Source organism: Wenyingzhuangia sp. IMCC45533 (genome assembly GCF_054111225.1).
This window is the reverse complement of the sequence record NZ_CM134197.1, coordinates 1,904,044-1,961,714: the sequence shown is the minus strand read 5'-3', so window position 1 is coordinate 1,961,714 and position 57,671 is coordinate 1,904,044. Positions and strand designations below refer to the sequence as shown.

Genomic DNA, 57,671 nt, shown 5'->3' with positions numbered 1-57,671 from the left:
TCTGGATGTTTCCGTTGGCATCGTAATTTAGGTCAGAGAGGTTAAACGCTCCTTCTGGATCTATGTGTTTGGCTCTAGCCTCTAGGCTTGCTGTCATCGTTTTGCCTGCTTCCGCCTTAAACGTGAAGCCTGGCAGTATTGTAATAGATTTATTGGCTACTTTGTTTAGAGTAGTACTGGTATCTGTACTTCCGTCTAAATTAAGATTTACTTCTAAATTAGTGTTACCTGCGTGTAGTTCTTTCTTAAAACTAGCTTCTTTTAACCAATTTGTTTGTGCATCGTATCTATAGAAATATCTTCCGTATTTTTTTGCGCTTGTATCTGCATTTTTAGCGTTCTTCCAAATAACTCTACTAATATTTCCGTTGTACTGCGGTATTCCTAAATCCTTTTTAGCCTCCCAGCTAACTCCTGTAGATTCGTTTCTTAAGTAATCTCCTGGGTAGTAACCTATGTACATTCCAAAAGCATCATTAGTATCACCTCCAGGGTCTGCATTTGCTTTAAATGAGTTGATTTGCTTTAATTGTCCTGCCAAATTATATACGTAATCTATACCTTGTAAAACTTTGTCTTTTCCGTTATGTTGTTCGTAGGCTACAGTTTTTGTAGCTTGATTATAACCTCCATTGGCAAAATCTATATCCTTTGATAACTCTTTTCGCTTGAGACTTCCATTCTCGTAGTACTGATAACTTACCTGATGCTCCCATTTACTATCGTCCAATGGATTGTTTGTGGTGAGCACATCGGTTAGCTGTCCTCCTACATTGTACATGTATCGGTGTACAAAACGCTCTGTAGGTTCATGCTTTTGATAATCTACTGTTACTACTTCACTTGTAACTGGGTCGTATTCGTAATCTATTGTAAATGTTTTGCCCAAATCTAATGTTTTGTCTAAATCTTTAAGATAACGCACAATCCATTTCACTCTTCCATAAATATCATAGCTGTAATAGGTTTCTATATTTTTATTTTTTGTACAGCTTACATTACCTCTTACAAAGGTTTGTTTTCCGTAAGAGGGATGTAAACTAACTGATGTAGGTTTGTTTTGCATAACCAACGATACATTCTCAGACAAGTCGTAGACGGTCTCGAGTTTCTCTTCCAATATAATAGTTGCCCTTCTTGTATCTGATGGATTGTTACTAAATACAAAACTTAAAGTAGTGTCTTCATTCGATGTTAAATAATCAAAAGTCCCTTCAGTATCCCCTGATTCTTTCGTAAATTTTTGTTGTGTTCCTAATAATGCTTCTCCACTTTCAATAGGTCGTCCTAAAGGATCGTAATTGGTGTATGAAAATTTTCGAGATAATCGTTGTTTCTCATTTTGTGAAAATCTGATTTGTCCATCTTTTCTATACAAAAATCTAGCTTCTCCTTCATCTGGACTTTTACTTTCTATCAACTGACCCAAAGCATTATAAGTAAAGGTACTTTCTCCATCTACCGCAACTCCGTCTACTACCCTATTTAAATAGTTATTTTGTATTCCATTGCTTAAAGCGGCTTCGTTATCAAAAGCGATAGGTTGTTTGCTTTTAACGAGTCTGCCTGCTTTATCATAGTAGTTTACGGTATAGTCATAATAGTTTACCTGGTAACGAACTCCTACAGATTCATCTGACCCATTTAATAGTGGCTCTGGCGTTTTATCAACTAACTTCGCCAAAGGTGGATATTTTAATCTAGAACTTTTATCTGTTCCAATGTATTCTACCCTATAAAACCCTGCAGGTAAATGCTCTTTAATTTGATCATCATTAATTTCTTCTTCTGTACGCAAGTTCCATATTTTATAATCGGATGGATTGGTATTTCCTAAAAACTCTAAACTGTTTCCACAACCTATTGGAATGTGAACATCTATAAAACCTTGCTCTCCTATTAAATTAACTACTGGATATTTTATAGCTCCACCAGACCTAGCACTCGCTAATGTTTGTCCGTCAGTATCTGTAAACACAATATTTTCAACTCCGTGAATATCTTGTACAACCTGCTTGGTTGCTTTGAGCCAAAAAGCACCCCCAAAATCAATTTCTCTCGTAGAAAGTAATAATTCGGCATTTAGTCCCTGATCAACAAAAATATTTCCTAGGTTTTCAAAAACAGTTCCCTCAAACTCTATCGGATTTGCTCCTTTAGTCCTGAATGTATAAACTTTATCGTATTCTAGATGTTGTGAATTTGGTTGATAAACATGTAATTCTACTCTACCGTACGCGTTGTTTGAAGGATTTGAAGATGTGTTTCTTTCTTGATCAACTTGCTCCCAAACTTCAGATACATTGGATAATATATCTATTCTATAACCACTATAATGAGAACCTTCATAAAACTTTTTCACGAACTTATTACGGTAGTAATTATAAGAATCGGATGGCAATTTATCAAATTCATTGAACCCAAAAGCATAATACAATTCCTGAGCTGCCGGAAAAGTATAGGAGAAACCTTGCTTCCATTCTCCGTTGATTTTGTTACCTCCAATAGTTCTTAGTGTTTGGCCAGGGTTTAGTTCGCTGTAAACATTAACCGTGAAGGGATAATCTGTAACATCTTTAGTAGGTTCTGCGTTGTTATTTTCACTGTAATAGGCTCCAACTGTGTTGGGTGCTTTACCAGCTTTAGAGGGACCTCCGTCTTTAATAACATCTGATTGTCTGTATTCATTGCCCTGCTTGTTTTCAAGCAAAGAACGAGCGTAGCTAAATGAAATGGGAATTCCTACAGTATCGGTAATTGAGGCTGGAAAACTCGTAAAGTTTTGTCTTCCCTGATTGTCATACAAAATTTTATTACTAAATATTTTCTTGTGTAAAATATCATAAGATTGAGTTTGCAGGTTTTTTCCTAAAGCGTCAAAAAAGGATAATTCTTTGGTTTGGATGTTTCCTTCTATATCATACGTGGTACTACCTACGATATTATCATCGTAAAAATGGGCATGCTGCCCATAACTACACCCTTTTGTAGAGCCTGGTTCGTTCAAACAAAAATCTTTATTTAATAGTACCGTTTTTCCGCGCACTTTTCCATATTCAGCCAAAGATAATCCATAATTATAACGGCTAACAAATTCACTCAAATACATCTGCGATATTTCTAAAAACGGATCGTCCGGCAACTGATCTGTTGGATAAGCTGAATAATCTGTTCTAGAATTCCCCTCTCCAAACCCATCTCCGTCTTTATCTAAGTACCAATCGTATATAAAGGGGCAACCATTATTATAAGCCTGTTCGTTTGGACATGTATCTAGTTTATTGGTAACGTAGGGAGGATAATTAACAGGATCCGTTTTACTTAACTCCATATACTCAACTAAATCGTTTGTATCGGTTCTTGGGTTTTCTAAGTATACCTCGCCCAAAAGATAACCTTGAGCTTCCAAATTTTGCAAATCCGTTTGATTAAAGCCCTCAGCATCGTACACGTATACATAATCATTGGTAGCTGGATTGAACTCTCCATAACCATCTCCATCTTTATCAATATATAAACGAGAAATATTTCCCGAGGCGACACCTTGAACAATTTTAAAATGAATCAAATCGTAAGAAATATCAGTTTGAAGAATTGAATGACCATCATCATAATTAAGGTCATTTTCTAAAGCAACATAACCATCGAACACTCTACTATCTTCAAACTCTGTCAATAAATCATATGATAACAGGCCTTGCACCTTTAATTGAATTTTGGTAATTCCTGGATTAGTAACCGTAAGATTAAACCAATCAGGAGTTCCTAAACTTGGGGGGCTTCCGTAAACCAGTTTATCATTAGAATACCAATGCGCAGGAGTCTGAAAATCAGTAGTCAAATAGGTTATGTTATATATAGTTGAATAACCAACCTCCGCAGGAATCAATATTTCCAAAGGATCTACACCTGAATTCGTAATTTCACGTGTAGTACCAGGTCCACCGTTTAGACTTCTCGTTATTGAAAAATTATCCTCGTTTGTCCTTTTAATTTCAACATCATATACATCTTGACCAAATGCAAAAAGGTTTGATAATATAGCGCATAATATGAATATCTTTTTCATTTTTTTATCTTTTACCTAAATTTGTATTTCTTTATATAGGAAGAGGTTCTTTTGAAACCGCCAGTACCTATACCTTTGAAATCTTGAACTTCGTTTTCAACTTCTCTTAACTCACCCGCAACATTATAACTGTAATGTGTGGAAAGCCCGTTATCTCCTATTATGTAACTCAACTCGTCCCATTCATTATATACATAGGCAGTCATACTAGAGGTAATTGGATACAGCCTAAAATCATCAAACTTTTGGTTAGCTGCACCTGCTGTTAGTGTGTATGTACCTCCCTCTTTTGGAATTACAACTTCTCCCGTTACCATAGCCCATGTTCCTGCAAATACTGTTTCTTCTTCGACGATATTCCCTCCTGTAAAGGTAGGATATTGACCCAGTCTTATACTTTCGGCATCTACCCAAACTGAAAACTTATACTGACCATCTCTATGATGAGAATCTACGCTTGGAACTGTAACCTCTAAAATAGCATCTTTTCCAGTAGAGACTAAATACTTTGTTCCTGTATGAGCATCTTGATAATTATAATTATTTACACTAGCGGTTTTATTAAGAGTGATACCGGATTCTGAATTATACTCCATACCCGTGTAATACATATCTTCATATTTTGCGTTACATACGGCTAATGTCTTCGTTTGGTTGTCACACATTTTAGTGGAAGCATAATTCCCATTAACATCTTTTACTTCTAGCAATTTAGAATAGTGATTGTACTTTGTGTTTTCTGAAACCACTTGCCAATCAGTACTTAAAATTCCACCTATAGGTTCTTGAAAATCAACATATAACCCCTCAGTATCAATGTCGCCATTCCAAACATAATTCTTCTCTTTACGCCAAACGTTACTATCCCAGTCTTTCCATGTTTGAACCTCTGCACTGTAAGCTCTCCAATCCCTTTCTTTATCTTTTATATAACTTACAGAATAATACCCTTGAGACAACATATTCTTGTTTGTAATATCGTCTGCCTTACTACCCATTTTAGAATAAATTCTAAAAGCTGGTTTACTCACTGTTTTAAGAGCTTCTCCCGTACTTGAATAAGAATAAGTCTCCTTTGCTTGGCCTGATACTTCATCAAAATTCTCGAATTTAGTCGTATAACTAACTCCTCCCTTAGTCTCTGTACTGGACTTCAAAATACTTGGGTACTTTCTTCTAATAACTGAATTGACGTTCCATGTTTTGGAATTTGCATGTATTTCTTCTTTGAAAGACATGTAAGACTCTTCAACAACTCCTAATTTTCCAGATCCACTTTCAGGGAGATTATCAGGTACATAATAATGATTTTCTACTTTGTTTAAAACCTGATCCTCACTATTAAAATTCGTAACAGACAATAGTTGACCTAAACAGTTTAAATTATCTTCAACAATATATTCATTGATGCTAATACGCTTACCGTTCCCAGTAGCTTGATCTTCATTAATCTTTATTCCATAGAAATCTCCATATTGAATCTCGTTTTCAATCTTATTTTTAAGTACTTTAAAATGATATTGAGTTTTATGACTAACCACGTCGCTTGTGCTTTTCGACCTTACAGTAACGTATTCGTACATAGGTATAGGGGCAGGCAACTCGGTACTGTAGGGAATTTCCTTTCTAACGTTGGGAACGAAAGGTAAATAGCTTACCCACCCTAGTCCATTTTCATTTTCTCCATATTTATAACTAGAAGCATACCTATTAAGCCCTCCTGATGTTGAGATACTAGCTACCCTAATTCCAGCTGATGAATAATTACCTGAGGGTCTAATTTCAAATGACATTTTTTTATTAATGAAATTCGTAAACCTCTCACCTTCTAAATGATCTCTTATCTCTGCATCAGTGTCTAACTTGCATAAAAACTCGTTATCGGAAGTTTTAGTAATAACTGTTGCACTTCCATCATAAAGAAAATAATAACTAATGGCTTTATTGTGGCCATTAGGAACATCAAAATAAATATTTCTATTAATAAATTTAATATCCACCTTATCACCAACAGTTACGCCCTCCAATTTCTTTTTTGTTCCAACAAATTTCAAATAATATCTTTTGCTTATCGAATGAAGATTTATGCTTCTTTCATTTGTTCCTCCACCAAATCGGTATTTCACTGGAATAAAATCTTCAGTTCTTAAATGTACCTTGATATCATCCTTTTCAAAGATTGGTTTAACTGTTTGTGCATACCTATAACTGTCAGAAATATCAGACTTTTCTAACTTGAGTTCCGAATTCAACTCATTTCTTTCATCCAGTGACAGTCTAAAAAAATTGACAACATGCTCTGATCTTATTGTATTATTTAGAGATTTAAAATTATGTTTCTCATAATTGATATTAATTTTTCCTCCTTGCGGTGTAACAATTTCGTTTAAAGACCAAATTTCTGGTTTTCCTTGTTTATATCCCCAGTTATTCATGTCCTTTCCGTCATACCTATACGATATATCTTCTACATAACCAAATGTGTAAGGCGGAATTACGTTCATCCCTTTTTTCCCCTTGAAATTTACACTATTTAATGTTAGTTGTCTGTTCGATAATTTATAATTTTGATTTAACTCTATTACTTTTGTGGCATTGTCCTCATAAATTCGATCTTGAGCATCAAACACATTACCCCAAGCATTGTAAGTAGCTCTATAACTAGGTTTTTCTGAACTGTTAAAGCTTATATCTATATGCGGAGGACTAGGGCTCCAAGTTAGTTTTGAAAAATTATCAGTATCTTTGTTTTGAAAAAGTAAAATTTTGAAGAGTTTTAAACTATTGTGAGACGGAATGTTAAATATATTTCCATTATTATAGTCGTTCTCATTATATCCTCCCCCACTCAATCCATAACTGTAATGTGGTACTGAATTATAATCCCAAGAAATGGATTTATTAGCTGTATCTTCTGATTTCACAAAAATTGCAGTATGAGTACGTGTCTTTATAGCATCTAAATAGTATATATCTTTACGTCCTTTCTCCCATCTTTTTTTACTGGGGTCTGCTGGATCAATTTGAATATATTGCTCTCCTGGGTGTGAAGTCCATACAAAAGCATCTGACCATTTTCCATAATCAAAACTTACCCAATACCCCATATCTCCATCGCCAGCTATTCCATCACCATTATCTACGTAATCAGGGCCTGTAACTGCAGTTAATAGCCAATGCGTAGCATAAGGCTCTAATTGTCTTTTTTCTAAGTAAGATTGGTTTTCTTGTTTGTTTTCATTGGATAAACCATAAACTCGAGAAACAATCTCATGGTTGTATACCGGTAAAGAATAATGGTAAGTCTTCCCATCAGCTGCGGTTACTTGGTACGCTCCAATACCAGTTTCAGGCATCAACGCCCTATTAAAACCACTAGATTTTGTGTCTAAGAAATTACTGCTAACAGAAGTCAAAATTTCTTTATTGGTGTAATACCTTATGTAATTTGATTTGAATTTATGCCTATGAGGATTATCGCTTCCTATATTTACAATATCGTAGACGCTTGTAAAATTTAAAGCACTGCTTGCACTATTAAAATTTGGCTTGTTAACATCCAGAAAAGTAGAAACTTCGTTATCAAAATAAAAATAGGACTTATTAGAAAATTTGCAATAGTCGTAAAGATCCAACTCAATATCCTGATATGGAAAATCTACGGAACCATCATCCTCCGTAATTCCGTTTATAATACCTGAATCAGTTTGTTTAGCATGTATGCTTCCTGACAATCCTTGAGCTTGAACCTTATATGAATCATAAGCTGGAAAAATGGGGTTATTATTATTAATGTTATATGAGTCTGATAATTCTAAATTATCGTCAAGAGGAACTTCATAAACATCCATAAAATCTCTTCGTGGACGGGAAACTCTATTAATATCTAGATACTCAACACGATCGTAACTGTCAACAAAAGGGAACCTGTAACTCACAGCTTCTTCCAAGGTATCAAAAAGTTTGATTACACCCGTCGCAATTCCTCCATTTTCCACTCTAATAACTAATCTATACTGGAATTGTGCATAATCAACATAATGTATAGGCCCCGTAACTTCGTTATTTTTAAGGCTACCTGCATGATATTTGACCTTCTGCTGTCCATATGAAAACGAAAAAATCCCTATCGGTGTAGGTATGATTAAAGGAATTGTAAACCCACTTTGTTTGATTGAGTAAGCACCCTGAGAAATAGTATTCGTAAAGGAGTTGTTTTCCCCTACTCCCAAAGATCCTGAACTACTGAAACTATGAGCAGTTTGTTTTCCATCTTTATCAGTACTACTATACCTCTTACTTATTTTTAACCTTAACCCCACTCCATCAGAAGACATTGTAATCCCCATACCTGCGTTATATCCATTCTTACTTTTACCTGATACACTAAATTCCCCGCTTATATTCCCTTCGGTACTAATCCCAATACCTAAACCTACTCCATTTTTATCAAATCCTATATTGACTCCTGCTTTTCCATCAGTAGAAGCAGATATTCCAACAGACAAACCTGATGGATGTCCATATCCAACACTCAAAGATGCACCTTGCTCCCCTATTGAGGCTCCAACTCCTATCTGTCCTACGCCAACATCTATTCCAAAACCTATACTCACGCTACCATTCAGTCCCTGATTTCCTCCCCACGATAAATTGAGACCTACTGATGCTCCATTTGAATAGGCCATTGACAACGAATGATATGTGTCTTCTCCTCCTTTGTCATAAAAGAATTCTGTTAGTTTAGAATTTTTATAATCATCAGGGTAACCATTTACGCTTCTAATAATGGCTCCTGTATTTAAATTCCATCCTAGCCCTACCCACGTAGATTGTTGATCAATAGCAATACCTGCATGATATGCCAATGAAACAGGGTACCCCCCTTCTGGTGAGGGGACGTTCAGTAAGGGCAATACGTAGCTAACCCCACCTGTAAACAAGTTTACCATATCCGTTGCATCTACAGGTTCAAAACTTGCAGCTTCGGGAGCTTGAGGTCCGTTATTATTTGCGTAAATAACGTTATACGGCACAAACGTATTTAAAAAAGTAAACAAGAAAAACAAAGCGATGATTCTTTGTTTTTGATTTTTAATAAATGAATTTTTCATAAGTTGCTTTTCTACTAGGCATTAATGGACTCCAAAACGAGTTTGGAATTGTATTTTTATATTGTTCAACATCTAAAAAAATGATTCTCGGTGTTATTCCAAAGTTTCAGAATCACTCGAATTGATGTTTTTTAGTTTCTCAAAATTTAATTTTGGCTCTTGTTCTATAATCTTGGTGGGAATTTTAAACTTTACATCTCCTGTACCCAAACCCATATCTTTAATTTCTAAAAACAAGTGTTCTGCTTTTAGTTCTTCTTGATTAGCCTCATACACAAACATCATTTTTGTTCCGCTACTAACGCCATACATTCGTGGATAAATATAATCTACCAAACTCAAAGTGTCTCTTCTGTTAGTGTAGGCATATACATATTCTCCCATACCAAATACCAATTGATTGACCATCGATCCAAAGTGTTGCTTGTTTCTAGGGACAGTACTCAGCAATTCTTGTTGGTTTTTAGAAAATGATAGATTGAAGTAGAGATACTGGCTGTAATGATTACGCAAACTATCAATCGCCTTTTTTGAATATTGGCTTAATGTTTGATTCACTAGTATATCTGTGGGCTTATAGAGTATAGAATAGTCTATTCCTTTAACCTGCTTTTTATGTAGATAACCGTTGTTTTTGTCCTGTAAATATTGCCACAAGTCGTCTTCTGAATCAAATGTTTTTGACCCACAAGCTTGCAAACTTAAAAACACAATCAATATCGTTATCGACTGTATGACTTTTAAAAACTTCATAGCAATTGAGTTTTTTTTTTAAGATAAAAGAGATGTTTTTCTTATAATTCCAGTACTACTTTGGATTGTAATCTTTATTTAGAGATGCTAACACGTCTTCTGTTAAATCAGCCCCTTCTTCTGCATACATAATATTCCCAGATCCCGTTGCTCCAAAAATAATAGCGTACCCGTGATCTTTTCCGTAAGACTTTACGTAGTCGTTGATATCGTTTAAAATAGTTTGTGTGTTTTTTTGATCTTCGTCTCTTAGTTGTCTTTTGACTGCCTCTTGATAATTATTAACTTGTTGTTGTTTATTAGCCAATAATTCTTGCTTTAAAGCCAGCTCTTTTTTAGTCATTTTAGAGCGAGTCTTTTCGTAGTCTTGTAATTCAACCTGCCAGTTTTTTACAATACTATCAACATTAGATTGCATTTGAGTTGCCTTCAATTTAAAATCTGCTCTAATTTTTACTGTTTTTTTGTAACCTTCAATCATTTGATTTACATCTACGTAAACCTGATGTTTTTTTGAAGATGATTGAAATACAAAAGTAAATAAGGCAAATAAAATGGCTGCCACTGAGATCAGTAGGCTCAAAGATTCTTTTTTCATGTAGTTTTAGTTTAGCACAACAAAAAAAAGCATTTATAATCAATAACTTACAATATCAAAATTAATTTAACATTAAATTAACATTGGTGAATAATCATATAGAACTTAGTTACCGTTTGAAGACTCATCAAGTAGGTTCGCTAACTCTTACAAATTATTTATACTAACTTGCGACTTAAAAATCCGTAGATAAAGATGCCCAACAACTATAAAAGTCAAATACATATTTTAGCCAAGCTAGGTATAAAAAAATTGAATCCTATGCAGGTTGCTGCTCAGGAGGGCATTCATTCTAATACAGATGTTGTGTTGCTATCTCCAACAGGAACCGGGAAAACATTGGCTTTTTTGCTTCCATTACTAGATAAGCTGAACGCCAACATTTCTGAAGTTCAAGCACTGATTATTACCCCGTCTAGAGAATTGGCCATACAAATAGAACAGGTATTTAGAGAGATGGGTACAGGCTACAAAGCAAATTGTGTGTATGGAGGTAGACCCATGTCTAAGGATAAAGTGGAATTGGCACATATACCTGCTCTTTTGATTGGAACACCTGGTAGAATTGCGGACCATTTGCGCAAGAATAGTTTTGACACTCAGCATATTCAAACTTTGATTTTAGACGAATTTGATAAGTCATTAGAAGTAGGATTTGAGGATGAGATGAGTGAAATTATGAGATTACTTCCTGCTGTAAAACAAAAAATACTAACCTCTGCAACTCAAGAAATTGAACTTCCTGATTTTATAGGGATGACAAGCTCTAAAGAAATTAACTTTTTAAGTGAGAAAAAATCACAATTAGTACTCAAAAAAATACTATCTCCAGAAAAAGATAAACTAAAGACTCTGGTAGATACACTTTGCCACATTGGAAATAAATCTGGAATTATATTCTGCAACTTTAAAGATTCTATCGCGAGGGTAAGCGATTATTTAAATGACCATGAAATTAGTCATGGTTGCTTTTATGGAGGTCTTGAACAGAAAGATAGAGAACGAGCTTTGATAAAATTTAGAAATGGTACTCATCGAATTTTAATTGCTACGGATTTAGCCGCACGAGGGATTGATGTTCCCGAAATTGATTTTCTAATTCATTACCAATTGCCTTTAAAAGTAGAAGAATTTACCCACAGAAATGGTAGAACTGCTAGAATGCACAAAGAAGGTACTGCCTACGTGATTCAATGGAAAAAAGAAGAATTACCTGATTTTATCCATATTGATAAAGTTGAACGCTTAACTAATCATACATTTCCAGAACCATCTCCGTGGAAAACGTTATTCATTTCTGGAGGAAGAAAAGATAAAATATCTAAGGGAGATATTGCAGGTCTTTTAATTAAACAAGCACATTTATCGGGTAATCAAGTAGGTGTAATTGAATTAAAGCAAGATTGTGCATTTGTATCTGTACAAGTAAAAAATACCAAATCCTTAATAGCACAAATCAATAACGTACGATTAAAGAAAAAGAAAGTTAGAATTACAGAAATATAATATATCACAGCAAATCTAATAAAGAGAACATCTTGCCTCAAAATTTTTCCTGTGTTACAAGTCTAACTACGACTTGGATAACAATGAAACTCCATACCGATAGTAAAAGATTGTGAATTCTGATTTATAAGACAATTCATTGTTTTTGGGAAATTGAAATGCATCTCTCACATATAACAAAAAAAGTGAGAAACTATCGTTCCTCACTTTTTAAATAGTGATATGATTCGTAATAATACTGACTAGTTTTTTACAAACTTGAATAACTGACTGTTGTCTATCTTAACAAAATAAATACCGTTGTTTAAACTAGAAACATTTAAAGTATTTTCTCTGTTACTCAATGTTTTACTTGCAACCAAAGCACCTAAAACATTATATAAGTCAATAGCTACTGGAGACTGACTGTTTAAAGTTATCAATTGTAAGTTGTTATCGTAAGTTACTTCGTTAGTTGATTCATTAATTATTTGACTAGATAAAGTCCCACAATCTAATTTTCTATCATTAAAATACATAATATCTCCGATGCAAGACTGTGAATTTGGTACATCTAATGTGGTGATAGTTTCATTTTCAAAACTTAGTTGGTATTGTCCATCTAAAGGAACAATATCAATATCTGCAGCCAGTTTCGCTCTGTATAAAATGTTTGCAATAGATGGAGTATTCGATCTTACTGGAATGTTTTCTTCAAAAGGAGATTCATAAATAGGATCGCTAAACTTCTCTTCGAAAGTTTCTCCATTGATAAAATCTTTGGTATAAAAATTATATAACTTCTTTTCGTTTTGAGCAGTAGAAGCAAAAGTGTGTTTGATCGTACCTTTTAAAATGATGTTTTCAAAAGTACCATCCTTAAAATCGCAAGTCTCACAACCATATTCCTCATCTGGCAAACCTGCTAAACTTCTATCTTTAAATCCTGGAGCCAAAATTACATTAGCAGCACAACCTGTAGACTCAATATTTTCTATTGTCATTACTCCTTGAGTTCTGTTGTGTGGTTGCGTTAATACGGCACATAATCCTCTCTCACACTCGATTTCATAACCTTCAATATTCTCTAAGTTTAGTATAGGCGATTGCGTAGCGGGTACATCAGAAACATTTGCTCCTGACTCTAATCTTAAGGTAATTCCTCCTTCTGAACTTAAATGATGAAAGTTAAGATTTTGCCCTACTTGAGTTTGCACCAGTCCGTAACCACTATGCGCGTTTACAACATGAACATATTTTAAATCTCCTTGAGTAGGAACTCCTTCTACTGTGATTGTTTTTCTATATCTCGGTTCAGTTCCCCTAGGGACGTTAATCACAGGTAAAGTTGCAATATTTGTTAATCTTGTGTAATTGTCTTTAATAATAAAATGAGATACCGAATAATTTGTTACATTGGCAATCATTACAGCCCTTGCATTTTCATGAGGTGCTACATCACTCAAATCAATTGTAAAGCGTTTTGAACTATCTTTATTATCTGCAAAATTATCAGTACAATCGCTACATCCTATTTTAACATTGGTAATTGTAGGAACGCCGTTTTGTTTATTCAGTTCAAAAACTGTTCTACCTCCAGTTTCTAACTTAATTACAGAGCCTTTTAAAACATTAACATGCACGTTACTTTTTAACTTTATATCCTTTAGAGATATGTTTCCAGAAATTTCTATTTTTCCTCCAGAACTACCAAAAGAATTAAGAAGCGTGTTTATTTCATTTGTTCTACTAACAAAATTTTCTCCAGTAATTTCGTTTACAATTCCAGGAGGTACAGTTCCATCAAATCTATCCGCTCTTTTTTGCGAAAAACCTGTGACTACGAATAATAGAACTAATAACTGCAATTGCAATTTTTGTATCTGTTTCATGATGTTATTTTTGCACAAATATACAATTAAACCAAAATATATGAACTTTTTTATATAAAATAGTACAATTTTATTACATCCATTACGTTAGAGATGTGAAAACAAGTATGATTCTAAGTCGTTTCTATAAAATAATAAAGCTCAAAGTGAACATCACTTTGAGCTTTATTTAAAAGGAATAATGAATTCTATTTCATTATCTATTTCTGTTTCTTCCTAATTTTGAAGCCGCACTTTTTTTACTCTGAACCCATTTAGGAACCTCTCCTGTTTTTTTCTTTTTCTTACCTACATTAGGTTTTTTATTTGCCTTTGGAGAAGTTGTCTTGGCAGGTCCTTTTTTCATTTCCTTCAACTCCTGAGCTGTGGGAGCTTTAAAATCGTATCCTTCCAATGGTTGCATCGGTAACTTAAGTTTTAATAACTTCTCTATGTCCAAAGCAAATTTTATCTCTTCTCCACAAACTAGAGAAATTGCCTCTCCACTAGCTCCTGCTCTACCAGTACGTCCAATTCTATGTACGTAATCCTCTGGCACATTTGGCAATTCGTAATTAATTACATGGGGCAATAACGGAATATCTAAACCTCTTGCAGCAATGTCTGTGGCTACCAAAACTCTAATGCTATTTTTCTTGAAACCTTCCAAAGCCTTAGTTCTAGCCGCTTGGCTTTTATTCCCATGTATGGCTGCGGAGGAAATACCCGATTTGTAAAGCCTCTCCGATAGTCTATTAGCTCCATGTTTAGTTCTCGTAAAAATTAGAACCTGACTCCAGTTTCCTTTTTTAACCATTTCTATAACAGCCTGCGCTTTTTCAGATTTGTTTACGTTGTAAAAAGTTTGCGTTACTTTTTCTGCTGTTGTATTCTGAGGAGCTGACTCTACAGAAACAGGTTTCTTCATAAAAGTATTGGCTAAAGCTTTAATTTCTGTTGAGAAAGTTGCAGAGAACAACAAATTTTGTCTTTCTACTGGCATTAATGCTATTACCTTTTTTATATCTCTTAAAAAGCCCATATCTAACATTCTATCTGCTTCATCTAAAACAAAAGTTTCTATTTTAGAAAGCGACAATGCTTGCTGATCTATTAAATCTAAAAGCCTTCCAGGAGTAGCTACTAGTACATCAACCCCCCTTCTTAAAGTGGTTATTTGTGGTTTTGGCTTTACACCTCCAAAAATTACGGCAGATTTTATATCTAAAAACTCGCTATACTCTCTTACGTTATCGTAAACTTGAGCGGCTAATTCGCGAGTAGGTGTTAATATTAAAGCCCTTATAGGTCTGCGTTTCCACTTATTCTGAGTAGATAAAGAATGTAAAATCGGTAGAGTAAAACCTGCTGTTTTTCCTGTCCCTGTTTGTGCAGATGCTAGTACATCTTCTCCATTCAATACTAATGGAATTGCTTTTTGTTGTATTGGTGAAGGTTTTGTGTATCCCTTCTTTTTTACGGCTTTTAAAATAGCCTCGGATAATCCTAAAGATTCAAATGTCATATATATATTTTGAGAATCAGCCAAAGCTAATTCCTTAGAGAACGCAAATGTACGATTAAATAAACGATATTGATCACTAAGCCTATGAATGTTTGATTGTGAGACTTATAAGTGTTAGAACATGACTATATTTATATTATCGTTGGTCTTTCATCTCTTAAAATCATATAAATAACTTAGTTTCGTAATCCTATGAAAATACTCGAAACTCACAAAACTCCTTATTTAGCAAAAGCAATTAGATTATCGGACTATGCCGTGGGTATATTTAACACCATACCTAGTAAAGCGGGAATTAAAAAAGCTTTAAAAAAAGGACTTATTTTGGTAAATGGTAAAAGAGGATTGTCTAGTATTTTTATCAACGGTGATGAAACTATTGAATTATTGCAAGATGAAAGTGTTTTTAAAAAAAACATTGACCTCAAACTAGAAGTTTTATGGGAGGACGATTATTTGGCTGTTGTTTACAAACCTGCTGGAATATTGGTTAGTGGTAACAAAGCCAAAACTATTGCGAATGCCTTGCCTAGCAATCTTATTCCCAGCCCGCAAACCGATGCTGTTCACCCACAACCTATCCATCGATTGGATTTTGCTACCAGTGGGTTGTTATTGATCGGTAAAACCGCAAAAAGCATTACAGAACTTGGAAAGCTTTTTGAACAGAAAAAAATACAAAAAACCTACATAGCTGTTACTATGGGAAAAAGTATTGACAACACTTTTATAGACCTCCCCATCGAAAATAAGGATAGTAAATCTCACTACCAAGTAATTCAATCAACCGCTTCTGAAAGGTTTGACTACCTAAATTTAGTAGAGCTGAAACCTTTTACGGGAAGAAGACATCAGTTAAGAATCCATTGTGCACATATAGGAAATCCTATTCTAGGAGATACGGAATATGGTATTAATGGAAAAATTTTAAAGGGAAAAGGGTTGTTTTTACATGCTAAATCACTAGAGTTCAATCATCCTTTTACCAATGCTTTAATAATCGTTACAAAAGACATCCCAAAAAAATTTAACAGCCTATTTGTTTAAAAGTATGAATACCTTAATCCGTAACAAAGTAGTAAATGCGTGCGACGAGAAAATAGAAAAGAAAGGAACTCAAGTTAGGCTTTCTTTCTATGCTTTTTTTGCCAATAAAAATAACAACCCTCAATTATTAATGGAAGTTGCGGAATGGTGGATTAAGAAGCACCAATTAAATCATTTTGAGAAAGCCGTTAAAATAAAAACAATGGTTCAACAAGGTTTATAAAACACAAAACCCAGCCTTTTTAGGCTGGGTTGTATGTAAAATAAACTTACTAATTGTCTTGTAAAAAAGGGCAAGCGACCTACATCACACCGCTACAACCAAGTACCCTTGCTGCGTTCCCGCCCTGGGGGATTCCGAGGGAGCTAGTTGTGCAGGACTTGCCCGGCTGCAAATTTACAATCTTATTGTAATTCTCACAACATTTATCTCATCATTTTTTAACATTCAATTCATCTTGTTCTAACCCTACACATTAGCATAATAAATAACTATATTTGTCCCTAATTTAAACGGAAAACATTTACGATGAATTCATTTTTTAGTACAAAGCCAGTTTTAAAATTCGGAATCATTTCTGGTCTTTTATTAGTATTAAACGAGCTTATACTATACTATTCAACAAATACAAATCCTTTTATAGGAGAAAGAACCTCTTTGTTATCGTTAATAGGTTTATTTATTCCTGCCATTGTAGTGGTTTTTGCTGTTCTCTTTATCAATAAAAATGCTAACATTACCAGCTTTGGACAAATTGCAAAACCTGGTTTGGTGATTGGATTGATTACTGCTTTAATATTTATAGCTTATACCCTACTTTTTATCTACAGTATTGAACCAGATACGCTTAGCAAATTTGACGAAATAAATAAGCAACGTTTGATAGAAAGCGGACAACTAACTAATAAAAAAGATATTGATGATGCTGTGCAGTTAACTAGAAATGCTTTTATTCCAGGAACTATTCTTTTTAATATTGCCATCAATTTATTTATTGGTTTTCTAACTGCTGTGATAACCGCTATATTTGTTCGTAATAAATCATAAAGTATGCAAATATCTATAGTCATTCCATTGCTAAATGAGGCCGATTCTCTCCCAGAACTACATCGCTGGATAGTGGCCGTAATGGAAAAAAACAACTATAGCTACGAACTTATATTTGTTGATGATGGCAGCAATGATAATTCTTGGTCTGTAATTAAATCCCTACAAAAACAGAATAGTCATGTGAAAGCTATCAAGTTTTTAAAAAACTTTGGAAAATCTCAAGGTTTAAATGCGGGGTTTAAAAAAGCTCAAGGTGATGTTATTATTACCATGGATGCAGATTTGCAAGACAGTCCAGAAGAAATTCCTAGTCTATACGACATGATTACTAACGAAAATTACGACTTAGTTAGTGGCTGGAAAAAGAAGAGATACGATTCCAAAATACGCAAGAACATTCCTTCAAAGCTTTTTAATTGGGCTGCCAGAAAAACATCTGGTATTCAATTAAACGATTTTAACTGTGGACTCAAAGCCTACAAAAATGTAGTCGTTAAAAGTGTAGATGTAACTGGAGAAATGCACAGATACATTCCTATTTTGGCCAAAAATGTAGGATTTAAAAACATCGGAGAAAAACAAGTTAAACATCAAGCAAGAAAATACGGAGAAACCAAGTTTGGTATAGAAAGATTTACCAACGGATTTTTAGACCTCATCACTTTGTGGTTCTTGTCTAAATTTGGGAAAAGACCTATGCATTTGTTTGGGTTAATGGGAACATTGATGTTTATTATTGGTTTATTTTCGGCAGCCTACATCGGAATTCACAAGCTCATCACCGTTTTTTACTACCATCAGAGTGCCAGCTTAGTTACTAATAATCCACTTTTTTACATTGCACTTACCACCATGATTTTAGGTACTCAATTGTTTGTCTCTGGTTTTATTGGGGAAATGATTTTAAAAAATAAAAAAGAAAGTAGTTTGTATTACATTGAAAAAGAAATTTAAGCAACATTCAATATATTTGCGCTACCAAAAAAACTAACTTAATATATACATTCATGGTAACTCCTGAAATTATAGCAGCTTCTAAGCAGTGGTTAAGCCCTGTTTTTGATGAGGCAACTCAACAAGAAATTCAAGACCTAATAAATCATAATCCGGAGGAACTAACAGACCGTTTTTATAAAAACATGGAGTTTGGTACTGGAGGTATGCGTGGTGTAATGGGTGCTGGTACTAACAGAATAAACAAGTACACTTTAGGTAAAGCTACTCAAGGGTTATCTAACTTTTTAATTAAAAATAATAATCAAAAAGAATTAAAAGCTGTTATTGCTTTTGATTGTAGAAATAACAGTAAGGAATTTGCAAAAATTGTTGCAGATGTGTTTACAGCTAACGGTATTAAAGTGTTTTTGTTTGATGACTTGAGAACGACTCCTGAATTATCTTTTGCGGTTCGTCACTTAGGATGCGACACAGGAATTGTTTTAACAGCTTCTCACAACCCTCCAGAATACAACGGATACAAAGTTTATGGTGCAGATGGATGCCAGGTAACTCCTCCTAACGATGGGTTGATTATCAACGAAGTGAATAATGTTTCTTTTGATCAAATTAAATTTGATGCGAACGAAGATTTACTAACTTATATCGGTGCTGAAGTTGACGAAGCTTTTAACAAAACTTCTGTAGAACACGGAACTTTTGGCGATGTAAATAGAGGAGATGTAAAAGTGGTATTTACAGCATTACACGGAACTTCTATCATGTCTGTTCCCCAAGTTTTAGATAAAGCTGGTTTTAGCGATGTAAACTTAGTTAAAGAACAATCTGAACCTAATGGAAATTTCCCTACCGTAGTTTCTCCAAACCCTGAAGAGCCAGAAGCATTAAAAATGGCAACAGATTTAGCCAACGCAATTAATGCAGATATTCTAATGGGTTGCGACCCAGATAGTGATAGATTAGGAATTGCTGTTAGAGATTTAGAAGGTAATATGAAGTTGTTAAATGGTAACCAAACCATGATTTTAATGACCGACTTCTTAATTAAAAAAATGAAAGAAGCAGGAACATTAAACAACGCATTTACTGCTACTACCATTGTTTCTTCTGATATGGTAAAAGTTTTAGCAGATTATTACGGTATAGAAACTGTAATTACGCTAACAGGATTTAAATGGATTGGGAAAGCCATTGCAGACAACCCAACAAAAACTTTTGTTGGAGGTGGTGAAGAAAGCTTCGGTTATATGATTAGTGATTTTGTAAGAGACAAAGATGCTGTTACTTCTTGCTTACTGGCCTGTGAAATGGTAGCTCATGCAAAGGCAAACGGAACTACTTTATATCAACAGTTATTGGATATTTATAAAAAACATGGATTTTACAAAGAATCTTTAATTTCTATTACTAAAAAAGGAATGGATGGTGCAGCTCAAATTCAGCAAATGATTGCAGATTTTAGAGCCAATCCTCCTAAAGAAATTGTAGGATCTAAAGTAAAGTATGTTTGTGATTATGATTCTTCTATTCAAAAGAATTTAATTACTGGAGAAGAAACTACGATTGATGTACCAAAGTCTAACGTATTAATTTATCATACAGAAGATGGGACTAAATTGTGCGTAAGACCAAGTGGAACAGAACCTAAAATTAAATTTTACTTTGGAGCTAAAGCCCCTTTAAACAATACTGAAGAAGCTAAAGAAGTAGAAGCTAAATTGGATGAAAAAATTCAGAATATTATAGAAACTTTAAACCTTAAATAGGACCAAAAGTTTAGAAGATAAGAAGTTGTCTAAAAAAGTTGTACAGAAGTCATTCCGTTGCATTTATAATGCAATCCTGAATCTAGTTCAGGATGACTAAAACAGGACTTTTTAAGACAACTTTTTTTATACAGAATTCTTTTAAAAGCTTACCTCAGTTGCCCCTAATCCATATTTTTGATAAGAAGCATCTTCAAACCTAAGAGAATATCTATTAAACAATCTGTACAGTTCTTCCTTTAAAATTCCCTCTCCAACTCCGTGAATAAAAACAATCTTTGGGATTCTGTTTTTAATCGCAAAATTTACTTTGTGATGAGCCGTATCTAATTGCTTGTTCAAAATATCGGCATTAGACATACCGGATTTAGATTTAACTAGCCTTTCAATATGCAAATCCACTTCCATCACTACTCCGTATTTTTCTTGCTTTGATTTTTTTGCACTTCGTTTAGGAGCCTCTATCATGTTTTCTTTCTGATGCAACATTTTGTTATTGATATCCGAATATAGAGATAATTGAGACTGCTCTACGTTTGCAACGATAAGCTTATTTGAGTCATACGGTAGCTCAAACCCATCTTCATCTAAAACAAAAACTTGATTTTTATTTACTTGGGTCACTGTTCCTTTTACAACCGCATCCTTTACTAAAACTTTGTCTCCTACTTTAAGTTTCATTTTTACTTAATTATATATTAACATATGACTAGAATATTTCTACTACTTTTGTCTTTTAAAAAAGTTATCGATGACAGTACTACAAAAAACCAGTATAAAAGATCTTTTCGAAAAATCTATCAAAAAAACAAAGTTAGATATTCAAAGAGAAACTTTGTTAGAAAATATAGCGAATAAAATAGCCTCTACTTTAAAAAAAGACAACGAGGTTCATATCAATTTTATTTGTACGCACAACTCTAGACGTAGTCAATTCTCACAAGTTTGGGCTTACTACGCTATGGAGTACTACGGTATTCACAAAGGAAATAGTTTTTCTAGCGGTACGGCAGTCACAGCATTTCATCCTAATACTATCAACGCACTGGAAACTTGCGGTTTTAAATTTAGCTTAGAAGATTTTAACCACAAAAATCCCAAGTACACTATCAGTTTTCCAGATGTTAAAAAAACGATATACGGATTCTCTAAACTGGTAGAAAATCCCATCAACAAAACACCTTTTATAGCCATTACTACTTGCGGACACGCAGATGAAAATTGCCCAGTTATTTTAGATGCTTCTGCCAGATTTCATCTTCCATATACAGATCCTAAGGCAAGCGATGGTTCAGATGTAGAAAAAGAGACCTACTTATCTACTTCTAAATTAATTGCAGGAGAAATTGGTTGGCTATTTAAAAAAGTTAAAGAGCTTTTGTAGCGAATTGTATACTACTTAAAAAACGCAAGGCTAGCATGTTAAACATGCTAGCCTTTTTAATGCAAAAAAGCTTCAACAAATGTTGAAGCTTTTTGTACGGGCGGAGAGACTCGAACTCTCACACCTTGCGGCACTAGATCCTAAATCTAGCGTGTCTACCAATTCCACCACGCCCGCGTTAAATTTATTTTAACGAGTGCAAATATAAACAATAGTTGCAATTTGCAAAGAGAAAAATTATATTTTAGTTGTGACTTTTAATCTTTTCTATGAAAAACATCAACGAGTACATCCATCAACATAAAGAACTTTTTTTAAACGAATTATTCGATTTGCTTAGGCTTCCATCTATCAGTGCTGATTCTCAATATCATCAAGAAATATTAAACACTGCTCTAGCTGTTGAAAACGCTTTAAAAAAAGCTGGTTGTAACCATATAAAACAAATTACCACACAAGGTAACCCTGTTATTTACGCTGATAAAATTATAGACACATCATTACCAACAATACTTGTATATGGTCATTATGATGTTCAGCCTCAAGACCCCGCAGATTTATGGGACACGCCACCGTTTGAACCTACCATCAAGAAAACTAAAATTCATCCTGATGGAGCTATTTTTGCAAGAGGAGCTTGCGATGATAAAGGACAAATGTTTATGCATATTAAGGCAATAGAATTCTTAATCACCACCGACCAATTGCCTTGTAACGTAAAGTTTATGATTGAAGGAGAAGAAGAAATTGGTTCTCCAAATCTTGAAGCTTGTATAAGGGAACACACAGAATTGTTTAGTAATGACGTTATTTTAATTTCTGATACAGGAATGATTTCCAATACGCAACCATCCATTACTACAGGGTTAAGAGGATTGAGTTATGTGGAGGTAGAGGTAACAGGACCTAACAGAGACTTACACTCTGGATTTTTTGGAGGAGCTGTTGCCAATCCTATTAATGTTCTGAGTCAAATGATTGCCCAACTACACGATGCTGACAACAAAGTAACCATTCCAGGCTTTTATGACAACGTATATGAACTATCCGAATTTGAAAGAAATGAAATGGCTAAAGCTCCATTTAGTCAACAGGAGTATAACGAAGCTTTGGATATTGATTTAGAATACGGAGAACGTGGTTATACAACACTAGAAAGAAGCTCTGTAAGACCTACTTTAGATGTAAATGGTATATGGGGCGGTTACACAGGCAAAGGAGCTAAAACGGTTTTACCCTCTAAAGCTTTTGCAAAAATCTCTATGAGATTGGTTTCTGGTCAAAATCCTGAAGAAATAACGCGCTTATTTATCGACTATTTTGTTAGTTTGGCTCCTACATCTGTAAAGGTAAAAGTCACACCTCATCACGGAGGAAAAGCGTATATGACTCCTATTGATTCTATAGGTTACAAAGCTGCTTATAAAGCCTACTCAGAAACGTTTACAAACAAACCCATTCCTCAACCCTCTGGAGGAAGCATCCCTATTGTCTCTTTATTTAGTGATGTTTTTAAAAGTGACGTGATTTTAATGGGGTTTGGATTAAATAGTGATGCCATTCATTCTCCAAATGAGCATTTTGGACTTTTCAATTTTTATAAAGGCATAGAAACGATTCCTTACTTCTATAAACATTTTACAGAGATTTTTGCGGAACATGAGTAATATTCACAAATATAAAGTAGACCTTTTATGGAAAGGATCTGTGGTTACCAATAAAAGATTTAAGTATGATAAAACTTATCAGATAGATTTCACAAACAACAAACCGAGCATTATAGGATCTGCCGATGCTGTTTTTCATGGAAATGCGGATTTGTACAACCCTGAGGAAATGTTACTATCCGCTTTGAGTTCTTGCCATATGATGTCTTTCTTTTATCTGTGTAGTATCAATCAAACAGAAATTAGTGGCTATCGAGATTCACCCGAAGGAATTTTAAAAGTAAATGCTAATGGAAGTGGACAATTTGAGTCGGTTACATTACAACCTACCATAACTTGTAAAAATGGAGAAATTGATTTGATTCAGGAATTATTCTTTAAGGCTAAGGAATACTGCTTTATTGCTAGATCGTGTAATTTTGATGTAATTCTAAAGCCAAATTTTTTGTAAAATCTAAAATTTAGTTTTCTATTTCGGCTGCTTTTTCTCCCTGATGAATCACGTGATCTAATTTTAGATTCATTGCTTCAGATATTTTTTTTTTTGAGGCAACATCAGATGATCTTACGTTGAATTCGGAAAATAAAGGTAAGTGGTCCGAACCTACATCCGATAAAGTCCTTATTTTGTGAATCAAAATTTCTTTAGAATGAAATAACAAATCTATTGGAAACCTCAGCAATCTATAATGAGATGGAAAAGTTCCAAAAAAGCCTCTATTGATTCTTGCATCTCTTAAACCCGATACTTTGGCAAAAACCTTTGAAACTTTAGACCAACAAACATTATTAAAATCGCCTGATACAACTACTGGCTGCTTTTCTTTGCGGATTAATCTAGCCAGCTTCATTAACTCAGCATCTTTTTGTTTTGAGGTCTCTTTTTCTGTAGGACTTGGTGGTGGCGGATGAATTCCCCAGAATATAAAATCATACTCACCATCGTTCAAATAAGCTTTAATGGAGGGATGTTCTTCTGAAATTAAAGCATGTTTCTCACATTTGGCAACAGATAAATTGGTGTAAAAATGCATCCCATACCTATTATCTTGTGGAATTTTACAAGCATACTCATAACTACTTTCAATCACACGTAAAGCTTCCTCCCAATTTTTGTCACTTTCCATCACCAACAACATGTCTGGCTGTTCTTTTTTTACTAAATCTATAAGTAATTGATAATCTGTATTTTCTTGCATTACATTTACACTTAGTAAAGACACGTTATTTTCAAGATTACTTTTCTTCTGCTTTTTGGGAAAGTATGGATAGATGATGTGGATATGACGAAAAAGAACACCTGTAGTAACCAACCTAACAATATTAGCAAACACATCCGCGTTGTTCGAAATCACAAAAAAAGATACTACCAAAAGAATTAAAATGATTGCAGCCAGTTGTAATCTAACAAAATCAGAAATTCTAAAAATCCAATGTTTAGAGTCAAACTCTGGTAAAACACTTACCACAGAGAAAAATATTAAAAAACCCAGTAACCACATTTTATTCTTTTTATTTTTTGAATGACTTTGCATCAATTATCCTATTAGGATAAATTTTCTCCGTTTTTTCTTTGTTCGTAAAATTGGTAAGAAAACTCCTTTTAACCAAACAAGTTGTTACTATTTTGTAGTTAAATCTCCTAATTTTTGCATAGAGCAACAAACAAATCTATTTTTTGCTATTATCGCAAAACAAGCAGCTGCTTAATTTATTTTAAATAGTGTTGTAACAAAAATTTATAGCTCCATACAGAATTAATCTGCAACAATTATAAATAAAATTGCACCATTTCTCTCCAATGGTGGGCTTTGTGAGCTTCTCCTTCCCATTCGTAAAATTGGTAAGTGATGTTCTTTTGTTCTAAAATAGTCTTTAGTTGGAGATTATTCTCAAAAAATAAATCTTCCTTACCAATAACTATAACAATCTCTATTTTATTGATTAAGGAAAGATAAGAGTCGTCTTCCAAGTCCTGTAAGTATTGAATTGGCATGTTTTCATAAACCTTTTTACTGCGAAAACCTGCCAACAAATCATCAAAATACGATTTGGAAAAGGTTAAATCATATCGTCCACTCATCCCTACAACTTTGCAAAAAAGCTTGGGATACCTCATCGCTATATTTACTGCATGCCATGCTCCTAAACTACAACCTGCAACAACTACGTTGGAACTGCTGTTTACATCTTTGGTCCATGGCAAAACTTCCTCTAAAATGTATTTTTCGTACAAACCATGACGACTGATTCTAAATTTTGGAGGTTGAGTATTGCTATAAAAAGTTTCTGAATCTATACTATCTAAACAATATACTTGAATATCTCCTCTTTGTATCTTGTCTTTGAGTGCATCTATTATATGCCAATTTTCGTAATCGTAAAAACGTCCCATTCTAGGTGGAAAGAACAAGATTTTTGCACCAGCGTGTCCAAAAACCAACAGTTCCATGTTTCTCTCCAAATTAGGGCTATACCAATTATGGTATTCTCTTTTCATACGACTACTTTTTCACGTTACAAATCTTTAAATATTGGAAAAGAAGCTTTGTTAGCAGAAATAATGTCGTACCATTTTTTGTATCCTTTTGCATTTAAATGTAGCCCATCTTCTAAAAAAAGGTCTTTATTGGGTTTTCCATCTGCTCCTAAAGTTGCTTCATAAATATCTACGAACTCAAGGTGAGGATCCAACTCCGTTAATTCTTTAATATGGCTGTTGGTATATCTAATACTTCCTTCCAAATACCATCTGCTTGGACTCGGTTTTACAGATACAAAAGTTATGGGAATCTCACCATAATCTTCTCTTATTTGCATTACCAAAGTTTTAAAAAACAGTACCACTTCTTCAGGATGCCTTCCATCACCTAAATCGTTATCTCCTGCGTAAATCATAACAGCTTGAGGATTTAAGCCTTTAAAGTTTTTTTTATAAAACCAAGAACATGCTGCTAAGGTAGACCCTCCAAAAGATAAATTTACAGGCTTGTATTCTTTAAATAAATTTGTTAACTCTCCCCACAAATTAAATGAAGAGCTTCCGTAAAACACCATTTCAGGATAGTACTCTAGCTCTTCTTTTATTTTTTCTATTCTATTTAATTCTTCTTGATACCAAAACATATTTCTCTGCTACATATATTCGTTCAAACTTAAATTTACTCAATTAATTAGGTTGCCCTTAAAATTTTTAATGATTTTGAAAGTTTATAAACCTAAGGTTACTCTTTTCTTTTTTGATAAACTTTTAACAACCAATTCATAAGAATGATCTATCCAGTTTTGTAATATTTCAGAGGCCATATCACTCTCCAATAAAATAGTGTTCCAGTGCTTTTTATTCATATGATAACCTGAATCTACTGCAACAAACTGCTCCCTCAATTCAAGTGCTTTTTCAGGATCACACTTTAAATTTACGGTATGTGGTATTTTTTTCAAATTCGTTAAAGCAAACATCTTATCTCCTACTTTAAACACTAATGTATTTTCATCAAAAGGAAAACTTTCAGAAACTCCTTTTTTAGACAAACAATACATTCTCAATGCTTCTATATCCATTATTTATAAGTATAAATTCTTGCAATCACATAATTACTAATATACATTTTTGTAATTTTAATTGTCTAAAAAATTGATATTTTCCTTTATGACTACCACTATAAACCCTTACAACCAAACAGAAATAGCATCATACCCTACTTTAACCAATAAAGAGTTAGAAGTTACTTTAACTCAATGCGCAACAGCATTTAAAACTTGGAAGAACTCCAGTTTAGATAGTAGAGAACAACTCGGACTTCGACTTGTTGAACAATTAAATCGCCAAGAAAATGAATTAGCCAAACTGATTAGCATTGAAATGGGTAAGCCGATAAAAGAAAGTGTTCGTGAGATAGAAAAATGCATTCAGCTTGTCGAATACTACCTTAACCATTTTAGAACATTCCTAACACCTAAATCTTTAGATACATTCACACAAATTCAACATCAATCTACCGGAGCAGTATTTGGTATTATGCCGTGGAATTTTCCTTTTTGGCAAGTGTTTAGATATATCATTCCCAACGTATTTGCTGGCAATATTTGCTTGTTAAAACATGCTCAAAACACTTTTGGCTGTGGTAGAGCCATAGAGCAATTGTTTATAGATGCTGGATTTCCGAAGCATGTATTCACAAACTTGTTAATTAATACTTCGCAAACAGAACAAGTAATTAAACACAATATTGTTCAAGGAGTTTGCGTAACTGGTAGTACTAAAGCTGGAAGTGCAGTAGCTACTTTAGCAGGGAAATACTTGAAACCATCGGTATTGGAACTTGGAGGAATTGATGCTGCTCTTATTTTAAAAGATGCCGATTTTGATAAGGCAATTTCTGCAACCATTAATGCTCGCTTATTAAACGCTGGCCAAATTTGTATTGCTCCAAAAAGAGTTTTTGTATGTAAAAATAAACTAGAGGATGCTGTTACCTATTGTAAAAACAAAATAGAAAACACGGTTTTAGGGAATCCTTTAGAACCACAAACCACGATGGGACCTATTGCAAAAGCAGATTTTATTCCTACGCTTAAAAAACAAGTTCAAAAAGCTGTTGAACACGGAGCTGAACTTATTGCGGGAGGGAAGGATAAATCTCCTTTCTTTGAACCTACCCTTTTAATTATGAATACCGACAACCCGATGTTGCAAGAAGAAATTTTTGGGCCCGTTATCTGCTTAATTTCTTATGATGATGAAATTGATTTGATTCGTTTAACGAACAGTGCTCCTTACGGTTTAGGTGCTGCCATTTGGAGCAAGGACGTAGAGCGAGCCAAACAATTAGCTAATAATATAGAGGTGGGATATGTGGCTATCAATCAAATTGTAAAATCAGACCCTAGATATCCATTTGGAGGAGTTAAAGATTCTGGTTACGGAAAGGAGTTGGGTGAGGATGGTTTTAAAACTTTTTTAAATGCCAAAACTATTGCTGTAGCAAATTAACCAAAATGAAAAAATTATTTTGTGTATTATTAATACTGATATCTACCAGTTGTAGCTATAAAACCGTTTATTACACAGATGGAACCGTTCATTTAAAAAAAGGATCGGGAAACGTATACCTGCTTAAAAACAACAATCAATATTTAATGATTGACTCTGGAAAACCCAATACTGCACGCAAAATTGAGAAAACACTCCTAAAAAGTAACATATCACCCAATAGTATTAGCCATTTGGTTCTTACGCATGCGCATTATGATCACGCAGGAAATGCCAAGTATTTTCAAGATAAATATGGCACGAAAATTATTGTAGGCAAAAAAGACTTACCAATAGTTCATAAAAATGGTTTAGATACACATTTGTGTGGAAGAGGATTAATCGGTAAAATCGGACAAAAAAATGTAGAAAGGCAAACCTACGCTACTTTTGTTCCAGACATTTTAATTGATAAAGAATTTGATCTAAAATCCATTGGTTTCAACGGAAAAATAATCCCGATTTCTGGACACACGGAAGGTTCTGTCATTGTGATTCAGCAAACCAAAGCTTTCGTGGGTGATATGATTAGAGGAAATGTTTTTAGAAACTCAATCCCAGAACGTCATTTTTTTATGTGTGATATTATTGATAATAACAAGGATATACAATATGTATCACAACTCTCAAATCTACAAACTTGGTATTTGGGGCATTATGGACCTTTGAAGAACAGCGATGTAATTGAGTTTTTAAAGGACTAAACCCAAAACAATTCACTAGCAATTCCATCAGCCAAAAACTTTCCTTTTTGTGTGGTTTTTAATTGGTGATTTTCTATTTCCAAAGTGCCATTGTTTATAAACGGTTTGATTTGTTCTAACAATTCTTGCTGTTTACCTGCTCCAAATTCCTTTACAACTATATCCAAAGAAACTCCCCAAATAGTTCTTAAGCCTGTCATTAACATTTCGTTATAAACATCTTTTTTCGATAAAATTTCTTGAGTAGACGGTAATACTTTTTCTGTTAAAGACTTAACGTAACTTGCGTTGTTCGCTACATTCCAACTCCTTGTTTTTCCACAGAACGAGTGTGCCGAGGGTCCAAAACCCAAATAAGGCTTTCCTAACCAATAAGCTGTATTATGTTTAGAATAGTAGTTGGGTTTTCCAAAATTAGAAATTTCATAATGATCATAACCAGCTTGTGTTAGTGTAGCTACCAAAATATCAAAATGTGTAGCTGCTAAATTTTCGTCTAAATCAGGATACTTTTTTTGTTTGATAAAATGATAAAGTGCCGTTCCCTCTTCCACCGTTAGAGCGTACGACGAGATATGGTTGATTCCCAAACTCAATGCCTCTTGTATATTCCCCCTCCATTCTTGATGGGTCAATCCAGGAATACCATACATCAAATCTATGGTGATGTCATCAAAATATTGAACTGCAGTTTTTAGAGATTGTTTCACTTCAGCAGCGGTATGCGCTCGGTTCATCATTTGCAACTCCTTATCTGCAAAAGATTGTACTCCTATGCTTAACCTATTGATTTGGGTTTTAGAGAGTTCAACAATTTTACCATCAGACAAGTCATCTGGATTGGCCTCCAACGTAATTTCTAGGTTGTTATTCACTTGATAATGACTAAAAATCACTTTCAAAATTTCGTCAATTTCATCCACCTCCAAAATACTAGGAGTCCCACCCCCAAAATAAATAGTTTCCACTATTTTATTTCTAAACTCATTAGCCCTTAACCTTAATTCTATCTTTAAAGCTTGTAAAAAAGCATTTTTTGCTTTTAAAGAAGTAGAAAAATGGAAATCGCAATAATGACAAGCTTTTTTGCAAAAAGGAATATGAATATAAATGCCTGACATTTTGGTTGTTGGTTGTTGGTTGTTGGTTGTTGGTTGTTGGTTGTTGGTTGTTGGTTAAACAAAAATAGAAATACTCTTGTTCTCGACTTTGCTCGAACATCTACAAATTCTAATTATTTGACTACCTTATCATTATTTTGGCTTACAAAACTTGCCCAACCGCTATAATTTTTCCCACCTACTTTAACACCGCTGTTGTAAAAGTGGCACACAGCCGCAGCCAAACCGTCGGTGGCATCTAAATTTTTGGGCAAAGTTTTTAAGTTTAGTAAACTTTTGAGCATCATAGCTACCTGCTCCTTACTGGCACTTCCGCTACCTGTTATAGACATTTTAATTTTTTTAGGCATGTATTCCGTTACAGGAATGTCTCTAGACAAGCCAGCTGCCATAGCCACTCCCTGCGCTCTACCCAACTTTAACATAGATTGCACGTTTTTCCCGTAAAAAGGAGCTTCTAAAGCCATTTCATCAGGATGATAAGTGTCTATCAACTCAAGGGTCCGTTCAAAAATCAACCTTAGCTTTACATAAGGGTCACTGTACTTACTTAAAATCAACTCGTTCATTTGAACAAACTCCATTTTTTTTCCAATGATTTTTATGATACCAAACCCCATAATGGAGGTTCCTGGATCTATCCCTAATATAATTTTTTCTTGAGCCAATTCAGTTAGATTTAACTATTTTAGCGAAGATAGCAAAAATGAATGCTACCATACTGCATGCGTAATTTAATTGATAAACATTTAAACAAAATCATTACCCTATTTAAATACGGCATTAGTATTATTGCTCTGGTATTTATTGGTTATAAACTGTTTTCTACTGAGTTTACCTTAACGGATTTTTCTGAAATTATCAATCCAACAACTATTGTTATTACCTTAGTTTTGGCTGTTGGTAATTGGACTTTCGAAATTTTAAAATGGCAACTAGTTGTAAACACATTCAGTTCTATTTCCTTTAAAACAGCAAGTTTTCAAACCTTAGTCTCATACACTTACGGAATGTTGACTCCGTTTAATTCTGGTAATTATCTTAAAAAAGTTTTTTTCTTTTCTAAAAAGCATAGCAAATCTGTAGTGTTTTTAAACGTAATGAAAGGAATTTATCAAATGTTGGTTACCGTTATATTTGGCTTGTGGGGTATTTATGTAATACTTGATAAAATCGATACTAAAATTTTAGACAAGCAAAAATATGTGGTTGCTATCGGTTTGGGGTTTTTGGTAATTTCTATTTTTTTTCGTAAAAAAATAATGTTCTATTTAAAAAAACTGACCCTTTCCGTTCACCTAGAACTTTTTATATATTCGGCAATCAAATTCTTATTTTTCTCTGCAATTTTGATTGTTTTGTTTTACGAAAAGAACATTGATCTCGTGAATTTGTACGCCGGAATATGTACTGTTTATTTGCTAAGTTCCTTACTGCCCATTTTAAACATTTTAGACTTTGCCATTAAAGGAAGTATGGCACTAATTATACTAAAACCCTTGGGGATTGATGAAGCCTCTATATTAATTTCCTATTTTGTGTTGTGGATTTTAAATCACGCGTTACCCGCAACGGTTGGAAGTTTATTGCAACTAAGTAATACCAAAAAATAGCCATTTTGATTATTCTTGCGTTATATTTTATCATCATCCTTGCTACCATTATTGGACTAAGCAAATTACCCAAACTTAAAATTGACACGAGTTTAACACCTCATCTATTTAGTGTGGTTATTCCCTTTAGAAATGAAGCTTGCAATCTTGACAAACTACTAAAAAGCATTGCTGACTTAAATTACCCCTCCCAGTGTTTTGAAATTTTGCTGGTTGATGACGAAAGTACGGACGACTCTGTAAACATCATCAAACAATGGCAAACTACCATTCCCAATCTAACAATTCTAAAAAACGATAGATTAAGTAATTCTCCTAAAAAAGATGCTATTAAGGTGGGGATAGCAAATGCTAGTTTTGACTGGATTATTACTACTGATGCCGATTGTATGCTTCCTAAAAAATGGTTGCATGCTTATAACAGTAAAATAGCAAAGGACAACAGTTTATTTATTGCAGGTCCAATTCAAATTATCGCAAAAAACAAATGGATTGAGCAGTATCAAAAATTAGAAACCATTAGTTTGCTAGGAACCACTGCTGGAACTTTCGGGCTTAAAGCACCTATGATGTGTAATGCTGCCAATATGGGATTTGCTAAACGTGCGTTTTTAAAAGTCGAAGAACTGTCAAACCACCGCATTGCTAGCGGTGATGATATTTTTACTTTAGAATACTTTGCCAAAACATATCCTGAACAAACACATTACTTAAATACCGAAAATGCAGTAGTTACTACCTATGCAGAAAAAACGTGGAATCAAGTAATTCAACAACGTGTGCGCTGGGCAGCCAAAAGCGTGCATTATAAAAATGTTCTAACTAAAATTTTTGGTTTGGTCGTGTTCATCATTCAAATAAGAATTGTTACAGGACTTTTGCTGATGCCTTTATCCACTAGTTTTATCTGGATTACCAAAACTGGATTAGACTTCTGTTTGATTTTGCTAACCACATACTATTTTAAACAAAAAATCAATTTTATTTACTTTATTGCAAGTGCACTCCTCTACCCTTTTCTAAACACTTATATAGGAATAAAGGCACTCATTGGAGGTTATCAATGGAAAAACCGAACCTTTAAACGTTAGGCAAAAAATTGAGCAATTAATCCGTCAGCATTTTTCAATAGAAAAAGTACTAAGAATAGCACTAGTACCAATACAACTACTCGCAATCTATTAGGCTTTTTTCTTTTTGATCTTGAAAACTCTGTCATTCTATTTTGTTTTAGTCCCTCTTAACATCTCTCTTTTTCCTGGAGGCCCAGGCAATCTTTCCACCTCAAAACCAACAGCTTGCATAGCTCTACGCACACTTCCTTTTGCTGCATAAGTCACTAATTTCCCCTCTGGTCTTAAAGCCTTGAACATAATCTCAAATATTTCTTCTGACCAAAGCTCTGGCTGAACCCTTGCACCAAAAGCATCAAAATAAATTAAGTCATACAAATTAACATCCGTAATATTATGAAAAAACATTTGACGTTTGGTCAAGATAAAATTCTCACTCACCTTTTGTGGCTTGTTCCAAGGGGTTAAGTGCATTTCCTCAAACTTGTGTGATAAGTTACGTGTTTCTAGTTCAGACACGTAATTTAAGGCCAGCAACTCATCTTCTTTAACAGGGTAAGCCTCTACCCCTACGTAATTTACTTTTTGATCATCCTTGGCGGTTTCTAACAAGGTAATAAACGCATTGAGTCCTGTTCCAAAGCCTATCTCCAAAATAGATACTTCTTCTTTTTTTACAGCCTCATATCCCATTTTAATAAAAACGTGATAAGCCTCTTGAATCGCACCGTGAGTGGAGTGATAACTCTCGTTCCAACCTGGGAGGTGAATGGTTGTAGAACCATCAGAAGTAACTATAATTTTTCTTTTCAAAACAGTTGAATTATTAGCACAAAGATAGTCAATATTATACTTCGTTAAAAAGTGTTTTTATTGCATTTGTTACAATTTTTATATTTACTTTTGTTCTTTTATAAAATATTTTTTACAAACGAAATCATGGGAATAAACAACCAGAACATCACGATTAACAAGTCTACTACCACTAAAATTAATGAGGTAGATTTTAGCAATTTATCGTTTGGAGAAAACTTTACAGATCACATGTTTGAATGTGATTACATTGATGGAGAATGGAAAAATGCACAGATTAGACCTTATGGTCCTATCTCGTTAGACCCATCAGCTAAAGTGTTCCATTACGGTCAGGCTGTATTCGAAGGAATGAAAGCCTACAAATCGTTAGATAATGTCGTCTGGTTATTTAGACCTGAAGAAAACTTTAAAAGGTTAAACAAATCTTCTGAACGTTTGGCTATTCCAGAATTCCCTAAAGATTTATTTTTTGATGGAATGGAATTGTTGTTGAATGTAGATAAAGACTGGATTCAAACTACAGAAGGTAGTTCTATGTATATCCGTCCATTTATTATAGCAACAGAACCTGGAGTATCTGCCTCACCCGCAAAGAACTACAAATTTATGTTTATACTATCTCCTGCTCAGTCTTACTACAGTGGAGAAGTAAGTGTATTATTTGCTGATAAATTTAGTCGCTCTGCTAGCGGAGGTGTTGGTTTTGCGAAATGTGCTGGAAATTATGCTGGTCAGTTTTATCCTACAAAATTAGCCAATGATGCTGGTTATCAACAAGTGGTTTGGACTGATGCTAGTACCCATGAGAACTTAGAGGAAGCAGGAACTATGAATGTTTTCTTTAGAGTTGGTAATACTTTAATTACGGCTCCTACCTCTGATAGAATTCTAGATGGAATTACTCGTAAAAGTGTTATTGCTATTGCAGAAAAAGAAGGTATTAATGTAGAAGTTAGAGACGTTTCTGTTTACGAAATAGAAGAGGCTGCAAAAAACGGATCTTTAAAAGAAATGTTTGGTGCAGGGACAGCCGCAGTAATTAATCCTATTGTTAGTTTTAATTTTAAGGGTAATGACTACGATTTACCTAAGATAGAAAGCAGCTATGCTTCGTTATTTAAACGAGTAATTACAGATATACAAACAGGTAAAACGGAAGATTCTTTTGCTTGGAGATACCAAGTGAGGTCAATCTAAATAAGACATAGTTCATCAATCAAAGAGCCTTTTATAGGCTCTTTTTTTGTAAATTTGCATGACAAAACTATTTTAATGGACACTTTAGCTCAAGCAAAAGAAAATTTAGACAATAAAGGTTTTTTAGATATCGATATTAAAAACAACATTGATTACGTTGCAGAGATTCATCGATTAAAAAAAGAAAAGAATGCAGTTATTTTGGCTCATTACTACCAAGAAGAAGCCATTCAAGATATTGCAGATTTTGTAGGAGATAGTTTACAATTGGCTCAAGAAGCTGCTAAAACCAATGCCGATATTATCGTATTTGCAGGAGTCCATTTTATGGCCGAAACAGCCAAAATTTTAAATCCACAAAAAAAAGTTTTGTTGCCTGATCTAAAAGCAGGTTGTTCGTTGGCAGATTCTTGTCCTCCAGAAGACTTTAAAGCTTTTAAGGCAAAACACCCAGATCATAAAGTAGTAACCTATATTAATTGTTCTGCGGAAATAAAAACAATGAGTGATATCGTTTGTACTTCATCTAACGCTGTTAAAATCATCAACTCATTTCCTAAAGACGAAAAAATTATCTTTGCTCCAGATAAAAACTTGGGGGACTACCTAAACAAAGAAACAGGTAGAAATATGCTTTTATGGGATGGATCTTGTATGGTTCACGAAGCTTTTTCTATTGAAAAGTTATTAAATTTAGCTGCCGAGCACCCAGATGCAGAAATTATTGCACATCCAGAATCTCCATCTCACATATTAAAAACAGCAAGCTATATTGGCTCTACTGCGGGTTTATTAAAATACGCTAGAGAAAGTAAAAACAATAAATTTATTGTGGCTACAGAAGCCGGAATTTTACATGAGATGATTAAACAGGTTCCGAATAAGCATTTGATAGCAGCTCCTGCAGAAGAAGACAACACTTGTGCTTGTAGCGAGTGTTTTTATATGAGAATGAATACCTTAAAAAAATTATTCCTTTGTTTAGAACATGAGCTACCTGCGATTGAGGTAGATAAAAAACTTGCTGCAGATGCTTTGGTTCCTATCGAAAAAATGTTAGCACTATCTAAGTAATCTATATGATTAAAACAGATTTTTTAGTAATTGGTTCTGGTATCGCAGGACTTTCTTATGCTCTTAAGGTAGCTAATCATCATCAAGAAAGTACTGTTACGTTGGTTACCAAAGCTCAGAAAGAGGAAAGCAATACCAAGTACGCTCAAGGAGGAATTGCCACTGTTGTTAATACTGATATAGATTCCTTTGAACAACATGTAAAAGACACTTTGATTGCTGGAGACGGCTTATGTGATGAGCAAGTGGTGAGAATGGTCGTAGAGCAAGCTCCTAAGAGATTAGAAGAATTAATTCAGTGGGGAACTCAATTCGACAAAACTCATCAAGGAGCATATAGTTTAGGAAGAGAAGGAGGACATTCTCAAAATAGAATCCTACATCATAAAGACATCACAGGTTACGAGATTGCTAGAGCGCTACTTGCTGAGGTTGACAAAACTCCCAATATACAACTACTAGAAGATCATTTCACCATAGATTTCATTACAGATCATCATATTTTAAGAGCGCAAGGACATGAAAGAACTGTAACTCATAGAGACGAAATAACTTGTTATGGTGCTTATGTTTTAGATGAAAGAACCCAACAAATAAAAACAATTACCGCCAAAGTAACTTTATTGGCTGCGGGTGGTAGTGGACAAGTATATAGAACCACTACCAATCCTAAAATTGCAACAGGTGATGGTATTGCCATGGCTTACAGAGCTAAAGCTAAAATTACAGATGTTGAATTTATACAGTTTCATCCCACTGCATTATATCAAGAACCTGCGCAGTCTCCTGCTTTTTTAATTACCGAGGCAGTTAGAGGTGAGGGAGGTATTTTACGTAATATAAACGGTGATCGCTTTATGGAAAAGTACGATGCCCGTTTAGAATTGGCTCCAAGAGATGTGGTGGCCAGAGCTATTGATACCGAACTCAAAATTACTGGTGAAGAGCATATTTACCTAGATTGCACTCACATAGAACCTGAACATTTTATAAATCACTTTCCTAACATCACTGCAAAATGTAAATCATTAGGTATTGATGTTCACAAGGACTACATTCCCGTAACTCCAGCAGCGCATTACGTATGCGGAGGGGTTGAGGTATCTATCCACGGAGAAACATCTATAGAAAACCTATACGCTTGTGGAGAGTGTTCTAGAACAGGATTACACGGAGCAAACAGACTTGCTTCTAACTCATTGATTGAAGCTATTGTATACGCACACAACAGCTTTGCCCACGCTTCTAAAAAATTTGACAGTATTTCTTTTAGAGATGATATTCCTGACTGGGATGACACCAATACTTCCTTAAATCAAGAAAAGATATTAATTACTCATGATCGCAAGGATGTTCAAAAAATAATGAGTGATTATGTTGGTATAGTGAGATCTAATAACCGTTTACAAAGAGCTGCAAGCAGATTAGAAATTCTTTATCAGGAAAATAAAGAACTTTACAAAACCGCTAAACTATCCGTTCCTATCTGTGAGTTGAGAAACTTAATTACCAATGCATATCTCATCATCCAATCTTCTATGGATAGAAAAGAAAATCGAGGAGGATTTTTTAATAAAGATTTATCGTAGTTCTGGTCGAATTCTTGGCTATCAAATTTTCGTTACGTAGCTTTTTATAATTATGTGCAATGCTTAACGTTGTTTATTAGTTTTACTTTGTATAAACTCTGTTCTCTTGTTCTGCCACTCTTATAAAAGTGGTACGCTTTGTTAGCTCTTTTAATGTTGCTGCACCCACATAGGTACAAGTACTCCTAATTCCCCCTAGTATATCTTTTACGGTATAATCTACTTTTCCTTTGTACGGAACTTCTACTGTTTTTCCTTCACTAGCTCTATACTCTGCCACTCCTCCCACATGTTTTTCCATAGCGGTTGCAGAACTCATTCCGTAAAACTGTTTAAACTTTTTTCCTGATTTTTCTATGAGCTCTCCTCCACTTTCATCGTGACCCGCTAGCATTCCTCCCAACATTACAAAATCTGCTCCAGCACCAAAGGCCTTAGCGACATCTCCTGGCACGGCACAACCACCATCACTAATAATTTGTCCTCCCAAGCCATGTGCAGCATCGGCACATTCTATAATAGCCGATAATTGAGGATAACCAACTCCTGTTTTTACCCTAGTAGTACAGACAGAACCAGGTCCTATTCCTACTTTGATGATATCTGCTCCAGACAGTAACAATTCTTCTACCATTTCACCTGTTACTACGTTTCCAGCAATGATTACTTTATCGGGATACCAACTCCTAATTTTAGACACAAATGCTACAAAGTGCTCTGAGTAACCGTTAGCCACATCGATACATATAAATTTTAAGGTTGGATTTTCTTTGAGGATTATTGCCAATTTCTCAGCATCTCTATCCCCTGTACCACAACTAATAGCTAGGTAGTTTACTATGTCCGCAGGGGCAAATGATAAAAACTCTTTCCATTGGCTAACTGTATAGTGTTTGTGAATTGCTGTAAAAATATGATTTTGGCACAAAGATAAAGCCATTTCAAAAGTACCTACCGTGTCCATGTTAGCTGCCATAATGGGTACTCCTTCCCAAGTAGCAGTACTGTTTAAAAACTTGAAATTTCGCTTTAACTGAACCTGTGATCTGCTTTTTAAAGTAGAACGTTTGGGTCTAATCATTACATCTTTAAATCCTAGTTTGATATCATATTCAATTCTCATTATGCGAGCTGTTTGGTATTTATCTTAAAGTTAGTCATTGTTTAAAAGATTTTTTACCGCTAATCATCAATTATATTTATGACTTATCAACAACTTCTCATCAAACATGCCGTATAAGCTATTGTTGATTCATAAAAAAAGCCAAAGTGTAAATTACACTTTGGCTCTATCTATTTTATTTTTAGAAAGTTATTCTTCGTAAACTCCCATATTTGCGTACTTTTCAATGCGCTCATTAATCATTACATCTACGTCTTTTTGTTGTAGTTCTTTCAACAATTTAACGATGGTCTCTTTTACCGTAGCAAAAGTTGTTTCTCTATCAGAATGTGCTCCACCTAGTGGTTCTGGCACAACTCCATCAACTAAATTTAAAGCACTCATATCTTTAGAGGTTAATTTTAAAGAAGCTGCTGCTTTTTCTTTAAATTCCCAAGATCTCCATAGAATAGACGAACAGTTTTCCGGTGAAATTACAGAATACCAAGAGTTTTCCATCATCAGTACTTTGTCTCCTACACCAATACCTAAAGCTCCACCAGAAGCACCTTCTCCAATAATAATAGTGATGATTGGAGTTTTTAGCACACACATTTCAAAAATATTACGTGCAATTGCCTCTCCTTGTCCTCTTTCCTCAGCCTCTAAACCAGGATAAGCTCCAGGAGTATCTACAAAAGTTACTACAGGAATTCCAAATTTTTCTGCCATACGCATCAAACGTAAAGCTTTGCGATACCCTTCTGGATTGGCCATTCCAAAGTTTCTGTATTGACGCATTTTGGTATTAATCCCTTTCTGCTGTCCAATAAACATAAAACTCTGATTTCCTATTTTACCCAAACCACCAACAATGGCTTTATCATCTTTAACAGTTCTATCTCCATGTAATTCCATAAAGGTATCTCCCGCCAAAGCTTTGATATAATCTAGGGTATAAGGTCTATTAGGGTGTCTTGACAATTGTACTCTTTGCCAAGGGGTTAAATTCTCGTATATATCTTTTTTAAGGTTGATGATTTTATCTTCTATCTCCTTACAGGTATTGGTAACATCTACCTCACTCTCTTCTCCAATAATTGCACATTTTTGCAACTGTTCTTCTAGCTCTTTTATAGGCAATTCAAAGTCTAAATATTCCATCATTCTAAATTTTGGCTAATGACAAATATAGTAAGTTATTGCAACTTATGATTCTCTTTTATTTAATTTTTACTTAACATTAACCTACATCAAATTTATAGTTGACGCTAAAACTATTACCTTTACAACAATTCAATTTTAAGCCAATTTAATGGGACTATTTAATAAAAAAATTTCTTTATCTGAGTTGTATCCTAGCAACTATGTAGATATCCATTCTCATCTTTTACCAGGCATAGATGATGGGGCTAAAGACATAGAGGATGCTATTGATTTGATTGAAAAAATGAAAATTCATGGTATTAAAAACTTTAGAGTTACTCCCCACGTTTTAGGAGATGTTTGGGAGAACAGTTCTACCACTATTAAGGAAACAGAAGCTCTTCTAAAAAAGGAATTACGAGAGAGAAATTTAGAGGAAATAAATATACATGCAGCTGCTGAGTATATGATGGACCACAATTTTTCTAAACTTTTGGAAGAAGACGATATTTTACCTCTAAAAGACAAATATATATTGGTGGAAATGTCTTTTTTTAATCCTCCTTTTAATTTAGACGACATCTTGTTTCAGATACAGCTAAAAGGTTACATTCCCGTATTGGCACATCCCGAGCGTTATGCTTTTTACCATTCTAATTTTGATGCGTACAAAAAGTTAATTGATGCTGGGTGTTTGTTACAACTAAACATACTTTCTTTAACAGAACAGTATGGAGATAAAATAACCAAAACTGCACTTAAACTCTTAAAAGAAGGTTTGTATACGTTTGTAGGATCTGATACTCATCATAAAAGGCATTTAAAATTATCGGAAAAATTGGGTACTCAAAAAACTAAAAAGTTATTGACTCCGCTGTTTGAGAACAACATTAAAACATTTTCTTTTTAAACAAACAAGCCCATCTGAGTTAGATGGGCTTGTTGATTGTTATATAGAATTCTTAAGGTTGATGACCTCTTGAGAAGTTAAATTTCGGTAATGGCCTCTCGGCAAATCTTTTTTGGTTAATCCCGCAAAAATTACTCTATCTAGTTTTACCACTTTGTATCCAAAATGCGCAAATATTTTACGAACAATACGATTACGACCAGAATGTATTTCTATCCCTACTTCGTTCTTAGATTGTCCTTGTACATATGCCACGTCGTCTACCCAAACTTTTTTACCATCTATTTCGGGACTAGCTGCAATCTCTTGCAAATGCTTTAATGAAACTTTATTATCTAAAGTTGCGTGGTACAATTTTCTTTTATTGTGTTTAGGGTGTGTTAATTGTTTGGCTAATTCTCCGTCATTTGTAAATAACAGCAAACCTGTGGTATCTCTATCTAACCTACCTACTGGATAAATTCTTTCTTTACAAGCCTTATCTACAATATCCATTACTGTTTTTCTACCACGTTCGTCATCCATGGTAGTAATATAATTTTTGGGCTTGTTTAAAAGTACATATCTTTTGGTTTCTGGGTTGATTAACACATTGTCAAAACGTACTTCATCAGTAGGCTGTACTCTGTAACCCATTTCCGTAACCACTTTACCATTTACGGTTGCACTACCCGTTTCTATATACAAATCTGCATCTCTTCTAGAACAGATACCTGCATTAGAAATGTATTTATTTAAACGAATTCCTGATGGAGTGGTTGCATTGCTTTTTTGAGGAACCTTTTTTGTAGTCTCACCAGATTTACTAGTTCCTTCTGGTTTTTTAGCTACATTTTTTTGCGAAGATTTAAACTTGCTAAAAGATTGTGCTGTTTTACCTTTTTGTCGTCCTCTCGACGAGTTCTTTTTTGTGTTCATTATTTTTATTTTGGTCTACAAAAATACAAAACAATAAAGAATATAGAACTATATTTTAACGTGATTTAACAATCTGATTAACAGCACAGAAGTATCAACCAGCATTAGACTAAAAACTCCTACCACTAGCAATGCTTTTATTACGTTGTGTAACCATAAATAATGTTTTTCTCTTTTTGCTTTTATCAGAAAAAACAAAAATACTGGACCTAAAGGAATAAAGCTGTAAAAATAATACTTCATATAGCCTATTTCTGGAAAAGTGAATAGATATAAAGTGGGAATCGTCATCAAAAACATTAGTATCATAAAAAACACCTTTACCCTATAAGCTCCATATTTAGTAACTAAAGTCTCTCTATTATTTAAAATAGCTCCTCTTACTCTCCTAAAATCTTTAATGATTTCTTTAGATATTATCAAGCCAAACAAAAACACTCCGTGTGTTAAAATTAGGGTTGACACGTGGTTGTAATAAACAAAAATCACAAAAAAAGGAAGCACATCTAAAATGGAAACTGCTATTATTTTAACTACTGGATATTTCTTTAGCTTGTGAGAATACAACCATATTAAAAAAATATAAATCGCAAAAAATAGTGCTGCTTTCCAAGAAATTAATAGCCCGAGAGCAAAGGCAATGAAGTTGAGAGTGAAGTACACTTGTAGCTTAGTTTTTTTACTAACCCAATTACCCATTTGTGTTTTTAACGGTTTATTAATCATATCGATTGACAAATCGTAAAAATCGTTGATGATGTATCCCGAAGACACTACGCATATAGTGGCTAAAACCACTAGATGTAGGTGAACATCGCAAAAAACTTGCTTTAGAGAAGTATCTACCGCAAAAACAAATATAGCAGCTAAGTATTGTGCGATGGATAACAGTATTACATTATATCCTCGTACTACAGAAAACAACCCTAAAATTTTATGCTTTTTTGTTGCCTTACTAGTCATATGATTGAGGTACTCATTAAAATCTGTACACCAATTCTAAATCATGTCCTATTAAAGACTTTTTTGCTTTTTCAAAATCAGGAGCAAATCCTAAAATATATCCTCCACCGCCAGATCCGCACAATTTTAAATAGTAATCGTTGGAATCAATTCCTTTTTTCCACAAAGCATGGAATTTAGCAGGAATCATAGGTTTAAAATTGTCTAGTACAATCTTAGATAGTTTTTTTACGTTTCCAAACAATGACTTTACTTCCCCGTGTAAAAAATTTTCTACACAAGCATCGGTATAGGTAACGAATTCATTACTTAACATTTTACGGAAACCTTCATTCTTCATTTTTTCCATAAAGATGTTGACCATCGGTTCAGTTTCTCCAATCATTTTAGAATCTAATAAAAATACTGCCCCTTTACCATTTTGCTGATAAGGAATCCCAACAGATTCTACATCGTTTTTAGATTGTATTAGAATAGGAAGACTCAAATAACTGTTAAGCGGATCTAATCCTGAACTAGTCCCGTGGAAATAAGACTCCATTAATCCAAAAATGGACTTTAGTTTTAATAGCTTGTCTTTCGTTAAATTTTCTAAGACTGTAATTTTATCTTGAGCATATTTATCATAAATAGCGGCTACTATAGCTCCTGAACTTCCCACACCATATCCTTGAGGTATGCTCGAGTCAAAATACATCCCTTGGTCTATGTCTTGTTTGAGCTGATTTAAGTTAAAGGTTACCAATTCGGATTTTAACCCCTTTAAATACTGATAGTATTCCAACAAATAACCATTAGACTTTAACGCTTTGCCTTCTAATATTTTTGCTTGTTTAAAAGCTCCTTTGTAGGAATTATAGGGTATTGCTAAACCTTTGGAATCTTTGATAATTCCGTATTCTCCAAACAATAAAATTTTTGCGTAAAACAAAGGTCCTTTCATAACTCGCTAATTATGGGGTAAATATAGGTATTAAATATGATTAGATTCTAATAATTTAGCTCCCATCCCCACCTCATCGTGTATATACTCACCATTTTTACAGTAAACTGATAGTTTTTCTTTGATGAATAATTGAACAGTTTCTTTTTCAGCTTTTGGATACAACAAATGAACATTGGCTCCAGCATCTAAAGTAAAACATAATTTACTACCAGTATTTTTTCGGTACTCCCACACTTTATTGATTACCTCCAAAGTATTTGGTTTCATCAGAATAAAATATGGATTACTGGTCATCATCATAGCATGCAAGGTGAGTGCCTCACTTTCTACCAAAGCAATAAATCCATCTGTATCTCCTTTAGCAAAAACCTCTTTAATTTTAGATATATTTTCTTGAGCCTGTGCAAAACGTTGAGATGCAAATGGATGTCCATGCATTAGATTATGACCTACCGTGCTACTTACTTGTTTCTCTCCTTTATCTACTAACAAAATAGTATCTTGATAATTTTTAAAAACAGGAGCTACTTTGTCTTCAAACGCTACTCCATATAAGTCCGAACTACCTTCAATCTCATTATGTACTCCCCAAACAACCATTTCTCCTTTCACACTTCTGCAAGCACTCCCCGAACCTAATCTTGCTAACAATGATGCTTTTAAGTAAAATTCTTCTTTGGATAAATCAGGATTTAACTCTTTTTCAATGCTCATCAAGCACATGGCAATAGCACTCATACCACTTGCCGAAGAAGCGATTCCACTACTGTGCGGAAAAGAATTTTTAGATTCAATAACAAATTGATAATCCTTTAAAAAAGGTACATAGCCAACAATTCTCTCAAAAAAAGTTTGAATTTTTGGTTTAAAAACTTCGTTCTTTTTTCCTTCGAAAATTACTTCAAAATCAAATATTTCATTTTTTACGTCTTTCTTTTTATAAGTAAGTGTAGTAACTGTGTTGCAGTTAGATAATGTAAAACTAATAGAAGTATTTTCTGGGAGTTGCGGATTTCTTTTACCCCAGTACTTTACCAAAGCAATATTACTAGGAGTTTGCCAAGTTATTTTACCTGACTCTTTTGTTGTATGCAACGATTTTGGAATAAACATTGGCTCCATAATGATGTTCTCTGTTTTGAGCAAATATAACCTTAAGTTGTCTATCTTTAAAATTTACGGAAGTCCTATTCTTATTTTAAGTAGCGAACAGTTATTTTTGTTCCCATGAGAAAAATAAAACTAATATGGGATTTTAGAGGTCCTACAGGTTTGGGGACGGCCAAACATCATTGCATACATTTAAGAGAGTTTGCAGAGACTGAAAAGCTGATGTTTCATGAGGTAAATCATACCGAGGTAAACGATATGTGGGCTACTGCATTTATTGTTGTTGATGAAACTGACATGAAAACCTTTAGAGATGCCTTAAAACCTCACAGAGGTGAAGTTGCTTAAATGAGAAAGAAGTTTAATCTAAAAAAATAAAACTTCAATGATGCTGAGTTTGCTTTAGAGCTATTTTTCAATTAATTATGTATAACACCAGATTAAACACTTTATATTGAATCATAAGGCCTGATTGTTTTAAAATCTTATTTGATGTGAGTTCGACTTGAAAGAAACATTTTTATTCAAACTAGTTTACACAAGATTTTTATACTACAAATTATGTTTTTGTTTCAAAGATTGACTTTCTCGATACAGTTTTCTATCAAAAACTACTCGAAATGACAACTTTGAAACCTTGTAGTAGGTATATCGAACTTACGTTATTTGGGAGGTCATCCTCAAAAGTGAATTAATACTTTTATGTCTGTCCGTAAAATTATTCTCTTTATCAATTGTACTTTTATCTTTTAAGCTAACCTTTAAACAATGTACAAAGTCTTTGTAAGTTGGAGTCTACAAACTCTTATTTATTATGAACAGTCATTATAAATATTTAGCCTAACTACATACTTTATATAGCAATACTGAACTTGGATTTTTACAATCCGTAATTGGAATAATCATCAAAAAAAATATAACAGCAGTTTTAAAGACAGTTTTACCTATTACCTACTATGGCCTCACTTACGACCCAACCTCCGGTCCATGCATTTTGAAAATTGAAACCACCAGTAACAGCATCGATATTTAAAATTTCTCCTGCAAAAAATAAGTTTTGATGTAATTTACTTTCGAATCTCTTAAAGTTTATTTCTTTTAATTTTACACCACCCGCAGTTACAAACTCATCCTTAAAAGTACTTTTCCCTTGGGCATGAAAAATGGTGTTGGTTAGTTTTTCTGATAATAATTCTACTTTTTTATTAGATATATCTGCCCATTTGGTTTGTCCATTTATATCGCATACCTCTAAAAACCTTGACCATAAGCGCTTACTAATCGTTTCAAAAGGACTTTTTTTATCTATTATAGATTTGGCATCGTTTCTTTTACAATTAAACAACACCTCTGTAGCTTGTTGAGGATGGCAACTTAACCAATTTACCTTTACTTGATACTGATAATCTTTTTCTGCCAATTTTAAAGCTCCAAAAGCCGACAACTTTAAAACAGCAGGTCCGCTAGTTCCCCAATGGGTAATTAGCAGAGGTCCTGTACTTTTTAGCTTGGTATCTTTTATAGAAACTTCCACGTTTTGAACTGAAACACCAGGAAGGTCTATCAATAATGGATCTTTGATATTAAACGTAAATAAAGAAGGCACTGGGGCCACGACCTGATGTCCCAACGTAGATAACAAATTCCAAACAGGTTTGCTACTTCCTGCAGTTACTACTAATTTATCACAGGTATATTCTCCTTGATTGGTTTCTATATTCCAAATATCATCTACCTTAGAAAAAGTTTTGACTCCTTCCGACTTTCTTAATTCTATTCCTAAATTTTGAGCCATCGATAAAAAACAATCAATAATAGATTGAGAGGTGTTAGATTGAGGGAAAATTCTGTTATCGCTTTCTATTTTTAAAGGAACTCCTCTTTGTTCAAACCATTCCATAGTATCACCTGTCATAAACTGATGAAAAGGCCCCAACAGTTCTCTCTTACCTCTAGGATAAAACTCTGTTAATTCTTTGGGGTCAAAACAAGCATGAGTTACATTACAACGTCCTCCGCCAGATATCTTAACTTTTTGGAGTACTTCTTTTCCTTTTTCTAAAATACAAATAGATAGCTCTCTGTTTTTTTCTTTGGTATTAATCGCTGTAAAAAAACCTGCAGCCCCACCTCCAATAACGAGTACGTTGTAATGTTTTATCATAAGTTACAAAGATACAATCTCTTGGTAAGCTTCTAATAAAGTTGGAAAAACTTTTACGGCTCCGTTAGCTAGTAGTTCTTCCTCCGTGTATTGTGTTAACATTCCTACAGCTACCATTCCTGTCTGTGCGGCTGCTTTAATTCCTGTTAAACTGTCTTCAAAAATAATAGTTTCAGGAAAATCCTCTTCTTTAATTCCTAAAGTAGCTGCCAAGGTTAAGTAAGGAATTGGACTTGGTTTTGGCTCACTAAATTGGTCCACTCCCATACATACTGTAAAGCCTATGCCCGTTTCTTTTACAGAATTTTTAACAAAGCTTGTAGGTGCATTGCTTGCTATTCCGTGCGGAATATCTTTTTCTGTTAAATACGCTTCTAAATCAAAAGCACCAGGTAACAAATCTGGAGGAGTCGTTACGACTGTTTGTTTTAAATGTTCTTCCTTTAATTTTTCCAATTCACTCCCTTTTGATTTATCTCCCCCAAAAGTTGCATAATATTCTGCAATAACTGCTGGAGCTTTCCCTGCGTGAGTTGCATGGGGAAACGGACAAATTTCTTTATCAAAAATTTGTCTAAAAGAAGTTGACCAAGCTGCCCCGTGAGTTTTTACACTATTTACAACAACTCCATCAAAATCAAACAACACGGCTTTTGGGTAAGGTAATTTTTTCATATTCTTTAACTTTTTTTAAAACAACATCATCAAAACGGCTATTATATAGCTTTTGACGAATACGACTTTACTTGTAAACTAAAATACCCTGAAATAGTTTCAGGGTATTTATTATTTTGTGAAAATTTTCGTTAAATATCCGTTCAAAAATTTATTTGTCGGATCCATTTTTTCTCTCAGCTCCTTAAATTCATTCCATTTAGGATACAATTTGGCTAGTTCGTCATGTTTAGCTTTAAATCGCTTACCCCAGTGAGGTTTTCCTCCGTATTTCAAGAATACTTCTTCTACTTTTTCAAAAGCTTCATAGTCATCTGCTACAGGAGAGTTTCTACACACACAACCCACAGTAACCATATCTTCATCTGATGCGTAGCTTAACCAGGCATCATCTTTATGAATAAAACGAACATCCATTGGGACATGTACGTAGGCATTGTTGTTTTTATCGTCTAGCACCTCTTTTAAATCCTTAAACAAGTCTTTAAATTTTGAGTAAGCAACTGTCCATTCTGCCAATTCCATCGTTGCTCCTCTAGACTTTGTAACGGTAGCGTCGTACAAACTACCTGCGTGTTCTTTTTTGGGAGTGAAAAACAATCTGTGTAAAATTTTATTTGCCGTAGCTGTAAATCTTGGATTTTTATGGGTGTATTGATATAAAAACTTAGAGGTTTTACGTCTGTGTTTTATATAACCTGGGGCATCTTTCTTTTTAAATTTAAAATCTTTATCTACTTTGGTTCCTAAAATTACGTATCCATGATTGGTATGTGGCAACCATAAGATTCTCACAAAATCATACGTCTTTAAGTAGTCATCTAAATTCCCTACCCATGTATCATCTTTCATCGATTGCTCTTTTAGATGCAAAATGTAATTCTCTTCACATTTAAAAGTAATTTCAGAAAACATTCCTAACACTCCTAAAGATACTCTTATAGCATCTGTTTCAAAGTCAGCATCTGTGTATTCTTTAATAGAACCATCTGCCAAAACCATTCTAAACTTAGAAACATACTTAGATAAAATAAATCCACTGGTTCCATGAGTTGCTGTAGCCAACGCACCTCCAATAGTTATTTTATCAATATCTGGCAAACAAGGGATACACCAACCAGCGGATTGAATTACATTAATCGTTTCTTCTAGAGTTGCTCCGGCTTGTACTGTAACTTCTTTAGTCTCTTGATTTACCTTGACAACTTTGTTGTAATTTGTTACATCTACTAAAACACTAGTTCCTGCACTGATATCCGAAGAAGAATACCTGTTTCCAAATACTCTTACCGAATCATTATTGGCAATAGCATTCACCAAGTCTTGTTCTGTTTTTACTTCAATAAGCTCAGCATAAGAATGTTTTACATTTTCATTCCAACTAATCCACTCTTTTTTATTTTCTACAATTTGATTCAAAATAGATTTTGTTTTGATTTTTGTTTATATAATAGGTCGCTAATTATTTAATATCTTTTCAATATTAGGTTTGAAATAATGAGGCCCTTTTAATACTTTTCCATCTTCTCGGTAAATAGGTTCTCCGTCTTCTCCTAATTTACTCATGTTACTTCTTTGAATTTCGTTAAAAACTTCTTCAATTTTATCTTGCATTCCATGCTCAATAATGGTTCCGCATAAAATGTAAAGCATATCTCCGAGCGCATCTGCCACCTCTATCAAATCTCCATTCTCTGCGGCCTCTAAATATTCTTTGTTTTCTTCGTCCATTAAATTATAACGCAACTTAATTTTATCTTCTCCTATAGCAGCAATAGGTGTGTTTTTATAGCCTAATTTGTATGCAGTATGAAATTCTTGAACCGCTTTGATTTTATTCTTCATTTGTTTCTTAATTTTGCTAAAAAATTACCCATATGTTTTCGACTGGACAAATATATTTTGCAATCTTTTTTGTTGTCGCTTTCACCTCAGCAATGATTTGGAGCTATAGAAAAGATTTAAAACTTCATAAAATACATTACAAACATACCGCAATCAAGGTGCTTCTAAGTGGTATCATTGTTACTGTTGGTTTTATTCTAATTAGGATTGCTTTAAAATAAGTTAGATTTCAATCAAATCATCTAATTTTTCATGGTCTATTACTGTGAACCCATCTTCATCAAAAAAATAAGAATCTCCAAACTTATGGTTGACCTTTAGATTACTGAAGTCGTATGAGTGTAATTGATACAATGTTTGGTTAAATGCCTCTTCGTGATATTTGAAAAGTATATAAATTTCCACTTCTAGTTCTTGTAATTCTTCATTGGTATATTTTGCTAAAGGACTTTCTTTATCAATTTTATGCACCACCGTCCACATGGTGGGTAAATACATAATTTTATTTCTTTGTAGAGACAACTGATAGAACATCCTGTTAAATTCACCTAGTTCGTTCTTTTCCGTGATATTAATTACCGCATTTAACTCCGGCTCTATCATTAAATTAGTTCTGTTGTTCATTACTCTAAACATGATAGCTCTTCCCTCTTCAAATTCTCTTACCAGAATGTTTTTTGAAAATTGAATTTTTGCTTTGGGTTTTGAAAATCGACCGTAGAGTAAACCCGTAATGAAAGAAAAAGACATTAATCCTATTAGAGCCTCTAGTGAAGACAATATTCCTGCTACAATTCCTTTGGGAGCAATAACTCCGTAACCAACAGTTGTAATCGTTTGCGCACTAAAGAAAAAGAGTCTGGTGAAATCTTCTAAAACGCTTCCTGTTGAATTTCTAAATTGCTGGATTCCTACTGACAAATATAAAATTGCAAAAAGCATATTAATCAGTACATACCCTAGTAATACGTAGGCAAAAAACCTTAACCAGCCTATATTGATTAAGTAGGTGTATAAATCGTCAATTGTTTTTTTTCTGTGAACGTGTTTCACATTGGATTGCCCATTGACAATAATACGTTGTGCTTTCGAATTGGATTTGTATCCAATTCCAGGATCTTTTAAAATTTTTGCCATCTGTTTGTAAAATAAAAAAACAGCCTTGAAAACTCAAGACTGTCGTTTGTTTAATTTAACCAGCTGTATTTAAAACTGCATGCTTTGTGATCGCCATTTAGTTTTATGTATGTATCTTTTATTTTGATTTTATACCATTTCTCTAAAGTTTCTTGCTGCTTTTTTTGGAGTGCTAATTGCTGTATTTTAACGTAGTCTTTTGACAGGTCTGCCTCGTGTGCATCAATCCTTTTGGTTACTTTAATGATTTTATACATTTTTTCACCGTCTCTGGTTTCTTCGTAATAAACATCTGTAATGCTGTTTTCGGCTAGCTTGTCTACTTTAGCAAACAATTTAGGATCCATTTTATTCAGTTCAAACTTTGCATCACTGGTATAGGGATTTACTAGCTTTCCTTTGTTTAAGTTGGTTGCCTTATCATCAGAGTATTTTACTACGGCATCATTAAAAGTAATATTGCCAGCAATAATTTCTGCTCTAACAGATTCTAATTTTTCTTTAGCAGCATCTAGCCTTGCTTGTTCTATTTTAGGCTGCATTAATATGTGCCTAACATCTCTTTGTTGCCCTTTTACTTTTTCTACCTGTAAAATGTGATATCCGAACTGGGACTTAAAAGGTTCTGACACTTCACCTTCTTCTAAACTAAAAGCAGCTTCTTTAAATTCTTTAACAAACTGGCTTTGTCTAGTAATGGTATACTGTCCTCCGTTCTGTGCTACTCCAGGATCTTCGGAATACAGAATAGCCTTTAATCGCATGCTATATCCGTTCTCTATATCTTTTTTAATTTCGTTAAGCTTGTCTAAAGTTTCTTTAACCGATTCTTTTGCAGGGACAGCTTTTATGGTAATTTGTGAAAGTTCCACTTCTATTCCAAAGTTTGGCAAATCTCCTTTTTGCTTTAAGTCATTGTAAAAGAAACGAACTTCTTCTGGAGTAACCACCACATCTTTTACAACGTTTTGTCTTTCTCTTTGAATTAGGGTATTTTCTTTTTCAATTCTTTTTAATTCGTTGGTTAAATCTTCCAAGTCATCAAATCCATATAAAGAAACTACTTTATTCATATCTCCCACTTGAGATTTAAAGTGATCTAATGTTCTTTGCACTCCAGAGTCAACCTCAGCATCAGAAACCAACACACTATCTATTACTGCATGATGCGCTAATAATTTTTGAGTCATAATGTCTTCCATGATTTGGCACTCATCAAACTCTGCTTTTCCTTCTGATCTATTTTTTATTTCTTCTTTGTACTTTACAATATCAGAATCTAAAATAATTTTGTCCCCAACCACAGCTGCAACACCATCTAACTTAATTTTTTCTTGTGCAGTAACTGCTATTACACTCAATAGCATTGCATATAATAAATGGCATCTTTTAATAAACCTCATATTTGTTTTGTTTTACAGCATCATTAATCAAAATTTGTTCCATTTGATTAAAGAACTCTATCTTGTTTTTATGTAATAATATATTTTTAATTGTTGGCTTTACATAATCCACAGGAGCTATGTCGTTTTTTCGTAAAACCTCTTTGTTTAAAATATAGTATACACTTCTATCTACTCCTTGTTTTTCTATTACCCTATTTACTTTTGATAAATCTGTGTTAGTTAAAACCGGAAAATCTGGTTTTTGGGTATACACATCTTTTAAGGACACCCAAACAGAGTCGTTAAAATAATAATCTTGATATCCTGAGTAATCACTTAAAATAGTTTGTTTGTCGTCAATACTATCGGTTTCAAACAATTTTTTTATGCTTCGTCTCTTTCTATTTCTTTTATCTACGTGTATATATTTGAACTTTAGTAAGGTTTCGTTTAGCTTAAAACTACTTTTGTTCTGTTGGTAAAAGCTATCTATTTCCTCTTCAAAAACCAGTGTATCTAACTTTTTGTTAACCAAGGCATTTTTATAATAGGAAACGTATAACTCTTCTTTATATTTATTAACTAGTCTGTCTAATTCATCTGTTTTGTCTAGATTGATGAGCGCATTTCTGTACAACAATTTTTGCCTAGACCAGTTTTGAATATACTCTTGAGTTACTTTTAAACTATCAACAATAGTCGTTGTTTTTGGTAAATTGTTTTTTAACTCATCTTTGGTTAAAACATAATCATAAACCTTAGCCACTATATCTTCTTTTGAGGTGCTTTTAGGAGCGCAACTTACCAGTAGTATAATCATTAAAGCGATGGATTGAACCCTCATTATTGGTAGGTCTTTTTAAGCTTCTTAATCACTCCTTTGTTCTTTTTTATTTTACTGTGAGCTCTTAAGCTTGCTAACCATTCTTTTTGAATTTTTTCTTGATAATCACTTTCAACATAACCTTTCACATCTTCAAATGCAGCTCCTTTATCTAAGTATTTCGCTTTGTTAGCTTCATAAAAATCCTTTACTTTTTGAGGTTCTTTTGCAGGTACATCCCAAACATTATTTTTCATCAACTCAAAAATAACCAACCCTTTTTTATAGGTCGCTAAAGTTTCTTTAAACTCGTCACTTTCATCTTCTAAATGCTCAGTAACGTATTCTTTTAATTTTACTTTTTTGTAAACTTTAAAAAGATCTAAAGGTTTTTTGGTTCTTTTGTTATAGATAAAGTCTGCAAAATCAGACTGCAAATATCTTTCGCTGTTAATACTTAGTATGGTGCTATTTAAACTATCAATAGCTATTTCATAAGGATTTTCAACTTCAAAAGCTTTTAATGCCTCCTGATAAGTAATCACGATATGTTTTTGTTCTATTTTATCAAAAGCAGCTTCCTCAATGATCAATTTTCTTTGGTCTCTCATGATCTTTTTCTTCAACTCATCTTTCATATCCTCGAAATTTTGAATTGAATCTTTTCCAAAGTATTTAATAATATGCCAACCATATTGTGTTGTAAATGGCTTTGAATAGGAATTAGGAGTTTCTAAAGAAAATGCAACTTTTTCAAATTCTTGTGGCAAAGTTCCTTTTGAGAAAGGGTTCAGTAAACCTCCCTTTCTAGAACTCCCTTTATCTTCTGAAAACTTTTTAGCCAAGCTATCAAACTTACCTCCATCTTTTAACTTTCGGTAAATTGTATCTATTTTACTTTTCTTTTCTTCACCCAAACCAGTAACCATAATATGTGCTACTTTAATTTTTGGTCCTGTCTTAGATTTTTCTTCCACTTTAATTAAATGATATCCAAAACGTGTTTTAACAATATCCGAGACTTGCCCCACTTCCGTTTGATAAGCTGCCGTTTCAAAAGGATAAACCATTTTAAAAGCATTAAAGTAACCTAACTCGCCTTTATTTGTTTTGGCACTTTGATCATCGGAGTACTTAACTGCCAATTCTCCAAAATCGGCACCCTCTTTCAATTGTTTTTGTATGTCTAAAATCTTTTTGTAAGCCTTGATTGTGTCTCCCTCCTGAGCAGCAACTAAAATGTGGCTAGCTTTAATTTGATTGACTGTTCTATTGTAAGCCTCCTTTAATAACTTTTCTAGAGCTTCTTCATCTTTAAGATAAGAGCTTGCTATGTTTCTTTTGTAAGACTCATATTCCTTTTGCAATGATTCAAGGGTGTCTATTTTTTTAAAATCCGCTTCTCTCAACTTTAATTTGTAGTCAATCATCAACTCCAAGTTGGTGTCAAAGTCGTTGGTAGTAAGAGAAGCTCTATCCGTTTTAAACAATTTATTAAACTCCGAAACATAGGTTGGAGCCTTGTCTATTTTAAACAAAACTTTGTCTTTTTGAGCCCATATCGTTAAATGAGCAAACACAATTAAAAACAGTAAAATATATTTTTTCATGGTATATGGTTATAATGATATTAATCCTTCTATTTTTTCTACAGAATGATAATGTTTAATTACTTCGTCAGAATTTTTAACTTTTAATAAAATAGAAACACTTACATATTTTCCGGTTTTTGAGGCTTTTTTGGAAATTTTTGTGTTGACTTTAGCGAAAATCTCTTCTACTTCACCTACTTGATTTTTGGTAGTTGGTACAATGAACTTGTATAAGTATTCCGAAGGAAAATTAGTATTCTCATCTAATTTTACTTTTAAATCTCTATAAAATATTTCTTTTTTTGTCATTTTATCAAGCTGAATAATGTATCAGGCTACAAAACTATAATTATTTCTTATTTTTACTTCTTCGTACCAACTTATTTTTAATATATGCCTCAAAAAATAGTGCTAACAGGAGCACCCGGAACTGGAAAGTCAACTGTTTTAAAATTGTTACAGCGCAAGGGTTACTTTTGTTTAGAAGAAATTTCTAGAGAAATTATTAAAGAAGCTGAAAAAATGGGGTCTAAAAAACTGTTTATGTCTCAACCTATCCTTTTTAGCAAGGTAGTTTTGGGGAAGAGAATTATACAGTACCAGCAAGCTAGCAACAGCAAGCAATCTCACTGTTTTTTTGATAGAGGAATTCCCGATATTACAGCTTACTTAAACAACAATAGAATAGCGTACGAGGAAACTTTTAAACAGGCTACCAAAAAACACACCTATAATACTGTTTTTATTTTCCCTCCGTGGAAAAAGATTTATACCACCGATAGCGAACGTTTCGAGACTTTTGAGGAAGCTGAACAAATCCATTTGGCTATTGTAGAGGAATACCAAAAAACACATCAAAACATTATTATCGTTCCTTTTGGAACTCCAAAAGAACGATTGGGTTTTATTTTAAAAAAATGTTATGCATAATACTGTAAATCTTAAAGAAACGCTTCGTAAATATTGGGGACACGCTTCTTTTAGACCTTTACAGCTAAACATTATTAACGATGTAATTAATAACAAAGACACGCTGGCTGTTTTACCTACTGGTGGTGGTAAGTCTATTTGCTATCAGCTGCCTGCACTTATAAAACCAGGCACTTGTCTGGTTATTTCTCCTCTATTGGCATTAATCAACGACCAGATAGAGAATTTAAAACAAAAAAATATTAAAGCCGTTACCATTCCTAGCGGTAGTCGTACAGAGGATGTAGTTCGAATTTTTGATAATATTAGTATCAAAAAAATAAAATTATTATACCTATCGCCAGAAAGGTTATCGCAGCCCTTAATTCAAGAAAAAATAAAACAACTAGACATTTCTTTTATTGCTGTTGATGAGGCTCATTGTATATCTCAATGGGGACACGATTTTAGACCTGCTTACCTAAAAATTCAGTTATTAAGAACCTTATTACCCAATAAAAACATTGTTGCCCTAACCGCTACCGCCACCTGTAAAACACAAGAGCAGATTGTGAATTTACTTCACTTTAAAAAAGATTATCAAAAGCATATCGATTCTTTTAACAGACCCAACTTGGCCTACCAGGTTTTTGTGACTCCAAACAAGATAGATTTACTTTATAAAATGTTACAAAAGCTAAAAGCACCAACTATTATTTATTTGCAGAATAGACTAGCGGTTCAGGAACTAAGCAACAGATTGTGTATTAAAGGGTATCGCAGCACCTACTACCACGCTGGTTTAAACAAAAACACCAAACAAAAACATTTGAATCTTTGGTACACCGAAGAGAAAAATATTATGGTAGCCACTAATGCGTTTGGTATGGGAATAGATAAAAATAACGTAAGGCTGGTCATCCATTTAGAAATCCCCAATCACTTAGAAAACTATTTGCAAGAAGCTGGGAGAGCCGGGAGAGATCAAAAGAAATCTTTTTCGTGTGTTATTTTATCTAAAAGCGATTACATAAAGTACGAGGCAAAAAACAAAAGTATAATTGATACCAATATGGTGATTGATGTTTACCAAAAATTAAATCAACATTTTCAGATAGCATTAGGGGAGAAACCAGAAGAAGAATTTGACTTTGATATTGATGTTTTTTGTAATAAATACAAACTTAGCATTAACAGTACCGAGAAAATCTTGCGAAGGCTAGATAACTACGATGTGATTTTATTTAAAGAACAACCAAAAGATGCTTGCTCCCTAAAATTAATCGCAACCCAACACCAGATCATACAATTTACACATCAGCAAACAGAATATAGCACACTGATAAGCTACATACTTAGAAATTATGCGGGAATTTTTGATATTGAAAAAAGATTAAATATCGATAAAATCTCATCAGCCATTCAAATGAGCACTGCAGAGATTAGCAAAAAACTAGCTTATTTAAACCAAATAGCTCTAGCAAATTTTAAACCTAATACTCATCACCACAGTATTCAGTTCTTAGTCCCCAGAGAGGATAAAAAGACCATCAACCCCATCAAAAAAGAATTGAATCTGTTATGCGATATTGACGAGGAGAAACACCGTAAAAACTTAAACTACTTTTTAAACGAAAAAATTTGTAGAAATACGTTTATCCTAAATTACTTTGATCAAAAAGAGAAAGATAACTGTGGTATTTGCGATATTTGTGTTACCAATAAAAAAATTAAGGATATAGATACGTTATATCAGTACACATTAAAAGTCATTAATAGCAAACCTCACACGTTTAACGAATTATTAACTGCTTTAAAAATTAACTCTTCATCTTTAAAAAGAATTTTACAACACCTTTTAAGCGAAGAAAAAATTATTCATCAACAACAATTTTTTAAAATAAATGAGTAAACTAAGAATTGTATTTATGGGAACTCCAGACTTTGCAGTAACCATATTAGATAAAGTTTTACAAAATAAATATAACGTAGTAGGAGTTATTACCGCTCCAGATAAACAAGCAGGTAGAGGTAGAAAAATACAACAATCTGCTATAAAAAAATATGCTACAGAAAAAGGGTTGAAAGTTTTACAGCCCAGCAATTTAAAATCTCCTGACTTTCAAGCAGAGCTTGAAGCTCTTGAACCTAACCTACAAATTGTAGTTGCTTTTAGAATGCTCCCAAAATCTGTTTGGAGTTTGCCTCAATTTGGTACGTTTAACTTACACGCATCTCTTTTACCAGATTACAGAGGAGCTGCTCCCATAAATTGGGCTATTATTAACGGTGAAACCCAAACGGGTACTTCTACTTTCTTTTTAGATGATAAGATTGATACTGGAGAAATTATTCTTCAGAACAAAGTTGATATTGGAAAAAGCGAAACAGTTGGTGAACTACACGATAAATTAATGCACGCTGGAAGTGACTTGGTACTTGAAACTTTAGAATTGATAGAAACAGGAAACGTGAAAACCCAGAAACAAGCTGCTCACAGTGACAAGTTAGCCTACAAAATACACACTGATACTTGC

The 57,671-nt window shown here is 33.8% G+C and carries 50 protein-coding genes, 1 tRNA gene and 1 other RNA gene (2 of these 52 only partly in view); 21 read left to right on the top strand and 31 right to left on the bottom strand.

Annotated elements, in window-relative coordinates:
* The 4 genes from ACXGQW_RS08735 to ACXGQW_RS08720 form a co-directional block, all read right to left on the bottom strand.
* Positions 1–4,069 carry the 5' portion of an RHS repeat-associated core domain-containing protein gene (locus ACXGQW_RS08735; RefSeq protein WP_457822017.1) on the bottom strand. Its footprint begins 1,451 nt before the window's first position, so the window shows 4,069 of its 5,520 coding nt (coding positions 1–4,069); its start codon is at positions 4,067–4,069; its stop codon lies beyond the left edge, outside the window.
* An 11-nt stretch (positions 4,070–4,080) separates the two neighbouring features.
* The gene (locus ACXGQW_RS08730) at positions 4,081–9,183 is read right to left on the bottom strand and encodes a hypothetical protein (protein ID WP_457822015.1); all 5,103 of its coding nucleotides are present in this window, start codon (positions 9,181–9,183) and stop codon (positions 4,081–4,083) included.
* Between the two features lie 93 nt (positions 9,184–9,276).
* Positions 9,277–9,936: a hypothetical protein gene (locus ACXGQW_RS08725; protein ID WP_457822013.1), complete on the bottom strand. Its 660-nt coding sequence runs from the start codon at positions 9,934–9,936 to the stop codon at positions 9,277–9,279.
* A 55-nt stretch (positions 9,937–9,991) separates the two neighbouring features.
* On the bottom strand, positions 9,992–10,534 hold the full coding sequence (locus ACXGQW_RS08720) for an OmpH family outer membrane protein (RefSeq protein ID WP_457822011.1): 543 nt from the start codon (positions 10,532–10,534) through the stop codon (positions 9,992–9,994).
* A gap of 195 nt (positions 10,535–10,729) precedes the next feature.
* On the opposite strand from ACXGQW_RS08720, the gene ACXGQW_RS08715 reads away from it, so the two are divergent.
* Entirely contained in the window at positions 10,730–12,040 is a 1,311-nt protein-coding gene (locus ACXGQW_RS08715) for a DEAD/DEAH box helicase (protein ID WP_457822009.1), read from the top strand.
* A gap of 242 nt (positions 12,041–12,282) precedes the next feature.
* Here the strand turns inward: ACXGQW_RS08715 and ACXGQW_RS08710 are convergent, their stop codons facing one another.
* Complete coding sequence (locus tag ACXGQW_RS08710; protein WP_457822008.1) at positions 12,283–13,911, bottom strand: T9SS type A sorting domain-containing protein; 1,629 nt, start codon at positions 13,909–13,911, stop codon at positions 12,283–12,285.
* A 196-nt stretch (positions 13,912–14,107) separates the two neighbouring features.
* On the bottom strand, positions 14,108–15,415 hold the full coding sequence (locus ACXGQW_RS08705) for a DEAD/DEAH box helicase (protein ID WP_457822006.1): 1,308 nt from the start codon (positions 15,413–15,415) through the stop codon (positions 14,108–14,110).
* Positions 15,416–15,607: 192 nt separating this feature from the next.
* Between ACXGQW_RS08705 and ACXGQW_RS08700 the strand changes: the two genes are divergently transcribed.
* Both ACXGQW_RS08700 and ACXGQW_RS08695 read left to right on the top strand, forming a co-directional pair.
* Positions 15,608–16,462 carry an RluA family pseudouridine synthase gene (locus tag ACXGQW_RS08700; protein ID WP_457822004.1) on the top strand — a complete coding sequence of 285 codons (855 nt, stop codon included), beginning with the start codon at positions 15,608–15,610 and terminating at the stop codon, positions 16,460–16,462.
* 4 nt (positions 16,463–16,466) lie between these two features.
* Positions 16,467–16,685: a DUF6500 family protein gene (locus ACXGQW_RS08695; RefSeq protein WP_457822002.1), complete on the top strand. Its 219-nt coding sequence runs from the start codon at positions 16,467–16,469 to the stop codon at positions 16,683–16,685.
* Between the two features lie 65 nt (positions 16,686–16,750).
* Here the strand turns inward: ACXGQW_RS08695 and ffs are convergent.
* Positions 16,751–16,849, bottom strand: an RNA gene (gene ffs / locus ACXGQW_RS08690) — signal recognition particle sRNA small type.
* A 142-nt stretch (positions 16,850–16,991) separates the two neighbouring features.
* Between ffs and ACXGQW_RS08685 the strand changes: the two genes are divergently transcribed.
* The 3 genes from ACXGQW_RS08685 to ACXGQW_RS08675 are packed head-to-tail and all read left to right on the top strand — an operon-like array spanning position 16,992 to position 20,236.
* On the top strand, positions 16,992–17,510 hold the full coding sequence (locus ACXGQW_RS08685; protein ID WP_457822001.1) for a DUF4199 domain-containing protein: 519 nt from the start codon (positions 16,992–16,994) through the stop codon (positions 17,508–17,510).
* A 3-nt stretch (positions 17,511–17,513) separates the two neighbouring features.
* Positions 17,514–18,467 (top strand): glycosyltransferase family 2 protein, encoded by a 954-nt coding sequence (locus tag ACXGQW_RS08680; RefSeq protein ID WP_457821999.1) that lies wholly within the window; start codon positions 17,514–17,516, stop codon positions 18,465–18,467.
* Between the two features lie 53 nt (positions 18,468–18,520).
* Positions 18,521–20,236 (top strand): phospho-sugar mutase, encoded by a 1,716-nt coding sequence (locus ACXGQW_RS08675; protein ID WP_457821997.1) that lies wholly within the window; start codon positions 18,521–18,523, stop codon positions 20,234–20,236.
* A gap of 141 nt (positions 20,237–20,377) precedes the next feature.
* Here ACXGQW_RS08675 and ACXGQW_RS08670 read toward each other — a convergent pair whose 3' ends face one another.
* The gene (locus ACXGQW_RS08670; protein WP_457821996.1) at positions 20,378–20,917 is read right to left on the bottom strand and encodes a DNA mismatch repair protein MutS; all 540 of its coding nucleotides are present in this window, start codon (positions 20,915–20,917) and stop codon (positions 20,378–20,380) included.
* A gap of 70 nt (positions 20,918–20,987) precedes the next feature.
* Here ACXGQW_RS08670 and ACXGQW_RS08665 point away from each other — a divergent pair, with 70 nt between their 5' ends.
* Positions 20,988–21,620, top strand: coding sequence for a hypothetical protein (locus ACXGQW_RS08665; protein WP_457821994.1), 633 nt, complete (start codon positions 20,988–20,990; stop codon positions 21,618–21,620).
* Between the two features lie 95 nt (positions 21,621–21,715).
* Here the strand turns inward: ACXGQW_RS08665 and ACXGQW_RS08660 are convergent.
* Positions 21,716–21,797 (bottom strand) — tRNA-Leu (locus tag ACXGQW_RS08660).
* Positions 21,798–21,889: 92 nt separating this feature from the next.
* On the opposite strand from ACXGQW_RS08660, the gene ACXGQW_RS08655 reads away from it, so the two are divergent.
* Together ACXGQW_RS08655 and ACXGQW_RS08650 are read left to right on the top strand one after the other, a co-directional pair.
* The gene (locus tag ACXGQW_RS08655) at positions 21,890–23,287 is read left to right on the top strand and encodes a dipeptidase (RefSeq protein WP_457821992.1); all 1,398 of its coding nucleotides are present in this window, start codon (positions 21,890–21,892) and stop codon (positions 23,285–23,287) included.
* Complete coding sequence (locus ACXGQW_RS08650) at positions 23,280–23,738, top strand: OsmC family protein (protein WP_457821990.1); 459 nt, start codon at positions 23,280–23,282, stop codon at positions 23,736–23,738. Before ACXGQW_RS08655 ends, ACXGQW_RS08650 begins: the two co-directional genes overlap by 8 nt.
* A gap of 10 nt (positions 23,739–23,748) precedes the next feature.
* Here ACXGQW_RS08650 and ACXGQW_RS08645 read toward each other — a convergent pair whose 3' ends face one another.
* The 4 genes from ACXGQW_RS08645 to ACXGQW_RS08630 all read right to left on the bottom strand — a co-directional run bounded on the left by ACXGQW_RS08645 (position 23,749) and on the right by ACXGQW_RS08630 (position 26,851).
* Complete coding sequence (locus tag ACXGQW_RS08645; RefSeq protein ID WP_457821988.1) at positions 23,749–24,822, bottom strand: endonuclease/exonuclease/phosphatase family protein; 1,074 nt, start codon at positions 24,820–24,822, stop codon at positions 23,749–23,751.
* A gap of 236 nt (positions 24,823–25,058) precedes the next feature.
* Complete coding sequence (locus tag ACXGQW_RS08640) at positions 25,059–25,787, bottom strand: esterase family protein (protein ID WP_457821986.1); 729 nt, start codon at positions 25,785–25,787, stop codon at positions 25,059–25,061.
* A gap of 17 nt (positions 25,788–25,804) precedes the next feature.
* Entirely contained in the window at positions 25,805–26,413 is a 609-nt protein-coding gene (locus ACXGQW_RS08635) for a GDSL-type esterase/lipase family protein (protein ID WP_457821984.1), read from the bottom strand.
* Between the two features lie 84 nt (positions 26,414–26,497).
* The gene (locus ACXGQW_RS08630) at positions 26,498–26,851 is read right to left on the bottom strand and encodes an MmcQ/YjbR family DNA-binding protein (protein ID WP_457821982.1); all 354 of its coding nucleotides are present in this window, start codon (positions 26,849–26,851) and stop codon (positions 26,498–26,500) included.
* A gap of 88 nt (positions 26,852–26,939) precedes the next feature.
* Here ACXGQW_RS08630 and ACXGQW_RS08625 point away from each other — a divergent pair, with 88 nt between their 5' ends.
* Positions 26,940–28,283 (top strand): aldehyde dehydrogenase family protein, encoded by a 1,344-nt coding sequence (locus ACXGQW_RS08625; RefSeq protein WP_457821980.1) that lies wholly within the window; start codon positions 26,940–26,942, stop codon positions 28,281–28,283.
* Between the two features lie 5 nt (positions 28,284–28,288).
* Positions 28,289–29,026 carry an MBL fold metallo-hydrolase gene (locus ACXGQW_RS08620; RefSeq protein WP_457821978.1) on the top strand — a complete coding sequence of 246 codons (738 nt, stop codon included), beginning with the start codon at positions 28,289–28,291 and terminating at the stop codon, positions 29,024–29,026.
* Here ACXGQW_RS08620 and hemW read toward each other — a convergent pair.
* Entirely contained in the window at positions 29,023–30,147 is a 1,125-nt protein-coding gene (gene hemW, locus ACXGQW_RS08615; protein WP_457821976.1) for a radical SAM family heme chaperone HemW, read from the bottom strand. The two genes, ACXGQW_RS08620 and hemW, sit on opposite strands and share 4 nt — an antisense overlap.
* Positions 30,148–30,260: 113 nt before the next feature.
* Positions 30,261–30,815, bottom strand: coding sequence for a crossover junction endodeoxyribonuclease RuvC (gene ruvC / locus ACXGQW_RS08610; protein WP_457821974.1), 555 nt, complete (start codon positions 30,813–30,815; stop codon positions 30,261–30,263).
* Between the two features lie 42 nt (positions 30,816–30,857).
* On the opposite strand from ruvC, the gene ACXGQW_RS08605 reads away from it, so the two are divergent.
* Positions 30,858–31,760 carry a hypothetical protein gene (locus ACXGQW_RS08605; RefSeq protein ID WP_457821973.1) on the top strand — a complete coding sequence of 301 codons (903 nt, stop codon included), beginning with the start codon at positions 30,858–30,860 and terminating at the stop codon, positions 31,758–31,760.
* 5 nt (positions 31,761–31,765) lie between these two features.
* A complete protein-coding gene (locus ACXGQW_RS08600) occupies positions 31,766–32,851 on the top strand; it encodes a glycosyltransferase (RefSeq protein WP_457821972.1) in 1,086 nt (361 codons plus the stop codon).
* Between the two features lie 129 nt (positions 32,852–32,980).
* On the opposite strand, the gene mnmD is transcribed toward ACXGQW_RS08600, so the two are convergent.
* Complete coding sequence (gene mnmD, locus ACXGQW_RS08595; protein ID WP_457821971.1) at positions 32,981–33,646, bottom strand: tRNA (5-methylaminomethyl-2-thiouridine)(34)-methyltransferase MnmD; 666 nt, start codon at positions 33,644–33,646, stop codon at positions 32,981–32,983.
* A gap of 126 nt (positions 33,647–33,772) precedes the next feature.
* Here mnmD and ACXGQW_RS08590 point away from each other — a divergent pair, with 126 nt between their 5' ends.
* The 3 genes from ACXGQW_RS08590 (at position 33,773) to nadB (ending at position 37,509) form a co-directional block, all read left to right on the top strand.
* A complete protein-coding gene (locus ACXGQW_RS08590) occupies positions 33,773–34,846 on the top strand; it encodes a branched-chain amino acid aminotransferase (protein ID WP_457821969.1) in 1,074 nt (357 codons plus the stop codon).
* A gap of 75 nt (positions 34,847–34,921) precedes the next feature.
* Positions 34,922–35,920, top strand: coding sequence for a quinolinate synthase NadA (gene nadA, locus ACXGQW_RS08585; protein ID WP_457821967.1), 999 nt, complete (start codon positions 34,922–34,924; stop codon positions 35,918–35,920).
* 5 nt (positions 35,921–35,925) lie between these two features.
* Positions 35,926–37,509, top strand: a complete 1,584-nt coding sequence (gene nadB / locus ACXGQW_RS08580) for an L-aspartate oxidase (RefSeq protein WP_457821965.1) — start codon at positions 35,926–35,928, stop codon at positions 37,507–37,509.
* A gap of 82 nt (positions 37,510–37,591) precedes the next feature.
* On the opposite strand, the gene ACXGQW_RS08575 is transcribed toward nadB, so the two are convergent.
* Positions 37,592–38,632, bottom strand: coding sequence for a GMP reductase (locus tag ACXGQW_RS08575; protein ID WP_457821964.1), 1,041 nt, complete (start codon positions 38,630–38,632; stop codon positions 37,592–37,594).
* A gap of 189 nt (positions 38,633–38,821) precedes the next feature.
* A complete protein-coding gene (locus tag ACXGQW_RS08570) occupies positions 38,822–39,775 on the bottom strand; it encodes an acetyl-CoA carboxylase carboxyltransferase subunit alpha (protein ID WP_457821962.1) in 954 nt (317 codons plus the stop codon).
* 151 nt (positions 39,776–39,926) lie between these two features.
* On the opposite strand from ACXGQW_RS08570, the gene ACXGQW_RS08565 reads away from it, so the two are divergent.
* Complete coding sequence (locus ACXGQW_RS08565) at positions 39,927–40,667, top strand: tyrosine-protein phosphatase (RefSeq protein WP_457821961.1); 741 nt, start codon at positions 39,927–39,929, stop codon at positions 40,665–40,667.
* Between the two features lie 39 nt (positions 40,668–40,706).
* Here the strand turns inward: ACXGQW_RS08565 and ACXGQW_RS08560 are convergent, their stop codons facing one another.
* The 4 genes from ACXGQW_RS08560 to ACXGQW_RS08545 are packed head-to-tail and all read right to left on the bottom strand — an operon-like array spanning position 40,707 to position 44,616.
* Positions 40,707–41,585 carry a pseudouridine synthase gene (locus ACXGQW_RS08560; protein ID WP_457821959.1) on the bottom strand — a complete coding sequence of 293 codons (879 nt, stop codon included), beginning with the start codon at positions 41,583–41,585 and terminating at the stop codon, positions 40,707–40,709.
* Between the two features lie 48 nt (positions 41,586–41,633).
* Complete coding sequence (locus ACXGQW_RS08555) at positions 41,634–42,548, bottom strand: geranylgeranylglycerol-phosphate geranylgeranyltransferase (RefSeq protein WP_457821957.1); 915 nt, start codon at positions 42,546–42,548, stop codon at positions 41,634–41,636.
* A gap of 16 nt (positions 42,549–42,564) precedes the next feature.
* Positions 42,565–43,491, bottom strand: a complete 927-nt coding sequence (locus tag ACXGQW_RS08550) for a GHMP family kinase ATP-binding protein (protein ID WP_457821955.1) — start codon at positions 43,489–43,491, stop codon at positions 42,565–42,567.
* A gap of 30 nt (positions 43,492–43,521) precedes the next feature.
* Complete coding sequence (locus ACXGQW_RS08545; protein ID WP_457821954.1) at positions 43,522–44,616, bottom strand: diphosphomevalonate/mevalonate 3,5-bisphosphate decarboxylase family protein; 1,095 nt, start codon at positions 44,614–44,616, stop codon at positions 43,522–43,524.
* A 105-nt stretch (positions 44,617–44,721) separates the two neighbouring features.
* On the opposite strand from ACXGQW_RS08545, the gene ACXGQW_RS08540 reads away from it, so the two are divergent.
* Positions 44,722–44,952, top strand: coding sequence for a hypothetical protein (locus ACXGQW_RS08540; protein ID WP_457821952.1), 231 nt, complete (start codon positions 44,722–44,724; stop codon positions 44,950–44,952).
* Between the two features lie 592 nt (positions 44,953–45,544).
* On the opposite strand, the gene ACXGQW_RS08535 is transcribed toward ACXGQW_RS08540, so the two are convergent.
* From ACXGQW_RS08535 to ACXGQW_RS08495, 9 genes are all read right to left on the bottom strand, one after another.
* A complete protein-coding gene (locus ACXGQW_RS08535; RefSeq protein WP_457821950.1) occupies positions 45,545–46,768 on the bottom strand; it encodes an NAD(P)/FAD-dependent oxidoreductase in 1,224 nt (407 codons plus the stop codon).
* Between the two features lie 3 nt (positions 46,769–46,771).
* Positions 46,772–47,443, bottom strand: coding sequence for an HAD family hydrolase (locus ACXGQW_RS08530; RefSeq protein WP_457821948.1), 672 nt, complete (start codon positions 47,441–47,443; stop codon positions 46,772–46,774).
* A 111-nt stretch (positions 47,444–47,554) separates the two neighbouring features.
* Complete coding sequence (locus tag ACXGQW_RS08525; RefSeq protein WP_457821946.1) at positions 47,555–48,862, bottom strand: D-arabinono-1,4-lactone oxidase; 1,308 nt, start codon at positions 48,860–48,862, stop codon at positions 47,555–47,557.
* Between the two features lie 39 nt (positions 48,863–48,901).
* Positions 48,902–49,288, bottom strand: a complete 387-nt coding sequence (locus ACXGQW_RS08520) for a pyrophosphohydrolase domain-containing protein (RefSeq protein WP_457821945.1) — start codon at positions 49,286–49,288, stop codon at positions 48,902–48,904.
* A 222-nt stretch (positions 49,289–49,510) separates the two neighbouring features.
* On the bottom strand, positions 49,511–50,425 hold the full coding sequence (locus ACXGQW_RS08515; RefSeq protein ID WP_457821943.1) for an ion channel: 915 nt from the start codon (positions 50,423–50,425) through the stop codon (positions 49,511–49,513).
* 50 nt (positions 50,426–50,475) lie between these two features.
* Entirely contained in the window at positions 50,476–51,828 is a 1,353-nt protein-coding gene (locus ACXGQW_RS08510) for a peptidylprolyl isomerase (protein ID WP_457821941.1), read from the bottom strand.
* Complete coding sequence (locus ACXGQW_RS08505; protein WP_457821939.1) at positions 51,815–52,654, bottom strand: hypothetical protein; 840 nt, start codon at positions 52,652–52,654, stop codon at positions 51,815–51,817. The genes ACXGQW_RS08510 and ACXGQW_RS08505 overlap by 14 nt, the downstream gene beginning before the upstream one ends.
* Positions 52,654–54,243 (bottom strand): peptidylprolyl isomerase, encoded by a 1,590-nt coding sequence (locus tag ACXGQW_RS08500; RefSeq protein ID WP_457821937.1) that lies wholly within the window; start codon positions 54,241–54,243, stop codon positions 52,654–52,656. The genes ACXGQW_RS08505 and ACXGQW_RS08500 overlap by 1 nt, the downstream gene beginning before the upstream one ends.
* A gap of 9 nt (positions 54,244–54,252) precedes the next feature.
* Positions 54,253–54,534 (bottom strand): DUF493 family protein, encoded by a 282-nt coding sequence (locus ACXGQW_RS08495; RefSeq protein WP_457821935.1) that lies wholly within the window; start codon positions 54,532–54,534, stop codon positions 54,253–54,255.
* Between the two features lie 84 nt (positions 54,535–54,618).
* On the opposite strand from ACXGQW_RS08495, the gene ACXGQW_RS08490 reads away from it, so the two are divergent.
* The 3 genes in view from ACXGQW_RS08490 to fmt are tightly spaced (each overlapping or abutting the next) and all read left to right on the top strand, a layout consistent with a single transcriptional unit that may run on beyond the window.
* Positions 54,619–55,155 carry an AAA family ATPase gene (locus ACXGQW_RS08490; RefSeq protein ID WP_457821933.1) on the top strand — a complete coding sequence of 179 codons (537 nt, stop codon included), beginning with the start codon at positions 54,619–54,621 and terminating at the stop codon, positions 55,153–55,155.
* Positions 55,148–57,046, top strand: coding sequence for a RecQ family ATP-dependent DNA helicase (locus ACXGQW_RS08485; RefSeq protein WP_457821931.1), 1,899 nt, complete (start codon positions 55,148–55,150; stop codon positions 57,044–57,046). The genes ACXGQW_RS08490 and ACXGQW_RS08485 overlap by 8 nt, the downstream gene beginning before the upstream one ends.
* A protein-coding gene (gene fmt, locus ACXGQW_RS08480; protein WP_457821930.1) for a methionyl-tRNA formyltransferase crosses the window boundary here: on the top strand, positions 57,039–57,671 show its 5' portion. It continues 312 nt past the right edge of the window; the window shows 633 of its 945 coding nt (coding positions 1–633); the start codon lies at positions 57,039–57,041; its stop codon lies beyond the right edge, outside the window. Before ACXGQW_RS08485 ends, fmt begins: the two co-directional genes overlap by 8 nt.

Bases quoted from the DNA above. Each gene is read 5' to 3' on its own strand.
- ACXGQW_RS08720 (WP_457822011.1), bottom strand. From the start codon at position 10,534: ATGAAAAAAGAATCTTTGAGCCTACTGATCTCAGTGGCAGCCATTTTA.
- ACXGQW_RS08520 (WP_457821945.1), bottom strand. From the start codon at position 49,288: ATGAAGAATAAAATCAAAGCGGTTCAAGAATTTCATACTGCATACAAA.
- ACXGQW_RS08645 (WP_457821988.1), bottom strand. From the start codon at position 24,822: ATGCAAAGTCATTCAAAAAATAAAAAGAATAAAATGTGGTTACTGGGT.
- ACXGQW_RS08730 (WP_457822015.1), bottom strand. From the start codon at position 9,183: ATGAAAAATTCATTTATTAAAAATCAAAAACAAAGAATCATCGCTTTG.
- hemW (WP_457821976.1), bottom strand. From the start codon at position 30,147: ATGTCAGGCATTTATATTCATATTCCTTTTTGCAAAAAAGCTTGTCAT.
- ACXGQW_RS08535 (WP_457821950.1), bottom strand. From the start codon at position 46,768: ATGATAAAACATTACAACGTACTCGTTATTGGAGGTGGGGCTGCAGGT.
- ACXGQW_RS08710 (WP_457822008.1), bottom strand. From the start codon at position 13,911: ATGAAACAGATACAAAAATTGCAATTGCAGTTATTAGTTCTATTATTC.
- nadB (WP_457821965.1), top strand. From the start codon at position 35,926: ATGATTAAAACAGATTTTTTAGTAATTGGTTCTGGTATCGCAGGACTT.
- ACXGQW_RS08485 (WP_457821931.1), top strand. From the start codon at position 55,148: ATGCATAATACTGTAAATCTTAAAGAAACGCTTCGTAAATATTGGGGA.
- ACXGQW_RS08680 (WP_457821999.1), top strand. From the start codon at position 17,514: ATGCAAATATCTATAGTCATTCCATTGCTAAATGAGGCCGATTCTCTC.
- ACXGQW_RS08665 (WP_457821994.1), top strand. From the start codon at position 20,988: ATGACAGTACTACAAAAAACCAGTATAAAAGATCTTTTCGAAAAATCT.
- ACXGQW_RS08670 (WP_457821996.1), bottom strand. From the start codon at position 20,917: ATGAAACTTAAAGTAGGAGACAAAGTTTTAGTAAAGGATGCGGTTGTA.
- ACXGQW_RS08675 (WP_457821997.1), top strand. From the start codon at position 18,521: ATGGTAACTCCTGAAATTATAGCAGCTTCTAAGCAGTGGTTAAGCCCT.
- ACXGQW_RS08705 (WP_457822006.1), bottom strand. From the start codon at position 15,415: ATGACATTTGAATCTTTAGGATTATCCGAGGCTATTTTAAAAGCCGTA.
- ACXGQW_RS08695 (WP_457822002.1), top strand. From the start codon at position 16,467: ATGAATACCTTAATCCGTAACAAAGTAGTAAATGCGTGCGACGAGAAA.
- ACXGQW_RS08545 (WP_457821954.1), bottom strand. From the start codon at position 44,616: ATGGAGCCAATGTTTATTCCAAAATCGTTGCATACAACAAAAGAGTCA.
- ACXGQW_RS08700 (WP_457822004.1), top strand. From the start codon at position 15,608: ATGAAAATACTCGAAACTCACAAAACTCCTTATTTAGCAAAAGCAATT.
- ACXGQW_RS08715 (WP_457822009.1), top strand. From the start codon at position 10,730: ATGCCCAACAACTATAAAAGTCAAATACATATTTTAGCCAAGCTAGGT.
- ACXGQW_RS08650 (WP_457821990.1), top strand. From the start codon at position 23,280: ATGAGTAATATTCACAAATATAAAGTAGACCTTTTATGGAAAGGATCT.
- ACXGQW_RS08655 (WP_457821992.1), top strand. From the start codon at position 21,890: ATGAAAAACATCAACGAGTACATCCATCAACATAAAGAACTTTTTTTA.
- ACXGQW_RS08515 (WP_457821943.1), bottom strand. From the start codon at position 50,425: ATGGCAAAAATTTTAAAAGATCCTGGAATTGGATACAAATCCAATTCG.
- ACXGQW_RS08635 (WP_457821984.1), bottom strand. From the start codon at position 26,413: ATGTTTTGGTATCAAGAAGAATTAAATAGAATAGAAAAAATAAAAGAA.
- ACXGQW_RS08495 (WP_457821935.1), bottom strand. From the start codon at position 54,534: ATGACAAAAAAAGAAATATTTTATAGAGATTTAAAAGTAAAATTAGAT.
- ACXGQW_RS08630 (WP_457821982.1), bottom strand. From the start codon at position 26,851: ATGGATATAGAAGCATTGAGAATGTATTGTTTGTCTAAAAAAGGAGTT.
- ACXGQW_RS08570 (WP_457821962.1), bottom strand. From the start codon at position 39,775: ATGGAATATTTAGACTTTGAATTGCCTATAAAAGAGCTAGAAGAACAG.
- ACXGQW_RS08605 (WP_457821973.1), top strand. From the start codon at position 30,858: ATGCTACCATACTGCATGCGTAATTTAATTGATAAACATTTAAACAAA.
- ACXGQW_RS08550 (WP_457821955.1), bottom strand. From the start codon at position 43,491: ATGAAAGGACCTTTGTTTTACGCAAAAATTTTATTGTTTGGAGAATAC.
- ACXGQW_RS08505 (WP_457821939.1), bottom strand. From the start codon at position 52,654: ATGAGGGTTCAATCCATCGCTTTAATGATTATACTACTGGTAAGTTGC.
- ACXGQW_RS08530 (WP_457821948.1), bottom strand. From the start codon at position 47,443: ATGAAAAAATTACCTTACCCAAAAGCCGTGTTGTTTGATTTTGATGGA.
- ACXGQW_RS08620 (WP_457821978.1), top strand. From the start codon at position 28,289: ATGAAAAAATTATTTTGTGTATTATTAATACTGATATCTACCAGTTGT.
- ACXGQW_RS08500 (WP_457821937.1), bottom strand. From the start codon at position 54,243: ATGAAAAAATATATTTTACTGTTTTTAATTGTGTTTGCTCATTTAACG.
- ACXGQW_RS08590 (WP_457821969.1), top strand. From the start codon at position 33,773: ATGGGAATAAACAACCAGAACATCACGATTAACAAGTCTACTACCACT.
- ACXGQW_RS08490 (WP_457821933.1), top strand. From the start codon at position 54,619: ATGCCTCAAAAAATAGTGCTAACAGGAGCACCCGGAACTGGAAAGTCA.
- nadA (WP_457821967.1), top strand. From the start codon at position 34,922: ATGGACACTTTAGCTCAAGCAAAAGAAAATTTAGACAATAAAGGTTTT.
- ACXGQW_RS08725 (WP_457822013.1), bottom strand. From the start codon at position 9,936: ATGAAGTTTTTAAAAGTCATACAGTCGATAACGATATTGATTGTGTTT.
- ACXGQW_RS08510 (WP_457821941.1), bottom strand. From the start codon at position 51,828: ATGAGGTTTATTAAAAGATGCCATTTATTATATGCAATGCTATTGAGT.
- ACXGQW_RS08685 (WP_457822001.1), top strand. From the start codon at position 16,992: ATGAATTCATTTTTTAGTACAAAGCCAGTTTTAAAATTCGGAATCATT.
- ACXGQW_RS08625 (WP_457821980.1), top strand. From the start codon at position 26,940: ATGACTACCACTATAAACCCTTACAACCAAACAGAAATAGCATCATAC.
- ACXGQW_RS08575 (WP_457821964.1), bottom strand. From the start codon at position 38,632: ATGAGAATTGAATATGATATCAAACTAGGATTTAAAGATGTAATGATT.
- ACXGQW_RS08565 (WP_457821961.1), top strand. From the start codon at position 39,927: ATGGGACTATTTAATAAAAAAATTTCTTTATCTGAGTTGTATCCTAGC.
- ACXGQW_RS08540 (WP_457821952.1), top strand. From the start codon at position 44,722: ATGAGAAAAATAAAACTAATATGGGATTTTAGAGGTCCTACAGGTTTG.
- ACXGQW_RS08640 (WP_457821986.1), bottom strand. From the start codon at position 25,787: ATGAAAAGAGAATACCATAATTGGTATAGCCCTAATTTGGAGAGAAAC.
- ACXGQW_RS08555 (WP_457821957.1), bottom strand. From the start codon at position 42,548: ATGACTAGTAAGGCAACAAAAAAGCATAAAATTTTAGGGTTGTTTTCT.
- ACXGQW_RS08560 (WP_457821959.1), bottom strand. From the start codon at position 41,585: ATGAACACAAAAAAGAACTCGTCGAGAGGACGACAAAAAGGTAAAACA.